This is a genomic window from Cupriavidus phytohabitans, from assembly GCF_000426345.1.
In the GTDB taxonomy this organism is placed as follows: domain Bacteria; phylum Pseudomonadota; class Gammaproteobacteria; order Burkholderiales; family Burkholderiaceae; genus Cupriavidus.
On sequence record NZ_AUFE01000049.1, the window covers coordinates 1 to 42,277 of the forward strand.

Annotated in this window: 32 protein-coding genes and 2 pseudogenes; 20 read left to right on the forward strand and 14 right to left on the reverse strand. The window is 64.3% G+C overall.

The window, feature by feature from the left end:
* Window positions 1–474: 474 nt before the first annotated feature.
* The gene (locus K309_RS0125870; protein WP_029049094.1) at window positions 475–780 is read left to right on the forward strand and encodes a hypothetical protein; all 306 of its coding nucleotides are present in this window, start codon (window positions 475–477) and stop codon (window positions 778–780) included.
* Window positions 781–1,033: 253 nt separating this feature from the next.
* Here K309_RS0125870 and K309_RS0125875 read toward each other — a convergent pair whose 3' ends face one another.
* Window positions 1,034–2,434, reverse strand: coding sequence for a replication initiation protein (locus K309_RS0125875; protein ID WP_029049095.1), 1,401 nt, complete (start codon window positions 2,432–2,434; stop codon window positions 1,034–1,036).
* 1,100 nt (window positions 2,435–3,534) lie between these two features.
* On the opposite strand from K309_RS0125875, the gene K309_RS0125880 reads away from it, so the two are divergent.
* On the forward strand, window positions 3,535–4,746 hold the full coding sequence (locus tag K309_RS0125880) for a ParA family protein (RefSeq protein ID WP_029049096.1): 1,212 nt from the start codon (window positions 3,535–3,537) through the stop codon (window positions 4,744–4,746).
* The gene (locus tag K309_RS0125885) at window positions 4,743–5,714 is read left to right on the forward strand and encodes a ParB/RepB/Spo0J family partition protein (RefSeq protein WP_029049097.1); all 972 of its coding nucleotides are present in this window, start codon (window positions 4,743–4,745) and stop codon (window positions 5,712–5,714) included. Before K309_RS0125880 ends, K309_RS0125885 begins: the two co-directional genes overlap by 4 nt.
* Window positions 5,715–7,559: 1,845 nt before the next feature.
* On the opposite strand, the gene K309_RS0125890 is transcribed toward K309_RS0125885, so the two are convergent.
* Window positions 7,560–9,410, reverse strand: a complete 1,851-nt coding sequence (locus K309_RS0125890) for a site-specific integrase (protein ID WP_029049098.1) — start codon at window positions 9,408–9,410, stop codon at window positions 7,560–7,562.
* 753 nt (window positions 9,411–10,163) lie between these two features.
* The gene (locus K309_RS0125900) at window positions 10,164–10,994 is read right to left on the reverse strand and encodes a FadR/GntR family transcriptional regulator (protein ID WP_029049099.1); all 831 of its coding nucleotides are present in this window, start codon (window positions 10,992–10,994) and stop codon (window positions 10,164–10,166) included.
* A gap of 433 nt (window positions 10,995–11,427) precedes the next feature.
* Between K309_RS0125900 and K309_RS0125905 the strand changes: the two genes are divergently transcribed.
* From K309_RS0125905 to K309_RS0125935, 7 genes are all read left to right on the forward strand, one after another.
* Window positions 11,428–12,630: an ABC transporter substrate-binding protein gene (locus K309_RS0125905; RefSeq protein ID WP_029049100.1), complete on the forward strand. Its 1,203-nt coding sequence runs from the start codon at window positions 11,428–11,430 to the stop codon at window positions 12,628–12,630.
* 114 nt (window positions 12,631–12,744) lie between these two features.
* Entirely contained in the window at window positions 12,745–13,602 is an 858-nt protein-coding gene (locus K309_RS0125910; RefSeq protein ID WP_029049101.1) for a branched-chain amino acid ABC transporter permease, read from the forward strand.
* Window positions 13,602–14,597 carry a branched-chain amino acid ABC transporter permease gene (locus K309_RS0125915; protein ID WP_029049102.1) on the forward strand — a complete coding sequence of 332 codons (996 nt, stop codon included), beginning with the start codon at window positions 13,602–13,604 and terminating at the stop codon, window positions 14,595–14,597. The genes K309_RS0125910 and K309_RS0125915 overlap by 1 nt, the downstream gene beginning before the upstream one ends.
* Window positions 14,594–15,364, forward strand: coding sequence for an ABC transporter ATP-binding protein (locus K309_RS0125920; RefSeq protein ID WP_029049103.1), 771 nt, complete (start codon window positions 14,594–14,596; stop codon window positions 15,362–15,364). Before K309_RS0125915 ends, K309_RS0125920 begins: the two co-directional genes overlap by 4 nt.
* A complete protein-coding gene (locus K309_RS0125925; RefSeq protein ID WP_029049104.1) occupies window positions 15,361–16,065 on the forward strand; it encodes an ABC transporter ATP-binding protein in 705 nt (234 codons plus the stop codon). Before K309_RS0125920 ends, K309_RS0125925 begins: the two co-directional genes overlap by 4 nt.
* A gap of 49 nt (window positions 16,066–16,114) precedes the next feature.
* Window positions 16,115–17,410 (forward strand): Zn-dependent hydrolase, encoded by a 1,296-nt coding sequence (locus K309_RS0125930; protein ID WP_232232489.1) that lies wholly within the window; start codon window positions 16,115–16,117, stop codon window positions 17,408–17,410.
* A 19-nt stretch (window positions 17,411–17,429) separates the two neighbouring features.
* Window positions 17,430–18,917, forward strand: coding sequence for a M81 family metallopeptidase (locus K309_RS0125935; RefSeq protein ID WP_029049106.1), 1,488 nt, complete (start codon window positions 17,430–17,432; stop codon window positions 18,915–18,917).
* 93 nt (window positions 18,918–19,010) lie between these two features.
* Here K309_RS0125935 and K309_RS0125940 read toward each other — a convergent pair whose 3' ends face one another.
* Window positions 19,011–20,636, reverse strand: a complete 1,626-nt coding sequence (locus K309_RS0125940) for a sigma-54-dependent Fis family transcriptional regulator (RefSeq protein WP_029049107.1) — start codon at window positions 20,634–20,636, stop codon at window positions 19,011–19,013.
* A gap of 340 nt (window positions 20,637–20,976) precedes the next feature.
* On the opposite strand from K309_RS0125940, the gene K309_RS0125945 reads away from it, so the two are divergent.
* The 10 genes and pseudogenes from K309_RS0125945 (at window position 20,977) to K309_RS39300 (ending at window position 31,313) form a co-directional block, all read left to right on the forward strand.
* Window positions 20,977–21,231: a phenol hydroxylase subunit gene (locus K309_RS0125945; RefSeq protein WP_051320605.1), complete on the forward strand. Its 255-nt coding sequence runs from the start codon at window positions 20,977–20,979 to the stop codon at window positions 21,229–21,231.
* Between the two features lie 47 nt (window positions 21,232–21,278).
* Window positions 21,279–22,301, forward strand: coding sequence for a ferritin family protein (locus K309_RS0125950; RefSeq protein WP_029049109.1), 1,023 nt, complete (start codon window positions 21,279–21,281; stop codon window positions 22,299–22,301).
* A gap of 16 nt (window positions 22,302–22,317) precedes the next feature.
* Window positions 22,318–22,590 carry an MmoB/DmpM family protein gene (locus K309_RS0125955; RefSeq protein WP_011297864.1) on the forward strand — a complete coding sequence of 91 codons (273 nt, stop codon included), beginning with the start codon at window positions 22,318–22,320 and terminating at the stop codon, window positions 22,588–22,590.
* 61 nt (window positions 22,591–22,651) lie between these two features.
* Window positions 22,652–24,253, forward strand: coding sequence for an aromatic/alkene/methane monooxygenase hydroxylase/oxygenase subunit alpha (locus K309_RS37460; protein WP_035878401.1), 1,602 nt, complete (start codon window positions 22,652–22,654; stop codon window positions 24,251–24,253).
* 23 nt (window positions 24,254–24,276) lie between these two features.
* The gene (locus K309_RS0125965) at window positions 24,277–24,639 is read left to right on the forward strand and encodes a phenol hydroxylase subunit P4 (RefSeq protein ID WP_029049110.1); all 363 of its coding nucleotides are present in this window, start codon (window positions 24,277–24,279) and stop codon (window positions 24,637–24,639) included.
* A gap of 39 nt (window positions 24,640–24,678) precedes the next feature.
* Window positions 24,679–25,737, forward strand: a complete 1,059-nt coding sequence (locus tag K309_RS0125970; RefSeq protein WP_029049111.1) for a phenol 2-monooxygenase domain-containing protein — start codon at window positions 24,679–24,681, stop codon at window positions 25,735–25,737.
* Between the two features lie 45 nt (window positions 25,738–25,782).
* On the forward strand, window positions 25,783–26,700 hold the full coding sequence (gene catA / locus K309_RS0125975; protein ID WP_029049112.1) for a catechol 1,2-dioxygenase: 918 nt from the start codon (window positions 25,783–25,785) through the stop codon (window positions 26,698–26,700).
* Between the two features lie 15 nt (window positions 26,701–26,715).
* A pseudogene (locus tag K309_RS43125) lies at window positions 26,716–27,036 on the forward strand (2-isopropylmalate synthase); the annotation flags it as partial.
* A gap of 308 nt (window positions 27,037–27,344) precedes the next feature.
* The gene (locus K309_RS0125980) at window positions 27,345–30,794 is read left to right on the forward strand and encodes an adenylate/guanylate cyclase domain-containing protein (RefSeq protein WP_029049113.1); all 3,450 of its coding nucleotides are present in this window, start codon (window positions 27,345–27,347) and stop codon (window positions 30,792–30,794) included.
* Window positions 30,795–30,977: 183 nt separating this feature from the next.
* A complete protein-coding gene (locus K309_RS39300) occupies window positions 30,978–31,313 on the forward strand; it encodes a helix-turn-helix domain-containing protein (RefSeq protein ID WP_051320606.1) in 336 nt (111 codons plus the stop codon).
* 199 nt (window positions 31,314–31,512) lie between these two features.
* Here K309_RS39300 and K309_RS39595 read toward each other — a convergent pair whose 3' ends face one another.
* The 10 genes and pseudogenes from K309_RS39595 to K309_RS43130 form a co-directional block, all read right to left on the reverse strand.
* Window positions 31,513–32,565 (reverse strand): ferritin-like domain-containing protein, encoded by a 1,053-nt coding sequence (locus tag K309_RS39595; RefSeq protein WP_035878402.1) that lies wholly within the window; start codon window positions 32,563–32,565, stop codon window positions 31,513–31,515.
* A 36-nt stretch (window positions 32,566–32,601) separates the two neighbouring features.
* The gene (locus K309_RS0125995; RefSeq protein ID WP_029049114.1) at window positions 32,602–34,518 is read right to left on the reverse strand and encodes a hypothetical protein; all 1,917 of its coding nucleotides are present in this window, start codon (window positions 34,516–34,518) and stop codon (window positions 32,602–32,604) included.
* Window positions 34,519–34,561: 43 nt separating this feature from the next.
* Window positions 34,562–35,338, reverse strand: a complete 777-nt coding sequence (locus K309_RS0126000) for a VOC family protein (protein WP_029049115.1) — start codon at window positions 35,336–35,338, stop codon at window positions 34,562–34,564.
* A gap of 103 nt (window positions 35,339–35,441) precedes the next feature.
* Window positions 35,442–36,137: a UbiA family prenyltransferase gene (locus K309_RS0126005; protein ID WP_198030858.1), complete on the reverse strand. Its 696-nt coding sequence runs from the start codon at window positions 36,135–36,137 to the stop codon at window positions 35,442–35,444.
* A 50-nt stretch (window positions 36,138–36,187) separates the two neighbouring features.
* A complete protein-coding gene (locus K309_RS0126010; RefSeq protein ID WP_029049117.1) occupies window positions 36,188–37,555 on the reverse strand; it encodes an alkaline phosphatase family protein in 1,368 nt (455 codons plus the stop codon).
* Window positions 37,533–38,657, reverse strand: coding sequence for a metabolite traffic protein EboE (eboE, locus tag K309_RS0126015; RefSeq protein ID WP_035878407.1), 1,125 nt, complete (start codon window positions 38,655–38,657; stop codon window positions 37,533–37,535). Before eboE ends, K309_RS0126010 begins: the two co-directional genes overlap by 23 nt.
* A 14-nt stretch (window positions 38,658–38,671) precedes the next feature.
* Window positions 38,672–39,859 (reverse strand): 3-dehydroquinate synthase, encoded by a 1,188-nt coding sequence (locus K309_RS0126020; RefSeq protein WP_029049119.1) that lies wholly within the window; start codon window positions 39,857–39,859, stop codon window positions 38,672–38,674.
* Window positions 39,860–39,956: 97 nt separating this feature from the next.
* The gene (locus K309_RS0126025) at window positions 39,957–40,853 is read right to left on the reverse strand and encodes a TatD family hydrolase (protein ID WP_029049120.1); all 897 of its coding nucleotides are present in this window, start codon (window positions 40,851–40,853) and stop codon (window positions 39,957–39,959) included.
* A 70-nt stretch (window positions 40,854–40,923) separates the two neighbouring features.
* On the reverse strand, window positions 40,924–41,823 hold the full coding sequence (locus tag K309_RS39310; RefSeq protein WP_051320608.1) for an EboA domain-containing protein: 900 nt from the start codon (window positions 41,821–41,823) through the stop codon (window positions 40,924–40,926).
* A gap of 244 nt (window positions 41,824–42,067) precedes the next feature.
* Window positions 42,068–42,277, reverse strand: a pseudogene (locus K309_RS43130) (IS5/IS1182 family transposase); the annotation flags it as partial.

Consider the following 42,277-nt stretch of genomic DNA (forward strand, 5'->3'; position numbering starts at 1 on the left):
CATGTGTAAGGCATGCCGCCAGCGTTCAATCTGAGCCAGGATCAAACTCTTCAGTTCAATCTCTGTGTGACCCTCGCGGGTCTCGCTCTTTCGAGCGGTCGCTCACTCTCAGAAAACTGACTGACCAGATCCGAAGACCCAGTCACGTTTTGCTGTGCGAGCACTGTATAACTTGTAAGCTAAGAGACCGAAGTCTTTCGCATCCGTTAATCAAGCGCCCACACTTATCGGTGTTTGTTTGTTAAAGAACTTTCGCGATTCGCTTTGCTTGTCGCGTCGCTGTTTTGTCAGCAGCGAAGAAACGAGATCTTAAAGAAATTTCCTCGATCAATCAATCATTTTCGAAAAAATCTTTATTCTGGCGAGTAACGCCTTGCAGGCCTTTTCCCCTCCACGTTGCGCGGTGCCTTGCGAACGGGGGGCGAATACTAATGCCTCAACGGCGAACTTGCAAGTCTTTTTGGAAGGGGAATTTTGGAGAGCCTCTTTTATCACTTGTTGCCCGCCGAGACGCCATGGCTACCAGAGGAAGCGTCAGACAGCATGAGCGATGGAATTCACGTTACACCTGAGGTCGGCGAGGCGTTTGAGCAGGCGGCGAATGGACTTTTGGGCATGATGGCGGTCGAAGTAACCGGGGCCAAGGTCGGCATACTCAACGCATCCCGGCGCACGTGGTCGGCGGCGGTGAGCATGGAGGCGGCCACGGCGAGGAAGGCCTTCTTGGCGCCGCGGTGGGCCTTGATGCGCAGGAACTGGCGCGCGGACAGCTGGTTTTGACGCGTACGGCCGCCCAGTCTGCCGTTACCGCCCACCACCGGCGCCCTCCCGCTCGCGCGGCCGGTGCAGTTCTGCCAGCAGCTCTCGCGCCAGCGCCGCCTCCGCCTCGGCGCGCTCGGCCCGGCGCTGGGCCGCCGCCAGTTCCGTCTCACCGCGTCCCGGTCGCCGGCGGCCTGGCGCTGCGCCACTGTGAAGATTGACGGGCAATTCCGTTGCACGTGCCGGCGTGCATACGCGAACTATGCGACCCAGGTCACTGCGTTACCTGGGACTTGATTCGGCCAAACACAAACTGTCCCAGGTACCAGGACAGATCAGGCGTTGTCAGAATGATTTCCTCGGTGATGGACGGCGCCTCCAGCTTCATCCGCCGCAGCACGAGCTTGCCTTCCCTCGACGCAAGCCAGGCCCGAACATGCTCGCGGCGGGCTTTGGCATCAGACGCCGTGAAATGCTCTCGCCCTTGGCGAGATTCATCATTCATGCGCGCGCGCGTTTCGTCCTCTCGCGAAGCGACGCTACGCTCCACGGACGTCTTTACGGCTGCCTTGAGGGCTTCCTGCTCAGTTTCCTCCGTCAGTAGCTTGGTCTGAACCTGAACCATGGTCCGTTCAGCTTCGGACATGCGCCAGTTGTCGCGCAACGCCTTCATCAGATAGCCGGACGGACTCTTCTTCACCTGGCCGCGATTGAGCTTGAAGCGCGTGTACTCGATGGCTTGCAGAATACGGTCATCATTCCATGTTTCGCGGTTCTCAGAGATCTCGGTGAACTGGCGTGTCGACAGGTTGAACTCGTCTTTCAGGATCTTGTAGATTTGGCTCGCATCAGACAGGCTCGCCATCACTGCGTCCGCCGTGTCCTTGCGCTGCAGCTGGAAGCGGATCCGGTCCACCTTCTTCGACGAGGTCGATTCCGTCCTGGTTTCGTAGGACAGTTCGATGTCCGAGATCTCATTAATTTCCCGGACTGCCGGCTCGAGCCAGTCGCGCTTGAAGTATTTGAAGATGCTGGCGTTCGCGCCCATCTTGCCGGGCCAGGTCCGCATCTCGTCAAGCTTGATCCAGTCAGTGCGCCCTGCCGGCACGCTGGGTAATACCTTGTCGTAGATGGCGCGTGCCAGGCTACGAGTAAACGCGGTCGAGATACGCAGGCTCAGCCAGTGCGACTTGCGTGGGTCCCGAATATGTGGGATCAGGCTGTGGTGCACATCGAAGCGGATACGTCCACGGTGCATCGCCACCATGCCGATCAACTGGACTTGTACCCAGATGTCATCCTCGGCCGGCTCACGGTCCGAGGGCGTGTTGGTAACGCGGATTTTCGCGTTCTGGGCTTCATCGGCGATAGTGCGCAGATGCTTCAGGTTGCGGCTGTCGTACCGCATGAGCCATTTAAAGTAATTCAGCTCAACATCATACTGATCGGGGACTTCCGGCTCTTGGGCGACGATGAAGTAGGCGGCATCGAGGAACCGCCGCGCCGCCAGTCCCATGTTCACGATTTCCGTGAAGAAGTTATTGCGCTGATAGCCGATTTCGCGGTTCGCCTCGTTGATGGACATGCCGAGGTCGAACATGTCTTCGAACAATGCGAGCGCCATTTGCCGAGGCGTGGTCCTCGCTTTGATCTCCACCGGATTCTCGGCCGCCATACTTTTGGTTCCCCTCTTTTGGGCTGGGGTGACTCTAGCACGTGATGGTGAGGTTCTCAACACAATGAACCTCACCATAGAGGCCCGGTAGGAGGGTTCTGACCTTGCCCCTACGGTGCCCGCACAACGAACCTCACCCTACGCACAATGGACCTCACCATGGGGCAAGGCGAATAGGGGCTACCGTGGCGTCCCACCAATGCCCGGCGGGGATATCCACAGGCCGCGCACAACGTACCTCACCTTTGTTGGCTCGGCACAAGAACTCTCACCTTAAGAAACAATGGGTCTCACCTTGGTCGCACAACAAACCGCACGGTTGTGGCACAACACACCTCACCTTTGGCACACTGCACCTCACCTTGTCGACATTAAGTGTTTGATCTGAAACGCTTTTGGTTTCCGCCGTTTGTTTGTCGGTGGGTTTACTTCAAAAAAAACCGAACAAACCGGCCGGAAGCGGAAGCACGCTTACTCGCATCGCACACGACGCTGACCGCTCGCCCAATGCTTCGCCATCGCGGCCCCTGCTCGCAATTTCTCATGGGATAGCATCGTCGGATGGTGAGGTTTTTTGTGCTGCGCTAAAGGTGAGGTTGCTTGTGCAAGTCGCCTCTGACGGTTTCCGGGCAAGGTGAGGTTCATTGTGCGGTGCGGAGGAGTGCCCGCGTACAGCGCGCACAATGAACCTCACCTTTACCGTTTCCGCGCCATTCGTGCCTGAGCCATCGGGTACCAGGCGGATATTGGCGGACTCCCACGCCGCGAAGCCCACCAGGATCGCGTGGAAGGTGAGTCAGTTGTGCAGAATCCGAGAAATAGGCTTCCGGCATCCAGGTAATCCGCGGCCTGGCTGCTGGCTTGCGCCGGGCATGGTGAGGTCATTTGTGCTCGGTTGTCGCGCCGGCATGCGCAGAGGCTGCCTGTGGGAAACCTGCCGTATCTGGTTGTGCAGGGCTAGGCGCCCCTAATTTGCTTAAAATTTGAGCAAAACGAACGCTTTTTTAGAGAAGTTAGCTTCAAAAACAACAGTTTATGAGGCATTACTCAAGCGTTTCCTGTATTCTGAGCTTTCCAGAATTTTGTGGAAAAACCTCAGAATGGTGAAAACGAGCCAACTTCCTGCAGTCGACCGAACTGTCCCGCTTGAGCAGATATCCCAGTTCGCGGAAAAGGTCACCATTTTTACGGATGAACTTCGCGAAACGATTCTAGCGCCGCGCCCGAGAAAAACGGCGCCGGTATTCAAGACCGGGGAGATTGCTGAGATGTGCAACATCTCACATTCCCAGGTGCAATACCTGGCCACCAAGGGCGATGGGGAATTGCCGCCAGGCACCGCGGCGGGAACCGGACGCACCCGCACCTTCACCCTGGAGGAGGCTCGCACGTGGGTGCAGAAAGTCTCGGATATTTATCAGACACCGCTAGTCACCGGTACGCGCGAGCCCGAGGGGAAAATCATCATTACGGCGCAGCTAAAGGGCGGGTCGGCCAAGACTACGACAACGATGTGCCTCGCCCAGGGGCTGACGCTACGCGGCAGGAAAGTGCTGGTGGTGGACCTGGATCCACAGGCGTCGCTGTCCGAACTATGTGGGCTGTACGCCGAGAAAGACGTCTCGCCGGAAGACTCCGTGTTGCCGTATATCTACGATCAGCAGATTGAAGGCGGCTTGCTTGGCCAAGTGCAATCGACGTACTGGGACGGCCTGGATCTGATTCCCGCGCACACCGAATTGATCGGCGCGGAGTTCCATTTACCTGCCATGCAGAAGGTCAAGCCGGGCTTCCGCTTCTGGACCGTCCTCAGGGAGGGACTGGAGCCGTTACGGAAGCACTACGACTACATCCTCATGGACACGTCGCCGTCGCTTTCCTACATGAACCTGAATGCCCTGCTGGCGGCAGACGCGATGGTTATGCCGATGGTCCCGGAGAACCTGGACTTCATTAGCTCCCTGTCGTTCTGGCGTCTGTTCTCGGATGTCTCCAAGAGCTTCATCAAATACGAAGCGGACAAGAAGTACGACTTTGTGTCGTTGCTGTTGTCGCGGGTCGATTATGGGCGTACGTCCTCCGCACCGATTGTTCGGGCGTGGGCGCAGAGCGCCTATGAAAGCTGGCTGCATTCAATCGAGGTGCCCGCCAGTTCTGTGATGAGCACGGGGGCCTTGGCGTTCTCAACCGTATTCGACGTGAGTAGTACCCATAGCGCAGCAAAATCGCTGCAGCGGGTGCGCCAGCCGATTGTGGACTATTGCCGATGGTTGGATGAAATCTACGCAGAAAAATGGAGGAGCGCGCAATGAGCAATATGCGAGAACAGCTGTTGGCGAAGACGGCTGGTATCCGGAAAACATCGGCAATTCAGCAGGACGAGATCAAGCGTAACGACCGTACGCAGACCGCACCTGGCCTGGCTGGGGCTCTGGCCGTGGCACAGATGCGTGTGAAGGAGCTGGAGGCCGCCGGGGTTGCATCGCAACTGGCTGTCGCTGACATCATGCCGAACCCTTGGCAGCCTCGGCGCGTCTTCAACGATTCCAAACTCTCGGACCTTGCTGAGTCCATCCGCGAGGTTGGGTTGATGCAACCCATCGTGGTGCGCCGCGCCGAAGCGGGCTATCAGATCGTGGCAGGTGAGCGCCGGTGGCGCGCCCACAAGATGCTGGGTGCCGATACCATCAAAGCGGTGGTCGCTGATCCGTCTGACGCCGATATGGCGGTGCTGGCCCTCGTAGAGAACGTCAGCCGTGACGATCTCTCTGACTATGAGATTGCGCTTTCTATTCGTCAGACCGAGAAGGAATTCCCATCCCGCTCACGACTGGCCGAGGCCCTCGGGCTGTCCAGGAGCGGCCTCTACAGATTCCTGAGCTTCGCACAACTTCCCGACTATGTGATCCGGGATCTGGACCTTCAGCCTACCCTGCTTGGCGGGACGGCCGCCGAAGCGATCGTCATGACGATCCGCAAGTATGGTGAGGCGGGCGATGCAGCGGCGAAGGAAATCTGGCCGCTGGTGGCGTCTGGCACGATGGACCAGGGTAAAGTGGCCGGTGCAATCAAAGCGCTGGCAACCCGTCGAATTGATGCCCCCAATTCAGCGAGCGAGCGAAGTATCGACAAGTTCTTTGCCGGCAAGGAGCACGCCGGCTCGATTACCAAGGATGCCAATGGCTTCACGGTTAAGATCAAGTTCGGTGCACTGACCGAGGCGCTTGAGACCCAGATCCGCCAGCTGATCAGTGAGACGTTCCACCACCAGCCGAAATAATCTGGCGCGACGCGACAAAAAGGCCCGCCACATGGCGGGCTTTTTGTTTGGCCGCTTGTGCGGCAACTGTCCCGACTTGGGACACTCTGATCCTGCTACAACTAGGGTCGTGGCCCGGCTCTGCCTTCGGCGGGCGATTCCATGCAGGCCAAAGCTGTCCCGACTCGGGACACTTATATGCGGGGGACCGCTGAATCGGGTGTCCTGCCGCGCAGGGACTGCCCCAAGTCGGTACAAGCCAAGGACCAAGACTCGCGCTCCGCGTCCTGTGGCGGTGCTGCCTCGGGTTGGACTGATTGCGCGTTCTGGCCAACGGCGTTGGCTGCGTGGGCAGTGTCCTGTCAGACGGTAAGGTGACACTCCATGGAACAGGCAAGAAACTGTCCCGACTTGGGACACTGGCATCAGCCGCGCTGCCGGCAGCTATATGACAGTGCGACTTGGTGCCTTAGGTAGGCCGAAGCGCGGCCGACGCTCCCCGGGACTCGTGAATTGCGTTGGCTAACCTATGTCGTGCCGCAACCAGGTGTCCCCTGACGCTAAACACACCGATATCGAAGGTTGCCGAAACGGGCGGTCTTCGAAGGGACTGTCCCAACTCGGGACATCAGGTTCGTGTCTCTGCGAGCCTATCCACGGCGCGATCCCGCGCGGTTGCTGCGATGTGCCCGCGTGGAACAAGGACATACCGGCGACGCTTGTCCCAACTTGGGACAGGCGTCGTACGGTGGCGGCTGGGAAGTTCGCGCTTTGGCGCGCGGGCCGTTGCTGTAGCCGTACTGTCGTTGCCTGCAGCGGCGTGGCGCCAGATGGTCGGGATGGATTCCGCAGCTTGGGATAGGCACCAATAGGAGACCATGTCTGCCCCGGTGAAGCGTGCGACGGCCTATCGGCCGATGAACCCTCAGCTGCTATCACTGCGACCACAACCACCGATGCTTCGAGCGAGCCTTGCCCTCGACATGACCAACGACCGGGCGAGGGGCAGGCCAGCGTCGCACTTGCACCTTAGCGACCGGTGGCCCGCGCAGCAACCACGCCTGTCCCGACTTGGGACACTTATTGAGGAAGAGATTTCGACCGTGGCTGTTCCATCCTTACCCCTGGAGAGATTCCGACGCTTGGGCCGTCCGCGTTTGCGGCAGCCGAGGCAACAGGGATCAGGCGGCCTTGTGCCGAGAATGGGCTGAAGTGCGAGGTCGCGGGATCCGGCAATCGATGCCACCTTCTGAACTACATGTGAGACGCCGCGGCGCGCGAGAGCAGCTGTCCCAATTTGGGACGTGGGTCGGCTTAGCCGCATCCAACTCCCTGCCCAGAGCGCGGGCCCTCGATGTCCCACGGGCCAGGCGATGGTACTGGCAATCTGAGGTCGGCTTCGCACAATCCACCGCCGCCGCCTGCAGGCCGATGTCGTGCCGCAGCAGGGGGGCCGATACGCGGTGTACCGCCGCCGTCCCGGGCCGCGCTGTCCCAAGTCGGGACACTTCGGCGCGGAATCTCTGACAGCGGGTCGCCTCCAGGGCGCAACCTTCGCCTGTGGCAATGATGTGCTGGCGTTGTCCGGATCGGGAGGCGGCGACTGTCCCGAGTCGGGACAGTCGCCGCCTCCGCTCGGCTAACCAGGGCGGTGCGCCTGCCGCTAATTCCCAGCCGATGCTCCGCAGCGGGGCACTGATGAGGAATGCTGGGCTTGGCGCGGCCCTCCTAGAAGAAGCCCCAGCTGGCCGTGCCCGCACAGACGACTGAGGCGCTACGCCGCAGCCACCAACGATCGCAGGCAAGCCTACTGGCGGACACGGCAGCGGCCTCGGCACCAATCGGAAGGGTTCCTCCGGAGGCGCCCTAACTGGGGAAGAGCTTCGACACCGCGGCGAGGCCGCGTGCCCGTTCGGCGCGGACATACATAGAGGTCGTTTGCAGCGAGGCGTGCCCCAATAGCCGCTGGAGGACGTCAGCAGGCATATCGTTTGCCACTGCATGGGTGGCAAACGTATGCCGCAGCGCATGGGGCGCGGCCTGGCGCAGCAGGTCACGCTCTGCCGCGGCCAGAGGGAGCGTGGCGTCGTCGGCGATACGCAGCAGCGTCGTCGTCAGCAGTTGATACAGCCCATCCGGTGAGAATCCCTTGCCATTCAGCACGGGCGCGCCGCCCTCCAGGCTAAGGTGCTTTGCCCGGGCCGTACGCGTCAAAGGCACCACCACCGGCGAGAGAAGCGCCAACGGTTGGTCGGGACTCTCGAAATCGTGGCCGCGGTCGGCCCAGTGCGTGCGCAACGCGTCGATGACTCGCGCTGGAAGAAACACGGTGCGCCACTTGTTGCGCTTACCGAGCAGGGCCAGTTCCCAAAGGCCCGCGGGTATGCCGGCCTGTTCCGGGACCGGCTGGAGATGGCATCGCAGCGCGCGGGCCGCCTCCTCGCGGCGCGCGCCACTGCACCCCAACAGCAACACGGCTGCGCGCGCCAGACGGTATTGGGCACCTGGTGCATCGGCGTCTTTCGCGGCCAGGGGAGCTGCCTGCGGCGGCGAGGACCATTTCGCGCAGAGCCGGTCGAGGATGCCTTCGGGCCGTATGAGTGCCTCCCACAACTGGCCAGGCAGGGCCTTCTCGACTGCGATCGGCACTTCCCGGCGCGCCGTCACCGGGTCCTGAACCAGCAGCCAGGGGTTGCCGCCCAAGTACCGCACGCTCACCAGCCAGGCAAAGAAGCCTCGCAGCACCAGCACCGCGTAGCGCTGGGATTCCGGTTTGAGGGCGCCGGCAAACGGGCGCCAGCGGGCCGAGGTGCGTGGCGCCTTGGGGCCAATCCAGGCTGGATCTGGCTGCGCCAGGAAATCCTTGTAGTGCTCGCAATCGTCGGCGCCCACGCTGGACAACGCGGTGCGGCGCACGCCCACGCACCAGAGCAGGAAGCGCTCCAACTCCTTCTGGTAGGCGCGCGCGGTTTTGTCCCGATCACGGAACCGGTACAGGTAGGCCTGGATCGCCTCCAAATCATGACGCGCAGCAATCAGGCAGAAGCCCGGCGCCCGGTTACGGCCCTGGCTGCCGTCGAGCGCCGGCACGATCCGTTGTATCTGCTCCAGTGGCACCAGGTTGCGCGCGAGATCGGCGCCCAGGTCGACCGATCCCGATTGGGGCGTGTCGTCGGCGATGACGAGCGGGCCCAGCGTGGCCGCATGGGCCTGCAGCCAGCGCTCGATCGCACGGGCTTTGCCGGCACCCAGCCTCGGCACGGGCAAATACCAGCGCCTGCCTCGCAGCGCGATATAGGCATGCAACTGGGCGACAGTCAGGATGTGCTCGTGCCGCAGCGCCTGGAATACGATGGGACGCAGCCATGCCGACACCGGATCATCAGGCTTCGGCTGGGAGAAATCCTGGTCGGCGGCACGCACCAAATAGTCGATGGCGGTCTTGGGCCAGCGATTGAAACGGCGGGCGTCTGCCAGGCTCTCTGAAAGATACGGATTGCTGAGGCAAACGCGCTCGACCAGATGGTCGCGCATGGCGTCGAGCCTGGCTTCCAGCTGCGCCGATGTCTCGATGCCGGCGGCGAGCAAAGCGTCTTCGTCATAGACGCGCACCAGGATGTCCGCGGTCGGGATGCGATTGAGCCGAAAGCGTAGTGCCGTGAAGTCGGCCCGGGTATAACGCGGGGTGTCGGCAGCGACGTGGTTGTGTTGAGCCATAACAAATGCTTGAGGCTGTGGTCGGTGGTTACTTCTTACCTGATAACGTTTAAGACAAGCACGGCAGTGGCAGGCATAGCCGCGTGAAGGTGAGGGCAAGGCCGCCCGGCAAGGCTGGAAATCGCCGCATTTTCCCGCTAGACTTCTCGTGTCCGGCGCTGATACTCCTCCTGATACGCGGCCTGGACGCCCCTTCTTCTCCGCCGCCAGCGCCGTTCCCGGCACCTCTCCAAGCGATACGAAACTCCAAGTGAAGTGTGCGAAACCCCATATAGTACGGAAAAAATCAAACCTGATAATAGCAGTTATCAGGTAATAGGATCGAGCTTTTGAGGACATCGCGCGGTGCGCGCTGCCTTGCCAGGCCGGGCGATGGGCCTCCACGTCTCGCCGACACCAATAACAGGCTCGACGAGGCAGGCAGCGTGACGGTGCCTTGCACTCCACCACGGGCGCAGTGGGCCTGTCGCGAGCTCGCAGGCGTCCGGCGCATGCCACGCTTGTGCAAGCGTCAACAAATGAGCTGGTCGCCGAACGATGTCTATATGCTCGCTCAGGTGCGTTGTGCCGTGATCAACGGTGACCTCGTCGAGAGACTCGCTAGGTATGAGCCACCCACGGAACCCAGGTCAAGGGAAGTAGTTGAGTTCTTGGAGCAACTCGGGCTCTCGGAGTTTGAACCCCAAGGTTTCTAACGCTCCCGCGAAGCGGTGGCACTGTTGCGTCGGGATACGTCCGGCGCGGCCACCGGCTTCATCCAAGCTCGTCGTCTGCCGGCAGCATCCGGCCGCGCCGGGGCATTTCGGAGTCGAGCACCAGGCGGCCATGGACCCTTCCGTTCATGCGCGTGACGTAATGCGTGCACTCTTCCATATGGGCCGACATCAGTGCGCGTACCCTCTCGGCGTCGCGCTGGCGTGCCGCCTCGACAATGCGCTTGTGGAACTTGACGTTGGCCGCGCCGAATTTCTCGTGCTCGCAGGCAGGGGTGTCGTTGCCGAACACCACCAGCTGGCGGATCATCTCGTTGATCAGCTCGCACGAGAACCGCAGCATCGGGTTCGGATTTGCGGCGGCCAGGATGTCGTGGAAGGTCAGGTCTTCCTGGCGCTGGTCCAGCAGCGGCGTCGCTGCCGCGGCAGATGCCGGGTCGCACAGGTCGATGGTGCGCTCCAGCGCCTTGAAATCGTCCTCGGTCAGGTGCGGCACCGCGCCGGCGGCGAGTTCGGGCTCCAGCAGGCGGCGCACGGTATAGATGTCGGCAATGCCGACGTCCTTGAAGAACAGGTAGTTCTGCATTAGCTGGAAGGTGCGATCCAGCGGGACTTCCACAATCGTGCCTCCACCCGTCGGCCCGGTGCTGACCCGGATCAGGCCCTGCACTTCCAGCGACTTGAGTGCCTCGCGGATCGTGCTCTTGCTGACCGAGAACATCTGCTGCAGCTTGACCTCGTGCGGCAGCTTGTCGCCCGGGCGCAGGTTGCGCTGGGTAATCAGCCGCTTGAGTTCTTCCGCCACCAGGTCCGCGCGCTTTTGCTTGCGGATCTCGATGGCTCCGGTCTTGCCCTCCCGAAACATCGCCATTGCTCTTTCCTTGTCATGCGCCGCAAGCCATGCCGGCTTGGGCGCTTGCATTCTAACCACGCGTGGTGGCGTCTTGCGCGCGCCGCCGGATTGCCCCCTGTCTGTGCATGCTGCCTGGTTGGCTGGCATGCCTGCACCGTTTCCGCAGCCTGCCTGTCGTGGAATCGAAGGGGTGATCGGACTCTCTGGCCACCCTGCGCGGAGGGTGCGTAAACCCTGACTTTCCCTTTGTTGACAACGATTCTGACCGACTCCTAAGATGATTCTATTCTATTTATACGTATAAATAGAATAAACAGGTTCGATTCTTGCTCGGTCACTGTTGGCGCCGGGCGAAAGTCACCAGTCGGGGAGACGGTGTCGCGCCAGGGACATGGCGTTGTCCAGACTTTCGCCCCGTGCAGCCCAATCCCCACATACCGAGGAGTGAGCCTTGAACCGTCGTGACCTGCTGAAACTGGCGGCGCTGTCTGCCGTTCCCACCTCCCTGATCCATGGCCGTAGCGCCTTTGCCGCCGGCGAGGCCCTGGAATTCGGCTGCCCCGTGCCCATGTCGGGCGCCTTCGCCGCCAACGGAAAGTTTGCCGACCTGGGCATGCGGCTCGCTCTTGACCAGTACGGCCAGGTGCTGGGCCGGCCGCTGCGCTACAGCGTGCTCGACACCGAAGGCAAGCCTGCCACCGCGGTGCGCAAGGTGCAGGAACTGGCGCAGCAGAAGGCGGCGCGCTATTTCGCGGGTGGCATCCTGTCGTCCGAGTCGCTGGCCATGGGCAAGGAGGCCGAAAAATTCGGCGGCGTGTTCGTTACCACTGCCGGGGCCGACGAGATCACCGGCAAGGACTGCAACCGCGCCACCTTCCGCTGGTCGGTGCCGACCTTCGGCGCGATCGAGCGCACCGTGCGGCCGCTGATCGAATCGATGCCCAAGGCCAGGCGCTGGTACACCATCACGCCGCAATATGTGTTTGGCGAGGGGCTGCTGTCGGCGGCGAAGGCAATCTTCAAGGAGAAGGGCATCGAGCACGTCGGCAACAGCTACCACGCCCTGACCGAGAAGGAATTCAGCGGCTACCTGACCAATGCGCTGGCCGCCAAGCCGGATGTGCTGCTGATCCTGAACTTCGGCTCGCAGTCCGCCGACACGCTGCGCCAGGCCGTCAGCTTCGGCATGAAGAAGAACACCACCATCCTGCTGGCCTGGGCGTCGGGGCTGGAGCAGTTCGAGTCGCTCGGCGCCGATCTGTGCGAGGGCGTCTATTTCGGCGCGCAGTACTGGCACGGCGTGGATACGCCGCTGAACCGCGAACTGGTCAAGCGCACCCACGACAAGTTCAAGGCCAACCCCAACTACAGCCTGGCTGGTTCGTACATCTGCACCAAGATCATGGTGGACGGCATGATCAAGGCCGGCAGCGCGGATCCGAAGGCCGTGGTGGCGGCGCTCGAAGGCATGAAGTACGAGGGCCTGACCGGGCCGGAGGAAATCCGCGCCGCCGACCACCAGGTCCTGAAGAACTACTACCTGCTCAAGGGCAAGGCCAAGTCCCGCATGAAGGACAAGGACGACTACGCCGAGGTGGTCAGCATTGGCAAGGCCTTCCTGCCGGTCGAGCAGACCCAGTGCAAGATGGCCTGATGCCCTGACACTGCGCGGAGCCGCCGCCCCGGCAGACTACACACTGAAGCACACCGAAGCACCATGCCGCGCGCGCACCGCGCGGCGTGGCGGCTTCCTACATCCGTACGACTCATGAACGTCTATCTGTTACAGGTGATCAACGGCGTCGGAATCGGCATGCTCTACTTCCTGCTGGCGGTAGGGCTGTCGATCGTGTTCGGCCTGTTGCGCTTCGTCAATTTCGCGCATGGCGCCTTCTATGCGCTGGGTGCCTACCTCTGCTTCCAGGCGCTGCAGATCGGAATGAACTTCTGGATGGCGCTGGTGGTTGCGCCGATCGTGATCGGCGCGCTTGCCTGGTTGACCGAAAAGGTCATGCTGCGCCATGTCTACGCGCAGCCGCACGAATTCCACATCCTGGTCACGGTTGGCCTGGCGCTGGCCATCCAGGAACTCATCATCGTCGGCTGGGGGCCGCTCGGCGTCGACGTACCGCCGCCGGATGCGCTGCAGGGCGTGGTGATGTGGGGCGACTTCGTCTATCCCAAGTACCGCCTGTTCGTGATCGGCTTCACCGGCTTGCTGGCCATCGGCCTGTGGTGGCTGCTGGAAGGTACGCGCCTGGGCAGCGCGGTGCGCGCGGGAAGCGAATCCACCGAGATGGTGTCGCTGCTCGGCATCAACGTGTTCCGCCTGTTCAGCCTGATGTTCGCGCTGGGCGCCGCTACTGCGGCGATCGCCGGCGTGCTGGCCGCGCCGATCCGCGGCGCCGAGCCGTTCATGGGCGTCGAGGCGCTTGGTGTGGCATTCATCGTGGTCGTGGTGGGGGGCATGGGCAGCTTCACCGGGGCGCTGGTGGGTGGCTTGCTGGTCGGCGTGGTGCAGAGCCTGATGAGCACGCTGTGGCCGGAAGGCGCGCGGCTGATGATCTATGTCGCCATGGCCGCGGTGCTGCTGCTGCGTCCGCATGGCTTGCTGGGGAGGGGATGATGGCTACGGAAAAACAAGGGTTCTTGCGCTACCGCTTCTGGTGGCTGGCACTTGCCGTCACGCTGCTGCTGCCGCTGACCATGCGCTCCGGCACGCTTGCCACGGAAGTGCTGATTTACGCGATGGCCGCCATGGCGTGCAACCTGCTGCTCGGCTACACCGGACTGCTTTCGTTCGGCCAGGGGATCTTCTTCGGCCTGGGCAGCTATGCGGTGGGGCTGGCGCTGACCCGCGCAAGCCTGCCGATGCCGCTCGCGCTGCTGCTGGCGATCGCCATCGGCGCGGCGGCGGCGGCGCTGGTGGGCTGGTTTGCGATCCGCCAGCGCGGCACCTACTTCGTGATGCTGACGCTGGCGTTTTCGCAGATGTTCTACTTCCTGGCGTACACGGCGCCCGGCATCACCGGCGGCGACAACGGCCTGCTGGACATCCCGCGTCCGCCGCTGTCTGTGGCGGGCCATGCGCTGGTATCGCTGGCATCGCCGTGGCAGTTCTATGGCTTTGTCGCGGTGCTGTTCCTGGCGGTGTTCTTTGTGGCGCTGCGCGTGACCGAGTCCGTGCTCGGCCGCACGCTGCTGGCGATCCGCGACAACGAAGAGCGTGCATTGGCTGTCGGCTACAACGTCAAGACGTTCAAGCTGCTGGCGTTCATGGTCTCCGGCGCGGTCACCGGGCTGGCCGGCGCGCTGCATGCCATGCTGACCGGCATCGCGCCGCTGACCAATATCGACTACCACGCCAGCGAAATGATCCTGGTGATGACAGTGATCGGCGGCACCAGCAATATCTTCGCCTCGGTGCTGGGCGCCGCCTTCTATGTACTGCTGGCGGACTGGCTGTCCACGCTGTGGCCGCGCTGGCTGATGCTGCTCGGCTTCCTGCTGATCGCCGTCAGCCTGTTCATGCAACGCGGGCTGTGGGGGCTGGGTGCCACCGTATGGGATCGTCTGCGCGGCGTGCGCCGCGCGCCCGTCACGCAGGAGGAACGCGCATGACCACCACCCCAATCCTTGAAGCCACCGGCATCATCAAGCAGTACGGCAAGTTCATGGCGCTGGGCGGGGTCGACCTGCGCGTGATGCCGGGCACGATCCATTCGGTGATCGGCCCCAACGGCGCCGGCAAGACCACGCTGTTCCACATGCTGACCGGCACCAAGGAAGTCAGCGCCGGCCGGATCGTCTTCGACGGCAAGGACGTCACGGCTGAAGCCGACTACCAGCGGGTCCAGCGCGGCATCGCGCGTTCGTTCCAGGTCACCAGCCTGTTCCCGAGCCTGCCGGTGCGCGAGAACCTGCGCCTCGCAGCGCTCGGCACCTCGCCGCGCAAGGCCATGCACGGATGGCGCTTGCCGGCTGGCGAGCTTGACTGCGGCGAGATCGTCGACCGGGTGCTTGAACGGCTGGAACTGACGCGCGTTGCCGACAGCGCAGCGGGCGTGCTGTCGCACGGCCAGCAGCGGCGCCTGGAGGTCGGCATGGCGCTGGCCGCGCGGCCGCGCGCGATCTTCCTGGACGAGCCGACCTCGGGCATGGGCGTCGACGACCTAGGCGCGATGAAGCGGCTGATCCGCGGGCTGGCCCAGGACCACACGGTCGTGCTGATCGAACACAACATGGACATCGTCATGGATATCTCGGACACCGTCACGGTGATGCAGCAAGGCAAGGTGCTGATGGAAGGGCCGCCCGCGGTCGTGCGCGGCGACCCGCGCGTGCGCGCCGCCTATCTCGGCAACATGATTACCGGAGGCAAGGAATGATGCTCGACGTACAAGAGATACATGGCTACTACGGCAAGAGCCATGTGCTGCAAGGCGTGTCGCTGGCGGTCGGCGAAGGCGAACTGGTGACGCTGCTGGGGCGCAACGGCGCCGGCAAGTCGACCACGCTCAAGGCGATCGCCGGCGTCGTGCAGCCCAAGGGCGGGCACGTCATCTTTCGCGGCAGGGACGTTGCCGGCATGGCGGCACACCGGATTGCCGCCGATGGCCTGTGCCTGGTGCCCGAGCACCGCGGCATCTTCAAGCTGCTGACGGTCGAGGAGAACCTCAAGCTGGCCGCGCGCCGCGATTCGCCGTGGCAACTGCAGGACATCTACCGCATCTTCCCGCGCTTGCGCGAGCGGCGCGGCAACGGCGGCGCGCAGCTGTCCGGCGGCGAACAGCAGATGCTCGCCATCGGTCGCGCCATGCTGAACCATCCGCGCCTGCTGATGCTTGACGAGCCGGTCGAAGGGCTGGCCCCGGTGATCGTGGAAGAAATCGTAGCGCAGCTCAAGGTCATCAAGGCGGCCGGCGTGCCGATCCTGCTGGTGGAGCAGAACCTCGAGGTCTGCACGCAGCTGGCCGACCGCCACGTGATCATCGAGCAGGGCAGGGTGGTCTACACCGGCAGCAACGACGCGTTCCGTGCCGATGAGGCGGTCAAGGACCGCTATCTCGGCGTCGGCCTGGCGGCCTGAACCTGGATCATGCAGGCCGCAATGCCGGCCGACCGATACGAGGAATGACATGACGACTTTGCAAGCTGCCCACGCGGCAGTGGCAGCGGCAGCGGCGACCGCCGGCGCGCGCGCCGGCCTGCGCATCGACGGCGAGCGCCTGTGGGACACCCTGATGCGCCTGGCCGCAATCGGCGCCACGCCCAAAGGGGGCGTATGCCGGCTGGCGCTGACCGACCTGGACCGCCAGGGGCGCGATTTCTTCGTCGCCGAGGCCAAGGCGGCCGGATGCTCGATCCGCGTCGATGCCATCGGCAACATCTTTGCGCGGCGCGCCGGGCGCGACGACGCCTTGCCGCCGGTGATAACCGGCAGCCACATTGACACCCAGCCGACCGGCGGCAAGTTTGACGGCAACTATGGCGTGTTCGCCGGCATCGAAGTGCTGCGCACGCTCGCCGATGCCGGCATCGTCACCGATGCCCCGCTCGAGGTCGCGGTCTGGACCAACGAGGAAGGTTCGCGCTTCGTCCCCGTGATGATGGGCTCAGGCGCGTTCATCGGCGAGTTTGCGCTGGCAGACGTGCTGCAGCAGCGCGACCGCGATGGCATCTGCGTCGGGCAGGCACTGCAGGCCATCGGCTATGCCGGACAGGAGCCGGTCGGGGCGCGCCCGGTCGGCGCCTACTTTGAAGCGCATATCGAGCAGGGCCCGGTGCTGGAGGCCAACGACACGACCATCGGCGTGGTTACCGGCGCGCTCGGCCAGCGCTGGTACGACGTGGTGCTGACCGGAATGGAAGCGCATGCGGGCCCCACGCCGATGGCGCTGCGCAAGGATGCGCTGCTGGCGGCGTCAGAGCTGGTCGCCATCGTCAACCGCATCGCGCTGGAGCATCCCCCGCACGGCCGTGGCACGGTGGGGTGCCTGGGCGTGCATCCCGATTCGCGCAACGTCATCCCCGGCAAGGTCACGATGACGGTGGATCTGCGCGCGGGCGACGACAAGGTGCTGTCCGCGATGGACGCGGCACTGCACGAGCAGGTTGCAGCATTGGCGGCGCGCAGCGGCATCGCCATCGATCTGCAGCAGGTCGTGTACTTCCCGCCGCAGCCGTTCGATGCTCGGCTGGTCGAGGCGGTACGGGGCGGCGCGCGCCGGCTCGGCCATTCCGCCATGGACGTGATCAGCGGTGCCGGCCATGACGCGGTCTACCTGGCCCGCGTCGCCCCCGCCGCGATGATCTTCGTGCCGTGCAAGGACGGCATCAGCCACAACGAAATCGAAGACGCACGGCCCGAGCACCTTGAAGCCGGCTGCAACGTGCTGCTGCACGCCATGCTCGATGCCGCCACGCGGCCATGACATCCGAACGGACTGCCCAATGAAGATCCTCATTGCCCGACTCAATCACGAGACCAATACCTTTTCACCGGTGCCGACGCCGCTGGCTTCGTTCGCGCCGGCCTATGGCGACGCCGCCTGTCGCGCCGCCAAGGGCACCCGCACCGCCGCCGCCGCCTTCATCGACCTGGCCGAGGCCGCCGGCGCCGAGATCGTGGTGCCGGTGATCGCTGGCGCCAACCCGAGCGGACGCGTCGCCGCCGACGCCTACACGCACCTGTGCGACACCATCATCGCGGCGGCCCACGGCTGCGATGCGGTGATGCTCGACCTGCATGGCGCGATGGTGGCTGAAAACAGCGACGACGGCGAAGGCGACCTGCTGCGGCGCCTGCGCGAAGTGCTGCCGCATGCGCCGGTCGCGGTCGCCCTCGACCTGCACGGGAACATCACGCAGACGCTCGTCGACCATGCCGATATCGCGGTCAGCTTCAAGACCTACCCGCACGTCGACATGTATGAAACCGGCGCGCATGCCGGCCGGCTGCTGCTTGACATGGTTGCCGGCCGCGTGCGCCCGGTGATGGCGTGGCGGCGCCCGCCGCTGATCACGCACACCTTGCGCAGCCGCACCGACGAAGGCGCCATGCTGCGCGCCGTGGCGCTGGCGCGCGACGCCGAGCGGGATGGCATGCTGGCGGTGTCGGTGCTGGCCGGCTTCGGACTGGCCGATATCGCCGCGCCATGCCTGAGCGTGATCGTGGTTGGCGACGGCGACCAGGCCAAGGCCGACGAGGTCGCCAGCCGGATCGCGGCGCAGGCGTGGGCCGAGCGCGATGCCTTTGCCTACCAGGCAGAGCCGCTCGCCAGTTCCATCCGGCGCGCCGCGCAGCTTGCCGGCGCCGACAGTGCTGACGCGAGACCGGTACTGTTGCTCGACCATGGCGACAATTGCATGTCCGGCGGGACCTGCGACAACATGGCGGTGCTGCACGAGGCCCTGGCGCAAGGACTGACCGGCATCGCGGTCGGGCCCGTGTGCGACCCCGAAGCGGTGGCAGCGCTGGTGGACGCCGGCGTCGGGGCCAGTATCACGCTGCCGGTCGGCGACAAGGTGCCGCTGCCGCAGCTGGATGTCTATCCGCAAGCGAAGCCGCTGACCGGCAAGGTTGCCGCGATCAGCGACGGTGAGTACATCATCACAGGGCCGACCTACACCGGGCAGCGCATCCGCATGGGGCGCACCGCCTTGCTCGATATCGGCGCGGCGCAGGTGGTGGTGACCGAGACCCCCCAAGAGCACTGGGACATGGGGATCTTCACCCATATCGGCATCGATCCGCATCGGGCGAAGTTCCTGCTACTGAAGTCGCGAATGTACTGTCGCCCGGTGTTCGTCCCGATCGCCAAGGCGTTGGTCGAGTGCGACGGGGAAGGCGTCACCAGCTCGCGCTACGAGCGCTTCCCGTTCCGGCAGGTCAGCAGGCCGGTCTATCCGCTCGACGACACCGCTGCCTGGGCTGGCTAAGGCAGCACTAAGCCAGCGCGCACATCAGTTCATAGCCAATGGTGCCGGCGGCGGCAGACCCGCTTCAGCGTCGCCGACGGCAGCGAAAACCCCTTATTTCTTCAACCGATACGCCAACTGAGGCCGCGTAATCCCCAGCATCCGCGCCGCCGATGACAAATTGCCGCGCGTGGTGTCGATCGCCAGCTTCATCAGCGCGGTCTCGATCTGCGGCAGCGACACCTGCTGGTCCAGCAGCTTCTGCAGCAGGGCGTCGGCATCCTCGGGCGGTTCGGCAGAGCCCGCCTGCTGGCTGGCAAACAGGTGGGATGTATCGATGAGCCCCACGGCGGGCGCAAGCAGCACGCCGCGCTCGATCATGTTCTCCAGTTCACGGATATTGCCGGGCCACTGGTATTGCATCAGTGCATCACGCGCCCGCTGGCTCAGGCCGCGCACCTGCTTCTGGTAGCGCGCGTTGAAGCGCTGGATGAACGTCTGCGCGAGTTCGGGAATGTCGTCGCGGCGCTCGCGCAGCGCGGGGATGGCGACGGGATAGGTGCTGATGCGGTAGAACAGGTCCGCGCGGAACTGCCCCTGGCGGATCGCCTGCGCCAGGTTGACGTTGGTGGCCGCGATCAGGCGCACATCGATCTTGCGTGCCTCGACGCCGCCCAGGCGCTCGACTTCGGCGTTCTGCAGCACGCGCAGCAGCTTGACCTGCGCTGACAGCGGCAGGTCGCCGATCTCGTCGAGGAACAGCGTGCCGCCGTGCGCGCGCTCGAAGCGGCCGGGGCGCGATTGCTGGGCGCCGGTATACGCGCCTTTCTCCACGCCGAACAGTTCCGACTCGATCAGTTCGTGCGGGATCGCCGCGCAGTTCACGGCGATGAAGGGCTGCTCGCTGCGCGGGCCGTGGTCATGCAGCCAGCGCGCAAACATCTCCTTGCCGGCGCCGGTTTCGCCGGTCAGCAGCACCGTGATATGGCTGTCGGCAGCTGCCGACAGCAGGCCGAAGGCTTCGCGGAACGCAGGGGACTGGCCGATCAGGTTGCCCTGGTTGGCGCCGCACAGCGTCTCGCGCAGCGTGCTCACTTCCTGTTGCAGGGACAGCAGGTCGCTGATGACGGAATCGGGCTCGAAGTACTTCAGGTAGTCGGGATCGTCCCATTCCTCGGCCGGCTTGCCGACGATGCGGCACAGCGCGTCGAGCCGGCGTTGGCATTCGGTTTCCTTGTAGATGACCAGGCGGTCCATGAAGGTGCTGCTGTAGCCCGACGCATAGCCCAGTTGAACCCAGCAGCCGCCTTCCTCGCGGCTCAGCGCTTCGTTGAAGGGCGCTTCGCCTTCCCATGAATCCTGCCAGAGGAATTCGCCGTAGAAGTGGCCGGTGTCGCGGTCGATCTCCAGGCGCACGGGGTCGACCCGCGTCACGCCTTCGAGCATATGCAGCTGCGGACCGAGCAGGAAGGCGTCATTGGGCGAATGCTCGAGTTCGTCCTTGCGTTCGCGCTTGACCATCTCGGCATCGCGCATGCCCTGCGCGTAGCCCATGCGGATCAGGAGGCCCTTGCCGCGCTCCAGGCCCAGCGTGTCCAGGATTTCCTTGCGCAGGTAGCTGAGCGCCTCGGTGTGCATCAGCACCATGCGGGAATCCCCGAGCCGTATCTGCGCGGCCTTGGGGTCGATCGTCAGCAGCGAAGCCAGGTCGAACGGCGGCTGCTTGGGGGGCGCGGTCATCTCCATCCTCCAGGATTGCCTGCGGGCGCGAATCGATCCGGAGGGGAGCGTTCCTGCCTCGTTTTCCGTAGCCTATCACGCCGGTTCGGGGGCCACGCAAGTCCATGATCGGGGTTTGCGGCGGCATGGTGCGGCGCAGTAACGGCCGATTTGATCATTTGGTGAAAACCGGCTTTTTCACCTCATCAAATCGTCAACCGACCGCGACGCGCATACCCCGCGCGCTTTTCCGCCAAGCCTTGCGGCGTATGGGTTCACGGCCCGTGGCACGGCCTTCGCTATATGTCTCCCACCAAAAACAGCGCGCACCAGCCGGTGTGCACCGCAACAGGAGCGAGACATGACCACGCCCATCGTCCATCCCGCCTCGCCAGGCCCCCGCCGGTCGCAGCCCTACGTCCGGGTGACGTCGCGCGGCCAGCAGTGGGTCGAGTTCGAGTTCTCGCTCGGCGACCCGGCTCTCTATGTGGAGCTGGTCATGCGCCCCGAGCAGTTCAGCGCGTTCTGCGCGGCGCAGTGCGCCATTACGGTTTCACACCAGCTCGGACGCGCGCTCGAACGCGAACGCGACAAATGGAGCGAGACCGTGGCCTGAGCCACGGCAGCACCGAATAGCCACCAGGGAGACAGGAGCAACCCACCATGCAAATCGATATCCGTACCGACAGCGTCAGCCCGATCCGGCAGACCTTCGCCAACCTGGCTCGGCGCCTCGGGGCCGACAAGCCCGCCACGCGCTACCAGGAGGCGATGTACGACCTGCAGCCGGAAACCAGCTTCCACTACCGCCCGCTGTGGCAGCCGCAGTACGAGCTCTACGACGCGCGCCGCACGCGGGTGGTGATGCAGGACTGGTACGCGCTGAAGGACCCGCGCCAGTTCTACTACGGCAGCTACGTCAACGCCCGCGCACGCCAGCAGGAGGCGATGGAGAAGAACCTGGAGTTCGTGGAAAAGCGCGGCCTGCTGGCATCGCTGCCCGAACCGCTGCGCGAGCTGCTGACGCTGGGCGTGGTGCCGCTGCGTCATCTCGAATGGGCGGCCAACATGAACAACGCTGCCATCACCGCCTATGGCTTCGGCTCCGCCATCACCGAAGCAGCCATGTTCCACACCATGGACCGCCTCGGCATCGCGCAATACCTGACCCGCATCGGCCTGCTGGTGGGCGACAAGGCGGCCGTCGATGCCGCCAAGGCGGCGTGGATGGAAGACCTGGCGTGGCAGCCGCTGCGCCATGCGGTGGAAGACCTGCTGGTGCGCGAAGACTGGTTCGAGCTGCATGTGGCGCAGAACCTGGTGCTGGACGGGCTGCTGTACCCGCTCATCTACCAGCGGCTCGATGCGCGCCTGTCGGCCGAAAGCCCGGCGTTCTCGCTGGTCACCGACTTCATGAACGCCTGGTACGCCGAGACCGCGCGCTGGGTCGACGCGACCGTCAAGACCGCGGCGCAGGAATCTGCCGAGAACGCCGGCGTGATTGCCGGCTATGCCTTCGCCTGGCTCGACCGTTTCCAGCATGCGCTGGTGCCGCTCGCGCGCCGCCTGTTCGCCGGCGAGGCCGAAGCCGCGCTGGACGAGTCATCAGCCGCGCTGACGAAGCGGCTGGCAGGACTGGGTCTGGCCCGTGCCACTGACGACACGCCGGCCAGGGCCGCTGCCTGACCCCGAGGAGACCGCTATGACCGCACAGATCGTATTCATCGCCTTGCAGGCCAACGAGGAGATGCGTCCCGTCATCGACGCCATCGAGGCCGACAACCCGCACGCCACCGTCAACCGCTATCCGGCCATGGTCAAGATCGACGCGCCCGGGCGGCTGGAGATCAACCGCGCCAGCGTGGAAGAACGCATGGGACGGGCGTGGGACGTGCAGGAGCTGCAGCTCGGCCTGATCTCGCTGGCCGGCAATATCGACGAAACCGAAGACCAGTTCGTGCTGGCCTGGCACTGAGCCGGGGATCGAACCGCAAATCGAACCGCAAATCGAACCGCAAATACCAGGAGACAAGGACATGACCACCGCCACCGCCATCGCCTCCGCCGCGCGGCAGGCCGCCAGGCCCAAGCTGTCGCTGAAGGAAAAGTACGCCGTGCTGACACGCGACCTGGGCTGGGAGACCACCTACCAGCCGATGGATGCCGTGTTCCCGCACGACAAGTTCGAAGGCATCGTGATCCATGACTGGGACGGCTGGGAAGACCCGTTCCGCCTGACCATGGACGCGTACTGGAAATTCCAGTCCGAGAAGGAACGCAAGCTGTACGCGATCATCGATGCATTCCAGCAGAACAACGGCCAGCTCAACGTCACCGACGCGCGCTACGTCAACGCGCTGAAGCTGTTCCTGACCGGCGTGTCGCCGCTGGAATATGCCGCGCACCGCGGCTTCGCGATGGCCGGCCGCACGCTGCGCGGCGTGGGCGCGCGGGTTGCGTGCCAGATGCAGTCGGTCGACGAGTTGCGCCACTGCCAGACCCAGATCCACACCATCAGCCACTACAACAAGTACTTCAACGGCTTTGCCGACTGGCGCCACCTGCACGACCGGCTGTGGTACCTGTCGGTGCCCAAGTCGTACTTCGAGGACGCCATGACGGCGGGGCCGTTCGAGTTCATCACGGCGATCTCGTTCTCGTTTGAATACGTGCTGACCAACCTGCTGTTCATGCCGTTCATGTCGGGTGCGGCCTACAACGGCGACATGGCCACCGTGACCTTCGGCTTCTCGGCGCAGTCGGACGAGTCGCGCCATATGACGCTCGGGCTGGAAGTGGTCAAGTTCATGCTGGAGCAGGACCCGGCCAACCGACCGATCATCCAGAAGTGGATCGACAAGTGGTTCTGGCGTGGCTACCGGCTGCTGACGCTGGTGGCGATGATGATGGACTACATGCTGCCCAAGCGCGTGATGAGCTGGAAGGAAGCGTGGGAGATCTACTTCGAGCAGAACGGCGGCGCGCTGTTCGCCGACCTGGCGCGCTACGGCATCCGCATGCCCAAGTACCACGAGCAGGCCGCGAAGGAGAAGGACCACCTGTCGCACATCGCCTGGTCGATCTTCTACAACTTCAACCACGCCGCTGCTATCCACACCTGGGTGCCGGAACCGTCGGAAATGACCTGGCTGGCCGAGAAGTATCCCGACAGCTTCGACCAGCACTATCGCCCGCGCTTCGACTACTGGAAGCAGCAGCAGGAGGCAGGGCAGCGCTGGTACAACCCGGGCCTGCCGATGCTGTGCCAGGTGTGCCAGATTCCGATGGCCTTCACCGAGCCGGACGATCCCACGCAGATCTGCTACCGCGAGGCCGAGCACGACGGTGACCACTACCACTTCTGCTCCGACGGTTGCCGCGACATCTTCCTCGGCGAGCCCGAGAAGTACGTGCAGGCGTGGCTGCCGGTGCACCAGATCTTCCAGGGCAACTGCGGCGGCGCCACGCTGCCCGAGGTGCTGGACTGGTACCACCTGCGCCCGGAAGACCGCGGCGACTACGCCGATTCGCAGGACCGCGCCAACTGGCAGCGCTGGACCGGCGCCGCGGGTGCTGACGGCACGCAGGCGCCGCGGCAGGGCGGCGGCGCCTCGTGCTGCGACCACAAACACGACTGAAAAAAGAGACACCGGAGACCACCATGCCAGTCATCGCACTGAAGCCGGGCTACGCGGGCGAGACCCGCGACCGCGTCGAGAACTTCCACGGCAACCAGCTGGTGTATTTCGGCTGGGACCAGCACCTGCTGTTCTGCAGCCCCTTCACGCTGCCACTGCCGCCCGACATGCCGTTCGGCGCCATGGTCAGCGACGTCATCGCGCCGCTGCTGGCGGCCCACCCCGAAGGCGCCGCCATCGACTGGACGCAGGTGCAGTGGCTGCGCGGCGGCGAGCCCTTCGCGCCGGACGCGGACGCCAGCCTGGCCGCCAACGGACTCGGGCACAAGTCGGTGCTGCGCCTGCGCACGCCGGGCCTTGCCGGCATTGCCGGCTCCTGCAACTGACGCTGCCGTCGTCGCCGCAACGTCAATACGGAGGCTGTCATGACCTACCAACTGACCATCGAGCCCCTCGGGCAGACCATCGACATCGAGGAAGGCCAGACCGTGCTCGATGCCTGCCTGCGCGCCGGCGTGTGGCTGCCGCACGCCTGTGGCCACGGCCTGTGCGGGACCTGCAAGGTACAGACGCTGGAAGGCGAACTCGACCACGGCGAGGCATCGCCGTTCGCGCTGATGGACTTCGAGCGCGAGGAAGCCAAGTGCCTGGCCTGCTGCGCCACGCCGATGTCCGACATGGTGATCGAGGCCGACATCGAGCCCGATCCGGACGCGCAATGCCTGCCGCTGATGGATTTCACCGCCGAAGTCGTGCGCATCGAGGCACTGACGCCGACCATCAAGGGCGTGTTCCTGCGCATCGAGGGCGAGCCGCTGCAGTTCCAGCCGGGCCAGTACGTCAACGTGTGGATCGGCCAGGAAGCCGCGCCGCGCGCGTTCTCGATCGCCAGCGCGCCGTCGGCGGGCGAGATCGAGCTGAACATACGCCTGGTGCCCGGCGGCAGCGCGACCACCTATGTGCATGAACAGCTCAAGACGGGCGAGCGCCTGCAGTTGTCGGGCCCGCTCGGGCGCTTCTTCGTGCGCAAGAGCGATCCGCGTCCGCTGGTGTTCATGGCGGGCGGATCGGGGCTGTCGAGCCCGCGCTCGATGATCCTCGACCTGCTGGAATCCGGCGATCCGCGCGAAATCGTGCTGGTGCAGGGCGCGCGCAATGCCGGCGAACTCTACTATCGCGAGGCCTTCGAGGCACTGGCCGGGCAGCACGACAACTTCACCTACCTGCCGGTGCTGTCGGGCGAGCCCGAGCAAAGCGACTGGTCCGGCGAGCGTGGCTATGTGCACGACCTGGCCGGCCGCCACTTCACCCACGACTTCCGCGGCTGGCGCGCCTACCTGTGCGGGCCGCCGCCGATGATCGAGGCCTGCATCGCCACGCTGATGCAGGGCCGGCTGTTCGAGAAAGACATCTTTACCGAGAAGTTCCTGTCGGCGGCCGACGCGAGCCAGGCCACCCGCAGCCCGCTGTTCCGCTCGCTCTGACAACGTTTCCCACTTCACCCACCCACAAGGCCATAGGAGACAACCATGGACAAGATCGCGATCGACGCCGTACTCAACCGCATCGAGGAAAGCACCGGCCAGAATGCCAACCCGCGCATCACCGCCATCGTGCACCGGATGGTGCGCGACCTGTTCTACATGATCGAGGACCTCGATATCCAGCCCGAGGAATTCTGGGCCGGGCTCAACTACCTGGCCGAGGCCGGCCGCAGGGGTGAACTCGGCCTGATCGCACCGGGGCTCGGCTTCGATCATTTCCTGGACCTGCGCATGGACGAGGCCGAGGCGCGCGCCGGTATCTCGGGCGGCACGCCGCGCACCATCGAAGGGCCGCTGTACGTGGCCGGCGCCCCCGTCGCCCGGGGCGAAACACGCCTGGACGACGGCAGCGACGAAGGCGAGGTGCTGGTGATGGAAGGGCAGGTGTTCGACAGCGCCGGCAAGCCGCTGCCCGATGCCAACGTGGAGGTCTGGCACGCGAACTCGATGGGCAACTATTCCTACTTCGACCCGACCCAGAGCGCCTTCAACCTGCGGCGCACCATCGTCACCGACAGCGAAGGACGGTACCGCTTCCGCAGTATCGTGCCGGTGGGCTACAGCGTGCCGCCGGACGGCGCCACCGACCGCCTGCTGAAGCAACTGGACCGCCACGGCTCGCGCCCGGCCCACATCCACTTCTTTGTCTCCGCGCCCGGCCATCGCAAGCTGACCACGCAGATCAACATCGACGGTGACCCGTACCTGTGGGACGACTTCGCCTTTGCCACGCGCGAGGGACTGGTGCCGCCGGTGACGCGCGTCGAGGATGCGGCCGCCATGCAGGCGCTGGGCGTGGACAAGCCGTTCTCGCTGATCCGCTTCGACTTCACGCTGCACGCCGACAATGCCGGCGCGCCGCAGGCCGAAGTGGCGCGGCAACGCGCCGCCGTGACGGCGTAAGGCGAACGCAGGGGGGCGGCCCTTGGCCGCACCTATGACAGCGTGATCCGTGTCAACGGCCAGTCGGGCAAGGGCGGCATCGCCTTCCTGCTTGAGCGCGAGCATGGCGTGGTGATGCCGCGGCGCATGCAGGTCGAGTTCAGCACCGTGGTGCAGCAGGCCACCGACGCAAGCGAGACGGAAATCAGTGCCCCGGAACTGTGGAAGCTGTTCCGGGAAACCTATCTGTCGTCCGATGCAACGGGCGCCGCAATCGTGTACCACGGCTACATGCGCGATGAGAGCGGGCAGGGCATTGCGCCGGAAGTCACGATCGATGGCGTGCGCAAGACCCTGTGGCTCGGTGCGGCGCATCATCCAGGTCCGACAAGCCTCCGCGTGCCATACTGTCGTCGCCCTTTCTATGTGGAGTCAGGCGCACAAACAAAGTGGTTAAGTCGCTGCGGCCTTCTGCACACCTCCGAAATCTGGGCCATTGTCAGGTTGCATCGACGGAGTCAGCTCGCGGACGGCGGTGCTGGCGAGCGTTGCGACAGTCCCATCGACGAGCGTTGCCTGGAAAGGCCGACATTCCCAGATCTTGCTAACAGTATCGATTGGACCTTGAATGAGTGCGTAGCGGCTAACGGCAGTCCGAGGACGAAATGCGCTGCACCCATTGCCAATTCGAGAACCCCGCTGGCGCCAGGTTCTGCGAGGCGTGCGGGCAACGGCTGGCGCAGGCCTGCCCGCAATGCGGCTACGAGTCCAGCCCCTCGGCCAGATTCTGCGCGGCCTGCGGGGCGCAGCTGCCGGAGCCGGTTGCGGCGCCGCAGCAGACTCCGCCCCCGGCCCCGCCTGTACCGGCCCCGATTCTTTACACGCCGCCCCACCTGGCCGAGCGCATCCGCGCGGAACGGGCCGCCATGGAAGCCAAGGGCGCGGATGCCGCCGGCGAGCGCAAGACCATCACGGCGCTCTTTGCCGACATGGCCGGCTCGACCGCGCTGATCCAGGACCTGGACCCGGAGGAAGCCCGCCGCCTGATCGACCCGGTGGTGGCGCTGATGATGGAGGCCGTGCATCACTATGAAGGGTACGTGGCCAAGTCGCTCGGCGACGGCATCCTCGCGCTGTTCGGCGCGCCGATCGCTCACGAAGACCATGCGCTACGGGCACTGTTCGCGGCGCTACGGATGCAGCAGGCCATGCGCCGCCATAGTGACCGGGTCCGGCTGGAGCAGGGCATCCCGCTGCAGATCCGGGTGGGCGTTCACACCGGGGAAGTGGTGGTCCGCTCGATCCGCAAGGACGATTTGCGCACCGACTACGACCCGGTGGGCCACACCATGCACATCGCCGCCCGAATGGAAGGCGTCGCGACCCCGTCCTCCATCCTGGTCAGCGAATCGACCCACAGGCTGACGGAGGGGTATTTCGCGTTCCAGGCCTTGGGACGTACCCAGATCAAGGGACTGCGCGAGCCACTGGCCGTGTATGAGGTGCTCGGTCTGGGCGCCTTGCGCACGCGGCTGCAGGTGGGGGCGCTTCGCGGCCTGGCCCGCTTTGTCGGTCGTGAGGCGGAGTTGGCGCGCCTGGGCGAGGCGTTGGCGCTGGCCAAGGGCGGGCAAGGGCAGATCGTCGGCGTCGTGGGGGAGGCGGGCGTCGGCAAATCGCGCCTGTTCCACGAATTCAAGGCGCGCGCGCAGGAAGGCTGCCTGGTGCTCGAAACCTTCTCGGTGTCGCATGGCAAGGCGTTCCCCTACCTGCCGCTGATCGACCTGCTGCGAAACTACTTCCAGATCACGCCACAGGATGATGAACGCCGCTGTCGAGAGAAGGCGACAGGCAAGCTGCTGATCCTGGATCGTGCGCTGGAGGAACACCTGCCCTACCTGCTCTACCTGCTGGGGATTGTCGAGCCGGGCTCGGCCTTGCCGACGATGGATCCCGCCATCCGGCGCCGGCGCACGTTCGAGGCGATCGTGAAACTGCTGGTGCGCGAGAGCCAGAACCAGACGCTGATGGTGCTGTTCGAAGACCTGCAATGGCTCGATAGCGAGACCGAAGCGTTCCTCGATGTCCTGATCGCGCAGGTGCCGCACGCCAGGCTGCTGCTGCTGGTCAACTACCGCCCCGAATACCGCCACGACGGGGGCAGCCAGCCGTGTTACACCCAGCTGCATCTGGAACCGCTGGGCCCGGCGGAGGCCCAGGGATTGCTCATGGCGCTGCTCGGCGATGATCCCTCGCTGGTCCCGCTCAAGCAGCTGATCCTGTCCAAGACCGAGGGCAACCCGTTCTTTATGGAGGAAGTGGTCCAGACCCTGGCCGAGGAACATGCCCTGCTCGGCCAGCCCGGCCACTACCGGATCGACAAGGCTCCTGTGGCGCTGCACATCCCGACCACCGTGCAGGGGGTGCTGGCGGCCCGGATCGACCGGCTACCGGTCCCGCAAAAGGAATTGTTGCAGACGCTCGCGGTCATCGGCACCGAGTTCCCGTCCAGCCTGGTCCGGCATGTGACGGGGCAGCCCGAAGCCGCGCTGCACCCGCTGCTGGTCGACCTCCAGGCCGGGGACTTCATCTATGAGCGGCCCGCTTACCCCGAAGTGGAGTACGCGTTCAAGCACGCGCTGACCCAGGAGGTCGCGGGCAACTCCCTGCTGTCGGCGCAGCGCAGCCTCCTGCACGAGCGCACGGCGCAGGCCATCGAGGCGCTGTTCCCGGACCGGCTCAAGGAGTACTGCAACGAGTTGTCGCATCATTACAGCCAGAGCGGCAATGTGCCGAAGGCGGTCGAATACCTGCAGCTGGCCGGCAAGCAGGCCCTGCAGCGTTCCGCCCAGCTTGAAGCGATCGGCCATCTCAGCGCGGCGCTCGAACTGCTCAAGACCCTGCCTGACACGCCCGAACGCCTGCAGGAAGAGCTGACGCTGCTGCTGACGCTCGGCCCGGCCTGGATGGCCGCGCGCGGCTTCGGCGCGCCGGAGGTGGAGGCGACCTACACGCGGGCCCTCGCGCTGAGCAAGCAGGGCGGGGACACGCCGCAGTGCTTCTCGTCACAACTCGGTCTGTGGTCCTTCTACCTGCTGCGCGCCCAGCTCAAGACGGCGCAGGCACTAGGTGAGCGGCTGCTCAGCCTCGCGCAGGATACGCAGGACCCGGAACAGATGGCCGAGGCACACCGCGTGCTCGGCACGACTGTGTTCCGCCTGGGCGAGTTCACGGCGGCCCGTACCCACATGGAGCAGGCCCTGGCACTGCACCGCCCCGACCGGCAATCCTATGGTCATCTCTTGCGCTATGTGCGTAACCCCGCCATCCATATGCGCAGTGCGCTGAGCTGGTCGCTCTGGTATCTGGGCTTGCCGGATCAGTCCCTGGCCCGCTCGGCAGAGGCCCTGGCGCTGGCCAGGCAGGCCTGTGAGCCGTTCGGCCTTGCCTTGAGCCTGGTCTATGCGGCCGAACTGCATCAGCGCCGGGGCGAACCGGAACGGACGCTCGAGTACGCCAATGCCGCGCTCGCGCTATCGAGCGAACAAGGATTCCCGCTCTATCTGGCCTGGGCGACGATTCTGCGCGGCTGGGCGCTCGCCCGGCAAGGCAATGACGAGGGCATTGATCTGATACAGCAGGGTCTCGAAGCCCACGAAGCCACCGGGGCCGCACTGGGGCGGCCATCCCTGCTGGGACTGCTTGCCGACGCCTATGGCAGGGCAGGGCAGCCTGATGCGGCGCTGCGCGTGCTGGGTGAGGCGCTGACCCTGGCCAGCAGCACCGGCGAATGCTTCGATGCCGCGACGCTGCATCGCTTCCAGGGAGAATGGATGCTGCAGTTGCCGGGCGAAATGGCCAGTCTCTCCGCCAGGGACGACGAAGCGCAAGCATGCTTCGAGAAGGCAATTGCCCTCGCGCATCAGCAGGCGGCTAAGTCCATCGAGTTGCAAGCCGTGCTGAGCGTTGCCCGACTATGGCACCGCCAAGGCAAGGACGAAGCTGCGCGGCAAATGGTAGTCAAGGTCCATGCCTCGTTCACGGAGGGATTCGATACCGTGGACGCGCGCCAGGCAAGCGAGCTGCTAACGGGTGCATCGCCCCTTGGCTTGGTTTAGCGATGGTGCGGCGTTTGGCCCGGTGAGTCGAAGCGGTGTCCGGATGCAATCAATTGCCTGCAAGCCACCCACAACAGCAATGTCAGCTCCCGATGGGGCAACAAACCGACGCGCGGTGCTCCCCAAATCCGGGATTGGACGGCGATGGTATAATTTCACTTTCGTGAAAGTTATGACACCTCTATGCCGAGGCCGCTTCCTGATCCAACTCCGCCATCCCGCGCAACAATCCGTAGCATTGACCAGCTTGGGGACCGGATACGTGCAACGCGGGCAGGGGAAGGCATGCCCATTGACCAGGCTGCTAATCATTGTGGGGTTTCCGTCGGTATGCTGTCCAAGCTGGAGAACGGCAAGGGCGTCAATCTGGAGCACGCGCTGCGCGTGATGGACGGACTGGGTTTGACGATGCTCGTCGTGCCGAGGGCGCATGCGGCCTTGCTCGAACAGGCAGCGGCTCATGCGGCCAGGATGGACAAGAATGCGGCTAGGGAGAGGCAAGTCCGGGGCGAGGAATAGGCATGCAACAGGCGTGCGGATCCTGCGGGGTCGTGCCAGCTACTGCTTCTTGTGCGTGCCCCAACCGATGCGACAATCACCAACGGCATGGGTGTCGGACCGAATTCGGCTCCCATACTGCACGGGTGAGCGCGCCTGCCGTCGCGGGACGGCAGTGAGCGCGTCTTGCGAAATCACGTCGGAAAGCGCTGGTGCCCGATCAGGCAGCGGCGCTACCCGGGTCGACCGGCTGGTACTCGAAACTCGGCCCCGTCAACACGGCCGGGTTCGGAATCCCCGACATCATCGCCTTCGCCTGCCCTTTCAGCGACATCATCAGTCCGATCGCGACATTCATCTGGGCGGAGGTAGCGTTACCGTTGAACAGCGAGTTCAAGGCGGACAGCAGGCTTGTGTAGGTGTAGTTGAAGTTGTTGCACGCCAGCCGCTGCGCTGAACCGGGGGGATAGTTCGCGATCTTCGGGTTGGTAGGCAGCGAATAGACGCCGCTCGGATCGAAGACGATCGGCTCGCCCGAATATGAATAGGGCGGGTTGCCGGACGGGTTCATTATCAGTGTCCTGCCGTTCTTGATCTGCATGAAGCGGTAGTAGTGGGCGTAGCCATCTCCGACCACTTCCTCCGGGGACTTCGACGTACCTTCGCCCTGCTCGACGATGGTGCGGATTGCCTGCTGCGCGGTTGTCACGTTGTACACGACCACAGCCTCCTGCATCAGGTCAGGACCGACCTGGTTACGGGGCGGGTTGACGAACGCGCCGTCGCCGAGCACGCCGATTGCCGCCGATATGGCATCGTAGAATTCGCCAATCGTGATCGATGTGTCCAGCGCGAACGCCCGAGCGGTCGGAAAGTCCAGGGGGTCCTCCGGCTGCTCGATGTCGAGGAAGGTGTCGAGCTGGGCCGGTGAGAACGGGGCGAGATTGCAGGTCAGGCCATGCTCGACGCCGCCGGGCAGCGGACCCGGGTAGCTCGGGACGAAATACTGCCCGCCAATGACCGGCGTCCCGCCGAGCGCATTCAGCACATTCGATGCCAGCGTCATGTGCAGCATCTCTTCCATCACCACCGATAGAACGATGTCAGCGATGGCCTTGTTCTTGGTCGGGTCGAGAGAATACAGCGCGTAAAGGTAGAGCGGAATGGTCGCATGCTCGAGTTCGATGGCCTGGTTCAGCACTGCATACATGGCCGGCAGAGACGGCTGGTCGGACCGCAGTCCTTTCAGCGTGGAGCGTTGAAGGCGGATCATATTGGCTACCTCCGAAATTGGTGATCAAAGAGGTGATCAAAGCGCGCACAGGGATCTGCGCAATATCAGGCGGCGTGCGCTGGCCGCCGCCTTGCCACCTTGCGCGGCGGGACGTATCGCATCCGATACGGGCGCGGCGGCATGCGCGCGCACAGCGGGGGCCGGTGCGCCGGTGCCGTACTGGGGATTGGCGAGGAACGACTGGATCGCGGTGCGCTTCGCTGGCGACAGGTCGCGTGTGACCGGCATCGAATTCGGATCCGCCGGATCGAGTCCGAACGCGAGCGACAGCAGCGAGGCATTCGCGACCACCTGTTTGTAGTCGGCCATGTCGAGAAAGCGCGCCATGACCGGATACAGGTTTGCGTATTGCTGGAAGATCGGTTGCACCGATGTCCACGTGACCGGCTGGGCGGGGCTAAAGCCGCTCCACAGCAGGACGCTGATGAAATTCCACTGGTTCACCGGCCCGCTATAGGTTCCCGTATCCGCAAATCCGACGCGGATGCCGTAGACCTGGCCGTCCAGGCCATAGTCCTTGCCATGGTTGAAATAGCGCGGTGTGCCCGGGTCGCCGGTGGCCAGCGACAGCAACGCGACACCGTTCTGGCCCGTCACCAGCGTGCCGCTGAAGCCTTCGGAAAGCGGTGTGACCGTCGGCGGCCGGTGCGTGGCATCGACAAAGCTCAACGCGGAAAGCGGTGTCGCGACCGGCGGCACGTCGCGCGGATGAATCATGTTGCTAGGCTGAAGTTGTAAGGAATCCGGCACGACACTCAATGTCGCTTCGACCATCGGCTGGCCCCACTGCATCGCGTAGACGGCTACCTGCAGCGTGTCGCCAGGACTCGCACGATAGACGAACGTGTCTGCGCGCACGAACACGCCGCTGTTCCATTCGCTGATCGTGATGCCCGGGTTTCCGCTCAACGTAAGCGGGGCACTCTGCACCGCGGCGAGTTGCTGGGGGCTCAGCGGCAACTGCACCACGCCTGCGGTTGTCGGGTACCAAGGCGTGTCGCCGGAGTAGCCGTTCTGACCGCCGGCCGCGATCGTTCCCAGCGTGAGAGCGCCTGTCGACGTAGCGACACTGAGCGCCAGGTCCCCGACGTCATTCATGGTGCCGCCCGGGTTGCCGGTACTCAGCGCGTTGCCCAGGTCTAGCAGGATGGAACTGGACGCTTCGTCGACCCGCGCCGCGAAGAAGTTGATGCCGCCTTGCGGCTTGAAGAAGTTGCCACCCTGCGCCGCCGCGGCCATGAACTGCCGCCCGATCACCATGCTGTTCGGTTCTCCCGCGGCGTAGGGGCCAATTGTGCCGACGATCCGACCGCACATGAACTGGGGCGACGTGTAGTCGAGATTGATGCCGTCCACGTTGAACTTGATCGAGAGCAGGTCGCCGCTTGCCTGCAACGCGGTGAGGAAGGGCGAGTTCGACACATCCGCCCATTGCAGATCGGTCAGCACGGACTGGTACATCGCGCCGGCAATCACGTCGCCGGAGGTCTGGCCCGTCGCGCGGTCCCAGATGTCGAGGAACGGCGCCGGGTTGAAATTGCCGCGCAGCAGCGTGTTGCCCTTGGTATCGGCGATGCGCACCTGCAGGCCCCAGATTTCGGATACCAGCTGCTGTTCGCTGTCGAGATCGACCAGCTTGGCGCAGACACGGCCGTCCGAGTCGGCGACCAGGGACTGCAGGACCGGATCGGCTGGACTGGCGGGGCCCGATGGCAGCCAGGCCGACGTGACCTTGCAGCCGAGCAGCCGCCAGGCGGCGTCGCCAGTGGGGTTGAACCAGCCGTTGGGCGGATTCATGCCCGGCCCCTGCAGCTTCTGGTAGCTTGGTTCGAACGCAGCGTTGTCGAAGTGCCCGGGGTCGTTATTGACCGTCGACACATTGGCCTGGAACTGGCCTGCGAAATGCAGGCGCAGCGGATCGAGGTAGCTCATGGGGTCCTCCTTGTTAGCGGTGCGACGTGGTTGCCGCGGCGCGTCAGAATGGCTTGATCAGGCCAACCGGATTGCCTTCCGGATCCTTGATCATCGCGAAGTGGTAGCCATCGACGCTGACCGGATCGACATAGCGGCTGCCGCCGTTCTGCAAAGCACGGTTGATCGCTGCGTCCAGATCGTCGACGAGAAGGTAGAAGTTCTTGCCCGGCTCGTAGCCAGGCGTATTCGGTTCTGTCTGGCCGATGCCGCCGAGCAGCGGCAAGGTCTGCACCTGGAACGGGATGTAGGCGAAGCCGGCGGTGCCGGTCTGGTAGTGCCAGCCGAAGACGCTGCCGTAGAAGGCCTTCAGCGTGGCCTGGTCCTTCGCGATGATCTCGAACATCACGCTGGGATGGAGATTGACGGCATCGGCTTGCGGCGCGGCGATGGAGGCGGCAGCCGTCGCGGTCCGCACAAAGCCCGCGCGCATTTGCAGGAACTCCACGAACGTAAAAGGCGAGCCGTTCGACGCGACAAACAGCTCGCCATGCTGCCGCACAAAGCCGGTGAACACCGGTCCGTTGACGTGGCGCAGGAACGCGTCGGCGTCACGGTAGGTTTCAAAGAACACGACGGAAAAAGGATTGGACGGCGGCAGCGATTGCAGTCGGGCGTCACCGCCGTAGGGCGTATGGATGAGATACGCCAGCGTATCGGGCTCCCGCTGCAGGACATCCTCGGCGAGCTGGCGCAGCGCGGTCTCGGCGGCTGGCTCGCATCCCGGCCGGATAAACCAGCGCGATGTCAGGCTGATGGAGGTGGGGATGGATGGACTCATGGTGCTCCTTCTGGTTTGGAGGCTTCATGTGCAGCCGGCACCATGACTTCGGATTCACGCTGGGCCGCTGTGCCGGAAGCGGCCACGGTTGCTGCTTCAGCGATCAGTCGCCGCGAACGTAGCGCTGGCCCGCGCGGGTCAGTCCCATGCCGACCACGCCTGCAAGCAGCCACGCCGGATGCACCAGCACGGCGAGCATGACGCCATCGAGCAGCGGCATCGCGGCAAGCATCCATGGGATCACTGGCCATCGGTAACGCCCGGCGGCGGTGCGGCCTTCGTGGCGCGCGACAACTGTCAGCAGTAGCACGTAGGCCCCCTGGACGAGGGCGGCGATTCCGACCCCCGTGGATATTCCCCCGGTCAGCGCTGACGCAGTGACGACGTAGACCAGCAGCCGCGCGCCGGCCATGGCGAACACGGTCGACGGGTGGCGCTTGTGGAAGTGGTCGTAGACCCAGATCACGAAAAGCAGCATCACACCGGCAGCCAGCCCCGCATGATGCGGAACGAGCAGCAGGCAGGCGAGCGCGCTGGCAAACAGCGCGAGGGTGACGGCGCGGGCACGGCCAGGGGTAATGCGGCCGGCCGGAATCGGCCGGTAGCGCTGGTACATGCGGTCATGCTCGAGGTCGCAGAGGTCGTTCAGGGCCATGCCGCCGCAGTAGAAGCACGACAGCGCGACCAAGAGCAGCACGACCAGCAAGGCGGAGGCGGCGGCCGGGCTTCCCTCCCAGGCAGCGCCCGAGAGGACGGCCGCGGCCAGCACGTTCATCCAGACGGTGGGCAGATTGCTCACGCGGCACAGCGAACACACTGCGTTGAGGCTGGCGCGAACCGGTAGGGCATTCATTGGCGGAAGACGTGATCGAGCAGGGTGGCGAAGACACTGGTGGCTGCCAGGTTGTCGTCGGGAATGCGGCCGCGTTCGGAGCTGATCAGCACCGGCGCGTCGTTGTCGCTGGCCGTGCGGATGCCGTGCGAGCCGCGTACCAGCGACGCGTCGAGGGGCACCACGTCCATCGTGTACCGCATGCCGAGCGCCTTGCGCGCGAGAATGCCGCCGACTTTCAGCGCGGGGAAGCGGATGTCCGGATCGACAAACAGCTCGACCGGATCGTAGCCCGGCTTGTTGTGGATATCGACGGTGCGCGCATAGTCTGGCGCAGCCGCGTCGTCGGCCCAGAAATAATAGGTGAACCAGCTATCCGGTTCGGCCAGCAGGACGATCTCCCCGGCACGGGGATGCGCGAGGCCGTAGTGAACCTTCCCGGCTTCATGGAGCAATTCGCCAACGCCATCGACGTCACCCAGAAGCCGGCTCACCGCGCCGACATCGCGCGGGTCGCGGACATAGACGTGCGCCAGCTGGTGGTCAGCCACGGCAAATGCGCGCGAAGCGCCGGTGTCGAGATAGTCCCGGCCGAGATCGCGCTTGATCGCAAGGAACCCGGCCTCGCGCAAGATGCGGTTGATATGTACCGGCCTGCTGACCGGCACGATGCCATACTCGGACAACACGACGATGCGCACTCCGCGCGCCCGGAACGTGTCGATCAGGTCGCCGCAGACGGCGTCGATCTCGCACAGGTCGCTCGCGATATCGGCTTGCGGGCCGACGCGCTGCAGGCAGTAATCGAGGTGCGGCAGGTAGATCAGGTTCAGCGTCGGGGAGAACTGCTCTTCCACCGTGAGCGCGGCATCCGCGATCCAGCGGCTCGAGCGGATGCTGGTGCGCGGACCCCAGAAGTCGTAAAGAGGAAACTGCCCGAGCCGTTCGCGCAGCAACTCGCGCAATGATGCCGGTTGCGTGTAGAAGTCCGGCAGCTTCAGGCCGTTGGCGCAATACAGGGGCCGCGGGGTCAGCGTGATGTCCGCGTCGGTCGCCATCGCGTACCACCAGAACGTGTTGGCACAGGTGAACGACGGATCGCGCTCCCGCGCGAGATGCCAGATGCGCGGTGCCTGGACCAGCCGGTTGCTTTGCCGCCACAGCATCACCTGGTCGAGCTCGCGGAAATACCAGCCGTTGCCGACGATGCCGTGTTGGGTCGGCAGCTTGCCAGTCAGGTAGGTTGTCTGCGCCGAACAGGTCAGCGCAGGCGTCACCGCGTCGATCGTCGCCACCTCGTCGCTGAGGGCGGAAAGGTTGGGCGTGTGCGGCCCGAGCAGCCTCCTGGTGAGCCCGACAACGTTAATGACGGCCGTGCGCTGCATCGAGTGTCTCCCTGACCCAGTTCAGTTCGCGTGCGATGGACGCGCCCGCCGAGTCGAGGCGCAGCGCTTGCGGCAGGACGCCAAAGCTGTAGGTTTCGACCTCGAGCGGCGTCCCCGGCGCCAGCCGCGGCAGGCAGTCCTCAAGAAAGAAGCGCGTTGTGCCGACATTCCCGAGTTCGGCCAGAAAGACCGGCACGTGGAAGTGCACGCGGCATTCTTCGGCCGGCTCGCCGCGCTCGAGCCAGCGCGCGAGTTCCGGCAGATCGGAAAAGCGCAGCAGTTCGCCGTCCAGCGTGCAAAGCACGGCCTGATGCAGATATGTCGCTTCGTCGAAGGCCAGCAGGTTTGCAATCGCCTTGCCGCGGGCACGCAGCGCGGAGGAAACCTGTACCTTGACCACACGGATCCCGGCGCTTTCCAGTGCCGCGAGGCAGTCAGCTGGCTGCTCGAACTCCACCGCCTGGTGGCAACAGTCGAAGCACAGGCCGATGTAATCGGCAAGCGAGGCGGGAAACCGCATCCGCTCGAAGAACTCGACGGCTTCGTGGGTCTGCTCCAGTACGCAGTGTGGCTCGGGCTCGAGCGCGAGGCGGATTAGCGGACCGCCGCGCTCGTGCAGGTATGCAAGGTGCATGAGCGTGTACAACAGATGCGTCCTGACCGGTCCCCAGTGTTCCGTGGCAAAGCCACTACGGTACGCAACCGGCACTGTCGAGATCGATCGGGTCTGGCCACGTGGCGTCCATTGCGCGAGGACGTCGGCGAGCCGGTTCGTATAGCTGGCGCGCCGCGGATCCCGCCAGTCTGGCAGGTAGACCGCGTCCTTGACCTGCGTACCGTGGAAGGCCCCGTGCGGAAAGCCGTTCAACGTCAGCACGTAACAGTCATGTGCCTCGCACCAGTTGGCAAAGCGGCGGATCTCAACGTCGTCGAGTTCGAACGCGGCCTGCGCGGACAGGCGTATGCCCAACGGGAACGTGCGCGCGGGGGAACAGGCTTCCTTGACCTGCAACGCGTGGTCCTCCAGATTGCGCCGGACATCGGCCCATGCATCACCGGGGTGGATGTTGGTGCAGTACGTCAGCGGGTAGTCGTGGCCCACCTGGTTCACCTGGTTCACGACAGGACCTCCAGCGGGACGGTCTCGGCGCGTGCTTGCCGTTGCGACGCCTGCAGGTCCGCGATGCATGCGCGCATGGTGGGGATATCGATATGATGGACCTCGACGCCTTCGCCAATCCCTTTTAGCAGTGTGATGCACAACTGCCCGCCCAGGTGCTCACGGAAGTTGTCCAGTGCCTGTTCGACATCAAGGTGGCCCAGCGCCTCGTGATTGAGCGTAAAGCCGATATCGCACAGCGTTTGCATGATGGTCTCCGCGGCCAGATCGCCGATCATGCCAAGCCGGCGGGAGTATTGGACATCGAGCGCCATGCCGATCGCGACCGCTTCGCCGTGCCTCAAACGGTGCTCGGAGAGTTCCTCGAGCTTGTGCGCCGACCAGTGGCCGAAATCCAGCGGCCGGGCGCTGCCGCGCTCAAAGGGATCGCCGGCATTGCGGATCTGTGCGAGATGCAATTCCGCGCAGCGGACGATCATCGGCTCCAGCGCATGGGGCGCAAGGACCGCGAGCGCGAATCGTTGCAGGTGAAGCCAGTCGAAGAAGGCGCGATCGCGGATCAGTGCGACCTTTACCGCTTCCGCAATGCCGGCGCGCCGGTCGGCGGCGGCCACGCTTGCCAGCAACTCGAAGTCGTTGACGACCGCAAACGGCGGTGTGAACGTGCCGAGGAAGTTCTTGCGGCCCTGCCAGTTGATCGCGTTCTTGACGCCCACGCCGGCGTCGTTCTGGCCCAGCACCGTTGACGGCATCCGGATCAGCCGCAGGCCACGATGCGCAGTTGCCGCAGCGTATCCGATCGCGTCCAGCACCGCGCCGCCGCCGATTGCGACGACGTAGCTGTGACGGCAGAGCCTGAGGTCACGCACGTAGCCGTAGAATTCGTCCACCTCGCGCGGATCGCGCTTGGAAGTCTCGCCGCCACGGACAATCCATGGCGTGCGGACCAGTTCGATAGTGTCCGCATGTGCCAGCGCGTATTGCTCAATCGCGTCGATGCAACCGGGTTGCGCGCCGGAAAGCCCGGCATCCACCGCGAATAGCACGCGTGCCCTTGCGCCTGGCGGCAGCGCTCGCATCAGGTCTGACAGCAGCGGGTTTGCAGGCGTGAGGGCGCCGCGGGTGAAGCAGACCGGATAGCTGTAGCGCACTTCAAAACTCTGTTCGATGCGATGCTCGAGCATGCGGCGCTCCTGGGCTTCGTACCGGGACGAAGACGTGACTGGAGGGAGACGGGATGGTTTTTTCTATTCCGCTGGCGTCCGGTCAACCGGCGCCGGTTCAGTTCGGCACGGGCTCGTCGACACGTGGCACTTGTCCGCGGAGCACGGAGTTGTCGGCGAACAGCTGACGCTGATCGAGTCGAGGATTCTGGTCAAGCGCAGCGACATCGATCTGCTGGGACTGCGCATAGGCATGCAAGGCGTTGCTCCAGCTGACGGCTTCGACATCGGAGGCAGGAATGCCACGGGCGAGCATCAGCCGCGCGGTTTTGGGCACCGACAGCGGGTCGCTGACGCCCCAGTCGGCTGAACTGTCGACAATGATCCGTTCGGATCCGTATTGCCGGACGACTTCCACCATCCTCTCGGAACCCATCTTTGTATTCGGGTATATCGTGAAGGCGGCCCATGCGCCGGAATCGAGTACGGCGCGCACAGTCTCCTCGTTGTTATGGTCGATGACCAGCTTTGTCATATCGATGCCGTGCTCCCGTGCGACATCGATCGACCGTAGTGTGCCGTTCTTCTTGTCGCGATGGGGCGTATGGACCATTACCACCATGTCGTGCTCGCGCGCGAGATCCAGTTGGGCGCGATACGCGAAATCTTCCGCGGCGGTGATCTCGTCGTAGCCGATTTCGCCAATGGCGACGACCCCCTCTTTCAGCGCAAATTGCGGCAACAGGTCAAGCACTTCGCGCGCGAGCTCCACGTTGTTTGCTTCCTTCGAATTGAGCCCGATGGCGCAGTAATGCGCGATGCCGAACTGGCTGCATCGAAAGCGCTCCCAGCCGAGCAGGCTGGAGAAGTAGTCGAAGAAACTGCCGACGTTGGTGCGTGGCTGACCCAGCCAGAACGCTGGTTCGATGACCGCGCGGATGCCGGCGGCAGCCATGGCCTCCAGATCGTCGGTGGTGCGTGAGCTGATATGGATGTGGGGATCGAAGAATCTCACGGCGGGTCCTTTGTGGTTCTTGTGGTTCTTGTGGGTCGTGGTTCTTTGTGGTTCCTTCTCGCTTTGGACGCTAAAGGAAGCGAAGGGCTTGCTGCGTAAAGCTTGCCTGGCGGGCCTGCTCGAGGAAGCCGGCGTGTTTGTCCAGCGCGGTGCGCAGCCATCGGCAATCGCCGCTCATCGTGTCACCAGCACGGGCGAGCGCGAGAAGGGCGCCGCGTTGGCCGCGGGCGTGGCCTTGCGCCAGTTCCTTGCGCAAGGCCTGGAGCCCGCGTTCACCGCCATGGGGACCGAGGCAAAGCCATAGCTGCGGCGGCACATCGCGCCCCGCGCTGCACCTTTCATCGGCAAGGTCGAGCGCCATCCGGGCGAGTTCCGGAGACAGCCGCCGGTCGATGCCGTCGATGCGCCAGAGTGGCACGTCAATGAATACGGCCTTGATCACGAGTTGGCGCCAGGCAACTTCGTCAAAATGCTGCGCAGGGTAGGGAGAATCGCATGCGACGGCTTCGAATACAGAGCGCATATTGCTGCGGCAGCCTTCACCTGCGCGCCAGACAAAGCGCTCGCCGCTCGGCAGGAGTGCGAGCGCGCGATATAGGGCGCACGACTCGCCATGGTCGGCGAAACGAAAGCAATGCTCAAGCGTAATGGGGAAGGCGTCGCCTTCCATGTCTGGCGAAGCGAGCAGCAAGGCAACGCGCAGCGCTTCCAGCAGGCTCCAACGGGACATATCCCACCCGGGAATGCCTGCGCTGAGCAAGCGAAGTTCGTCGGGGCCCGGATTGAGCGGGACGCCGGCGCGGACATGGCGGCTCGCAAGAGCAAGCAGTTGCGCGAGACGTAGCTTCGATGCGCCGTTACTGACTTCATTCGATGCGCTGAGCCGGAAGGCGTTGGCGTCGCGCGACAGGCGCGGACCGATAAGGTCCGAAAGGGCCGCGGCAGCATCGAATCTGGTGTGGGCATCCATGCGTAATCGTCAGGAATTGGCTGTCGCCTGCGTTAGACAGGTTTTCATTCAGACAGGGTGCAATCGCTGCTCCGGCGATAATTAATATAGGTCTATGGATTGATCAGTAATGCATAGTGGTAACCCTGATAAAATATTTATTATTTAATTCTGATATCGATAAATACAGATATAAGTAGTCGGACCTGAAAAATTCAGTCTGAGAGCTCAGCGTGACTGAAAGGCGGAGGATTCTGGGCCCTCATCAAACGACTGCGGCATGTGGGCTGAGTCGATTGGCGGCATCGGTGGCGAACCGGGCCATCCCTGTGAGCAAAGCTAAGACGAAAAAAAGCCCGCGGATACCGAGGCGGGCAATGGCCCGCAGCAGCCAACGGAGATTGAAGCCTGCGGCACAGAGGATCGGATGGACAGTGTCACCGATTTCGCCTTTCAACCAGTTCCGGCGCATGCC

Coding starts and splice junctions, on each gene's coding strand:
- K309_RS0125995 (WP_029049114.1), bottom strand. CDS start 34,518: ATGAGCTACCTCGATCCGCTGCGCCTGCATTTCGCAGGCCAGTTCCAG.
- K309_RS0125920 (WP_029049103.1), top strand. CDS start 14,594: ATGACCACCACCCCAATCCTTGAAGCCACCGGCATCATCAAGCAGTAC.
- catA (WP_029049112.1), top strand. CDS start 25,783: ATGGACAAGATCGCGATCGACGCCGTACTCAACCGCATCGAGGAAAGC.
- K309_RS0125890 (WP_029049098.1), bottom strand. CDS start 9,410: ATGGCTCAACACAACCACGTCGCTGCCGACACCCCGCGTTATACCCGG.
- K309_RS0125885 (WP_029049097.1), top strand. CDS start 4,743: ATGAGCAATATGCGAGAACAGCTGTTGGCGAAGACGGCTGGTATCCGG.
- K309_RS0126020 (WP_029049119.1), bottom strand. CDS start 39,859: ATGCTCGAGCATCGCATCGAACAGAGTTTTGAAGTGCGCTACAGCTAT.
- K309_RS0125910 (WP_029049101.1), top strand. CDS start 12,745: ATGAACGTCTATCTGTTACAGGTGATCAACGGCGTCGGAATCGGCATG.
- K309_RS0126010 (WP_029049117.1), bottom strand. CDS start 37,555: ATGCAGCGCACGGCCGTCATTAACGTTGTCGGGCTCACCAGGAGGCTG.
- K309_RS0125900 (WP_029049099.1), bottom strand. CDS start 10,994: ATGGCGATGTTTCGGGAGGGCAAGACCGGAGCCATCGAGATCCGCAAG.
- K309_RS0125970 (WP_029049111.1), top strand. CDS start 24,679: ATGACCTACCAACTGACCATCGAGCCCCTCGGGCAGACCATCGACATC.
- K309_RS39300 (WP_051320606.1), top strand. CDS start 30,978: ATGCCGAGGCCGCTTCCTGATCCAACTCCGCCATCCCGCGCAACAATC.
- K309_RS0125940 (WP_029049107.1), bottom strand. CDS start 20,636: ATGACCGCGCCCCCCAAGCAGCCGCCGTTCGACCTGGCTTCGCTGCTG.
- K309_RS0125950 (WP_029049109.1), top strand. CDS start 21,279: ATGCAAATCGATATCCGTACCGACAGCGTCAGCCCGATCCGGCAGACC.
- K309_RS0125980 (WP_029049113.1), top strand. CDS start 27,345: ATGCGCTGCACCCATTGCCAATTCGAGAACCCCGCTGGCGCCAGGTTC.
- K309_RS0125930 (WP_232232489.1), top strand. CDS start 16,115: ATGACGACTTTGCAAGCTGCCCACGCGGCAGTGGCAGCGGCAGCGGCG.
- K309_RS0125915 (WP_029049102.1), top strand. CDS start 13,602: ATGGCTACGGAAAAACAAGGGTTCTTGCGCTACCGCTTCTGGTGGCTG.
- K309_RS0125880 (WP_029049096.1), top strand. CDS start 3,535: ATGGTGAAAACGAGCCAACTTCCTGCAGTCGACCGAACTGTCCCGCTT.
- K309_RS0125945 (WP_051320605.1), top strand. CDS start 20,977: ATGACCACGCCCATCGTCCATCCCGCCTCGCCAGGCCCCCGCCGGTCG.
- K309_RS0125935 (WP_029049106.1), top strand. CDS start 17,430: ATGAAGATCCTCATTGCCCGACTCAATCACGAGACCAATACCTTTTCA.
- K309_RS37460 (WP_035878401.1), top strand. CDS start 22,652: ATGACCACCGCCACCGCCATCGCCTCCGCCGCGCGGCAGGCCGCCAGG.
- K309_RS0125965 (WP_029049110.1), top strand. CDS start 24,277: ATGCCAGTCATCGCACTGAAGCCGGGCTACGCGGGCGAGACCCGCGAC.
- K309_RS0125925 (WP_029049104.1), top strand. CDS start 15,361: ATGATGCTCGACGTACAAGAGATACATGGCTACTACGGCAAGAGCCAT.
- K309_RS39595 (WP_035878402.1), bottom strand. CDS start 32,565: ATGATCCGCCTTCAACGCTCCACGCTGAAAGGACTGCGGTCCGACCAG.
- K309_RS0126000 (WP_029049115.1), bottom strand. CDS start 35,338: ATGAGTCCATCCATCCCCACCTCCATCAGCCTGACATCGCGCTGGTTT.
- K309_RS0125875 (WP_029049095.1), bottom strand. CDS start 2,434: ATGGCGGCCGAGAATCCGGTGGAGATCAAAGCGAGGACCACGCCTCGG.
- K309_RS39310 (WP_051320608.1), bottom strand. CDS start 41,823: ATGGATGCCCACACCAGATTCGATGCTGCCGCGGCCCTTTCGGACCTT.
- K309_RS0125955 (WP_011297864.1), top strand. CDS start 22,318: ATGACCGCACAGATCGTATTCATCGCCTTGCAGGCCAACGAGGAGATG.